Here is a 55,746-nt window from a genome sequence, read left to right on the forward strand (position 1 = left end):
CATGCTGCCGCCGGCCTTCAAGATCCTCGGCCCGGCGCTGCGTGACGTGCTCGGCATTGCGCCGGACACGCTGGATGAGCAGGTGCGCGAAGTGATGGAGGCGGCGAAGGTCGAGCATGGCTTCGACGATTACGTGTCCTACGTGCAGAAGCACGGGCGGGCGCGATTCATCGAGATTCATGTGGTATTGCCGGCGGATTACCGGCTGCAGAGCGTCGGTCAGCTGGATGGGCTGCGCGAGGCGATTTCCGCGAAGCTGGGCAAACCGGATGCGGCGCGCTGGCTGACCATCAGCTTCACCGGCGACAGGAAGTGGATTGCCTGATGTCATGTGGCGAGGGGGTTTGCTCCCTCGCCACTGTTGTCAGCTCAGATAGTCGGCAAGGCCGCGATAGCAGGTCGCCAGGTGATACGGCGTGGTCGACGGCATGTCCTTGCGGCTGACCTCGCCCTGTTCATCACGGCATTCATGCCAGCCCCCGGCATGCAGGAAGCGCTGCTGCAACGCCTGCAATTGGCGCAGCACGGCGGCTTCGCTGCCCGGACGCAACGTCAGGGCGCGCAGGTATTCGGCCTGGGCCCAGATGCGCTGGGTCGAATCTTTCGGTCGCCCGTCCAGATTCAGGTCGAGCATTGCGCGAACGGCACCGGACGGCCGCACCACGCCGTACTGCTCGGTGAAGGCAAACGCCCGGTCCAGCGCGGCATGCAGTTTCGAACCGCGCAGCAGCGGCGAGGAGGCCAGCAGGAAGTACCACTCGAATTGATGACCCGGCTCGTACCAGTTATCCACGGCCCCCAGCGGTTTTTCCATGAGCACACCGGCCTGCGGATCGACGAAGTGCTTGTGCATGGCTGTGCATAACTCGCTCAGCGCCTGCTTGACCGGCGCATCTTCGCGCACGGCCAGCGTGGCCAGAAATGCTTCGGCCAGGTGCATCAGCGGGTTCTGCAACGGGCCGGTTTCCAGCGTGTTCCAGTCGCGGTCGAGGCAGGCTTCGTAGAGACCGTCGCCGGTGGCGAAACGTCGGCCGATGACTTCCAGCGCTGCATTGAGAGTCGATTCGACCAACGGCTCGCGAGACTTTTCCCAGTAGTGAGCGCAGGCGAACAGGATGAACGCGTGGGTGTAGAGGTCCTTGCGCTGATCCAGCGGCTTGCCCTGGGGATCGATGCTGTAGAACCAGCCGCCGTGTTCGGCGTCGTGGAAGTGCCGTTGCAGGGAGCGAAACAGCGCGGCCGCCCGGACCTCGGCGTTATCCACAACCCCGATCAGGCTGGAAAACAGATACAGCTGCCGTGCGCAGGCCATGGCCCGATAGCGCTGCGGCGGCAGCGGCTGATGCGCGGCGTCCAGCGCCTCGTAGGGCAGCGCCATGTCGGCGTTCCAGCCCGGTCCTTGCCAGAGGGGCACGATCACGTTCAGAAAGTGCTGTTGCACTTCACCGAACAGGGTGGTCAATTCAGGCAGGGAGGTGGAGCGGGAAGCGTGGGGCATGGGCGGACGTCGTCACGGCTGGGGCGATTGCGCGACATGGTAGCAGAGAGTGGCGACCGAACGTTCCCGCGCCATGCGCGGGAACGATCAGAGGTGCCATTCAGCCGGTCAGCAACCACGCACCAGTCACCGCCGAAGCCGCTCCCGCCAGTCGAACCAGCGGCGCGGCAGCCTGAGGCAGAAAGCGCACGACGGCATAACCGGCCGCATGCAGGGCAGCTGTCGCGACCACGAAACCGGCGGCATACGCCCACGGGCTCGACATGTCCGGCAACTCCAGGCCATGGGCCACGCCATGGAACAGCGCAAACAGCGCCGTTGCGGCCACTGCCATCGCCAGTGGCGGACGCACCGCCAGCGCCACCGCCAGGCCCAGCGCCAACACTGAAGCGGCAATCCCGCCTTCCAGCGCCGGCAATTCCAGCCCTTCAAACCCGAGCATGCCGCCGATCAGCATGGTGCCGACAAAGGTGCATGGCAGCGCCCAGCGCGCCGCGCCTTGCTGCTGCGCGGCCCACAGACCGACGGCCACCATCGCCAGTAAATGGTCGAGGCCGCCGATCGGGTGGCTGATGCCGGCCACCAGACCAGAATCGCCGTGGCCTGGATGGGCGAAGGCCAGGGCCGGTGTCAGCAGCAGTGCGACGGCGCCGAGAATGCGTTTGAGTGTCATGGATAAGCTTCCTTGTTGATCAGTGATTCAGGCTGCCGTCAGCAGGCCCTGACGTTCGATGAAGGCGATGATGTCTTCCAGGCCCTGCCCGGTTTTCTGGTTGCTGAACACGAACGGCTTGCCGTTGCGCATGCGCTGGGTGTCGCTGTTCATCATCTCCAGCGAGGCGCCGACCAGCGGCGCGAGGTCGATCTTGTTGATCACCAGCAGGTCGGATTTGCAGATCCCGGGCCCGCCCTTGCGCGGCAGCTTGTCGCCGGCCGACACGTCGATCACGTAGATGGTCAGGTCGGACAGTTCCGGGCTGAAGGTCGCAGAGAGGTTGTCGCCACCTGACTCCACCAGAATCAGATCCAGCCCCGGGAAACGCCGGTTCAGTTGATCCACGGCTTCGAGATTGATCGAAGCGTCTTCGCGAATCGCGGTGTGCGGGCAGCCGCCGGTTTCCACGCCGATGATGCGCTCAGGTGCCAGCGCTTCATTGCGCACCAGAAAGTCGGCGTCTTCGCGGGTGTAGATGTCGTTGGTCACAACGGCCAGGTTGTAGCGCTCGCGCAGCGCCAGACACAGGGCCAGGGTCAACGCGGTTTTCCCGGAACCGACCGGGCCGCCGATGCCGACGCGCAAGGGTTGTGTGTTCATGTTATTCTCCAGACTGAAAGGCCCTAGGAACGGAACAGACGGCTGTACTGGCGCTCATGGGCCATGCACGCCAGGGACAGACCGAACGCGGCGCTGCCGAGGTGTTCGGGATTGATTCGGGTGGCATCCTGCTGCGCCTGTTGCAGCAGCGGCAGCAGTTCGCTGGTCAGGCGCTGGGCGGCTTGCTGGCCCAGCGGCAGGGTTTTCATCAGTACGGCGAGCTGGTTTTCCAGCCAGCTCCACAGCCACGCGGCGAGGGCGTCCTGCGGGCTGATCTGCCAGGCGCGGGCGGCCAGTGCCCAGCACAGGGCCAGATGAGGTTCGTCGCAGTCTTCGAGAAAGTCCCGCGCGGCCTGATCAAGTTCGGGCAAGCCATTGAGCAATTGCTGCAACGAATAACCCATCTGCCGGCTCTCCAGATGCAGTTCGCGGGTTTCGCGGCTGGCGCGATGTCGCTCGCAGATACGCAGCAGCTCATCCCAGTTTTCTTCCGCTGCGGCCTGGCAATGGGCGAGCAGCATGGGCGCTTCGAATCGCCCGAGGTTGAGCAGCAATTGATCGCTGATCCAGCGCCGGGCGCTGTCCGGGTTGTTCACCCGGCCGTTGTCCACCGCCATCTCCAGACCCTGGGAATAGCTGTAGCCGCCAATCGGCAATTGCGGACTGGCCAGGCGCAGCAGCGCCCAGGCCGGGTTCACAAACGGACGCCGAACTGGTGGAGTTTCGGCGCGTAGTTGAAGTCTTCGTCGCCGTGACGCGAATGGTGATGGCCACCGCCATAGGCGCCGTGTTCCGGCTGGAACGGCGCTTCGATGGATTCAACCTGCGCGCCCAGCTGTTCCAGCATCGCCTTGAGCACGTAATCGTCAAGCAGACGCAACCAGCCGTCACCGACTTGCAGCGCGACGTGGCGATTGCCCAGGTGATAGGCCGCGCGGGTCAGTTCGAAGGTGTTGGCGCAGGTGACGTGCAGCAGTTGTTCGGAGCGGGCACAGACCCGGACGATCCGGCCATCTTCGGCTTGCAGGCATTCGCCGTCATACAGCGGCGGTTGACCACGCTCCAGAAACAGCCCGACGTCTTCGCCTTCGGCACTGAAACAGCGCAGGCGGCTTTTGCTCCTGGCCTCGAAGGTCAGGTGCAATTCGGCGGCCCAGAGGGGTTGAGGGTCGATTCGGCGGTGAATCACCAGCATCGGAAAGCTTCCTGCCATTGACAATGCTCAGGCTAGAGCAAGGGGCTTGCCAACCGGACGATTTGTAGGAAAACCCTGTCGGAGCGTAGCGGATGTTTCAAGATGTTGCAGGATTGTGAGGTGTTTTGGTGCGTGAAGTTTTTTACATGCACCCTTTTGCGGCACAAAAAAAATCGCAGCCTTGGCTGCGATCTTTTGCTGACTCACTCGGTACTCCCGAGTCCTTGCCAATGCTTGAGCCCGATAAAGATGAAGCGCAGTTGCTGGGTCATCTTCGCCTGCGGCGTCAAATGCTCGGGCAGGGCTTCGGATGGCGGGTCGATGATGTCCGGCAGGGTGGCGAACACCGATTTGACGATCAGGTCGGCCATCACGCTCAAACCTTCGCGATTGAGGTGTTGCAGCTTGGGCATCAAGGCCAGGTCCGCCGCGAGGTCGGAGCTGATGTCCTCACGCAAGCGGCCAATGGCCTGACGTACCGGCAACGATCCGCCGTACTGCTCACGAGCCAGAAACAGGAATTGCGAACGGTTGGCGCTGACCACGTCGAGGAAGATCCGCACCGAGGCATCGATGATTCCGCCCATGACGAATTCGTTATGGCGGACCAGACGAATGGTTTCGCGGAAGGTCTGGCCGACTTCGCTGACCAGGACCAGGCCCAGTTCATCCATATCGGCGAAATGCCGGTAGAAACCGGTGGGCACGATGCCGGCGGTTTTCGTCACTTCACGCAGGCTCAGGCTGCCGAATCCTCGGCCGCTTTCCATCAGGTGGCGGGCAGCGTCCATCAGGGCGTTGCGGGTCTGTTGTTTCTGTTCGGCGCGGGGCAGCATCGCAAGGGTGTGTTCTTAGGCAAGACAAGCGCCGCACTCTAGCAAATCGGCTTTGTCGGCGTCGAACGGCAGCGGGGATACAGCGAGGTTTTGCGACTTCTTCATACCGGCTCCTGAAAAGTCAAAAGCCCAATCCGGGGATTGGGCTTTTTTTCCAGGCCGCCACGGGCTTAGCTCAGGGCGCTGTTGCGTTCGATCACGCGGTCACCGCCACCTTCGGCCAGGGTTTGACCTTGTGGGGTTTTGTCGTAGCCGTCAGCTGCGAGGGTCTGACCTTGAGGCGTCTTGTCGTAGCCATCGGAAGCCAGGGTTTGACCTTGTGGAGTCTTGTCGTAGCCGTCCTGAACCAGACCTTTCTCTTCCAGGCGATCACGGCCGCCTTCGGCTAACGTTTGACCTTGTGGGGTCTTGTCATAGCCATCTTGAACCAGACCTTTTTCTTCCAGGCGGTTACGACCGTTTTCAGCCAGGGTCTGGCCTTGTGGCGTGCGGTCCGAGCCGTCAGCAGCAACGGTCTGGCTGAACACCGAGTGGCTGGATTTCACTTGTGGAGTAGCCTGGTCGGCGGCTGGCAGAGCGAAAGCGGTGCTGGCCAGCATCGAGAGGGCAAGACTGAACAGAATTTGGCGTTTCATGATGGGTTGCTCCTTGGGAGGGCGATAAAGTGGGTACGAAGCCAATGCTACTCTCGATAAGTCGATATAAAAGTTCATAAACACAATGGTAATAATCAACAGAATTGATTGTTCGCTTGAGAGGCTCTAGCTCGGGCGTTTCAGGCGAGCGCTTTTGCACCGGAGTGGGTATTTTCCACCCACTTTTGCCTCGCAAAAGTGCGGGGGCGGTAACGTCGACTCGACCGATCGGTCAGCATGGCGAGCGTTTTTTGGCCTTGATGGGGCTTTCGATTAAACCTGCGGGCTGTTTGCCAGTCGTAGATTTCATGAGGGCCTGGCAAGGCCCGTCGTTCAAGCGGTGTCGATCCGCCGTCGTTTTCAGGAGCTTTGTGCATGACGCGCAGCCGTAAGATTTTCGCCTGGACCTTCGCCACCTTCCTGCTGTTGCTGGCGGTGCTGGTCCTGATCATCGTGTTCTTCGACTGGAACCGGATCAAACCGCCGCTCAATGCCAAAGTTTCGGAAGAATTGCATCGGCCGTTCGCCATCAACGGCAACCTCGCCGTGGTCTGGCAGCGCGAGCCGGACGAGGGCGGCTGGCGCGCCTGGGTGCCGTGGCCGCATGTGGTGGCCGAAGACCTGACGCTGGGCAATCCGGACTGGTCGAAGCAGCCGCAGATGGCCACCCTCAAACGGGTCGAGCTGCGCATTTCGCCGCTGGCATTGCTGGCGCAGCGGGTGACGATCCCGCGCATCGACCTGACCGAGCCCAACGCGCAATTGCAGCGTATGGCCGATGGCCGCGCCAACTGGACCTTCAAATTCGATCCCAAGGACCCGGATGCAGAACCCTCGAACTGGGTGGTGGACATTGGTGCCATCGGATTCGACAAGGGCCATGTCACCCTGGATGACCAGACCCTCAAGACCCGTCTCGATCTGTTGATCGATCCTCTGGGCAAGCCGATTCCCTTCAGCGATATCGTCGGCGACAAAGCGGCGAAAACTGCATTGGAGAAGGGTGGTACGCCGCAGGATTATGCGTTCGCGCTGAAAGTCACCGGCCAGTACCACGGGCAAAAGCTCGCCGGCCAGGGCAAGATCGGCGGTCTGCTGGCCTTGCAGGATGCGGCAAAACCGTTCCCGTTGCAGGCGCAGGCGAAAATTGGCGATACCAGCATCGAGCTGGCCGGCACGCTGACCGATCCGTTGAACCTCGGCGCGCTCGACCTGCGCCTGAAACTGGCGGGCGCCAGCCTCGGCAATCTCTATCCACTGACCGGCGTGACCCTGCCGGACACGCCGCCGTATTCCACCGACGGTCACCTGATCGCCAAACTCCATGAGCCGGATGGCGCGCAGTTTCGCTACGAACAGTTCAACGGCAAGATCGGCGGCAGCGACATTCACGGCGACCTGGCCTACGTCGCCAGTCAGCCACGACCCAGACTCAGCGGGGCGTTGCTGTCCAATCAACTGCTGTTCGCCGACCTCGCGCCGCTGATCGGCGCGGATTCCAATGACAAGCAAAAGGCCCGTGGTGGCGAGAGCAAGCAACCGGCGGACAAGGTGCTGCCGGTGGAAGAGTTCAAGACTGACCGCTGGCGGGCGATGGATGCCGACGTCGAGTTCACCGGCAAGCGCATCGTCCACAGCGAGAAACTGCCGTTCACCGACCTGTATACGCACCTCAAACTCAATGACGGCGAGCTGAGCCTTGAGCCACTGCGCTTCGGCGTCGCCGGCGGCAATCTCGATGCGCAGATCCGCCTCAACGGCCGCACCGAGCCACTGGAAGGCCGGGCGAAACTGACTGCACGCAAGTTCAAGCTCAAGCAACTGTTCCCGACCTTCGAACCGATGAAGACCAGTTTCGGCGAGCTCAACGGCGATGCCGACATCAGCGGGCGCGGCAACTCGGTGGCCAAGTTGCTGGGGGGCGCCAACGGCAACCTGAAGATGCTGATCAACGATGGCGCCATCAGCCGTGAGTTGATGGAACTGGCGGGGCTCAATGTCGGCAACTACGTGGTCGGCAAAGTCTTTGGCGACAAGGAAGTGAAGATCAACTGCGCGGCGGCGGACTTCGATATCAAGACCGGTCTGGCGACGACGCGACTGTTCGTGTTCGATACCGAGAACGCCATCGTCTACATCGACGGCACGGCAAACATGGCCACCGAACAACTGGATCTGACGGTGACGCCGGAGTCCAAGGGCTGGCGTCTGATCTCCCTGCGTTCGCCGTTGTACGTGCGCGGCAAGTTCATCAAGCCGGATGCCGGGGTCAAAGCGGTACCGCTGATGCTGCGCGGTGCCGGCATGGTGGCGCTGGGCGTGATAGCCGCCCCGGCGGCGGGATTGCTGGCGCTGGTGGCGCCGAGCGGTGGTGAACCGAACCAGTGCGCGCCGTTGCTGGAACAGATGAAGGCGGGCAAGGCGCCCGTGACCGTCAAACCCACTCAATGATTCTTTAACGTTTATCAGAAAGCTATCGCGGGCAAGCCCGCTCCCACAGGTTCAGTGAAAACCCTGTGGGAGCGGGCTTGCCCGCGATTGGATCCGGAGACATCAAAGGTCTTTCAGGATGTCCGCCATGTCATCGGCATGCTCTTCTTCCTGAGCCAGGATGTCTTCGAAAATGCGACGGGTAGTCGGGTCTTTATCGCCGATGTACTGGATGATTTCACGATAGCTGTCGATGGCGATCCGCTCGGCCACCAGGTCTTCGTAAACCATTTCCTTCAAGGTGTTGCCGGCCACGTATTGCGCGTGGGACAGCTTCGACAGCCGATCCGGGTTGAATTCGGGTTCGCCACCCAGCTGCACGATGCGCTCGGCGAGGCGGTCGGCATGTTCCGCTTCCTGCGTGGCGTGCTCGAGAAACTCTTCGGCGGCGACGTTGGCTTTCAGGCCGTTGGCCATGAAGTAATGGCGCTTGTAGCGCAATACGCAGACCAGTTCGGTGGCCAGCGATTCATTGAGCAGGCGCAGCACTTCCTCACGATTGGCACTGTAGCTTTCGGTCACCGCGCCGTTTTCGACGTGTTGTCGTGCGCGCTCGCGCAGGGTTTGAACATCAGACAGATGCAGGTCGCTCATTTCAGTCTCCTGGAGGCTAATCCGGTGGGCGCCACGTTCGGCCGACGTGATCGCTACTCAGGTTGTGAGTGATGCGAGCGGCAAAAAGTTTTATGTATTTTTCGCGGACCTCGGCGACAGCCCGGACAATTGCGCCTCTTCCTGCAACCAGGCGAAGAATGCCCGCACCGGTGGATGCCGCTCGCGCCCCGGCACGCACAGTGCGCTGTAGCCCGCGCCATCGACCTGCACCTCACCTTTGTACGGCACCAGCAAGCCGCTGGCGACACTCTCCGACACCAGGATATTGCTCGCCAGCACCAGCCCTTGCCCGGCGATGGCCGCCTGCAGGGCGTAATGTTCTTCGTCGTATTCGCGGACGGCCGGGTGCTGATTCAGCCAGTGCTCTCCCGACTGCGCGCACCAGGCTTCCCAGCCGTGGGCATACAGTTTCGAGTTATGCCAGCGCACGCTGATCAGCGTCGGAGTGCGACGGGTGGCCAGCGCCACTTGTTCCGGCGAGCCGTAGACGCCGAACGATTCATCGAACAGGCACAAGCCGTACAGGTTCGGGTAATCGTCGAGGCTGTAGCGCAATACCAGATCGACGCTGGCGTCCTGATGCAGGTCGATCACTTCGCAATGGGTGTCCAGCCGCACGTTGATATTCGGGTGTTTCGCGTAAAACCGCCCCAGTCGCGGCACCAGCCACAGTGCGGCGAACGCCGCGGTGGTCGACAGTGTCAGGCTGCTGCCGCTGCGCTGCGGGCGCAGGGTGTCGACGCTTTGCGCCACTTCCAGCAGCGCGCCGTGCAGGCTGCGGAACAGCCGCTCGCCGCCCTCGGTCAGGCGCACCTGGCGGGGCAGGCGTTCGAACAGCGCCACGCCGAGCCAGTCCTCCAGCGAACGGATCTGATGGGAAATCGCCGTTGGTGTTACCGCGAGTTCTTCGGCGGCCGCCTTGAAGCTCAACAGGCGTGAAGCGGATTCGAACGCGCGCAGGGCGGTCAGTGGCAGTGAAGCGAACATGGAAAACTCCACGGATGAAATGGATTCATCCAGACTGATTTTTGCTCATTTGAGGTGAAGAAGTGATGCCTGCAATCTGGCGCCACACAGTCACTCAAGTCTAGCCACAAGGAGTTTCAGATGAGCAAGATTCTTGCAATCCATGCCAGCCCACGCGGTGAGCGTTCCCATTCGCGGCGCCTGGCGGAAAGCTTTCTCAGTGCCTGGCAAGTCCGTCATCCGCAGGCGCAAGTCACCCGCCGCGAAGTGGGCAGGGCACTGATTCCGGCGGTCAATGAGGCGTTCGTCGCCGCGGCGTTTTACCCCGAGCCCGAAGCGCGTCCACTGTCGATGCAGGCCGATCTGGCCCTCAGCGATCAATTGGTGGGCGAGTTGTTCGATCATGACCTGCTGCTGATTTCCACGCCGATGTACAACTTCAACGTGCCCAGCGGTCTCAAGGCCTGGGTCGACCAGATCGTGCGTCTGGGCCTGACGTTCGATCACACCCTGGACAACGGCATTGCCCAATACACGCCGCTGTTGCGCGGCAAGAAGGCGCTGATCGTCACCACGCGCGGCGGCTTCGGCTTCGGCCCGGGCGGCGAGCTGGAGGCACTGAATCACGCCGATCCCTGGCTGCGCACGGCGCTGGGTTTCATCGGTATCAACGACGTCTCGGTGGTCGCTGCCGAGGGCGAGGAATCCGCCGAACGCACCTTTGCGGTGTCGGTGGCCGAGGCCGAGCAGCGTTTGCTTGATCTCGCCCGGGAGTTCTAGGTGGCCTGGCTGTTTCTGCTGATCGCCGCCGGTTTCGAAGTCACCTTCGCCATGGGCATGAAGTACGCCGAGGGTTTCACCCGGCTCTGGCCATCGTTGATAACGGTGGTGGCGGCGGTGGGCGGGGTTTATTTCCTGACCCTGGCGATGCGTGAATTGCCGGTCAGCATCGCCTACCCGATCTGGACCGCCATCGGTTCACTGGGCACGGTGTTTCTCGGTTTTGCGCTGCTGGGCGAGAGCCTGACGCCGGTGAAGGTGCTGTCGGTGGGGCTGATTGTGGCGGGGGTGGTGGGGCTGAAGTAGGCTGGTCGTGGAGTTGTCATCATCACGGAAGATGCTTGGCGGGCGTTTTGCACGTCTCGCATCCACCCACCGACCACAGGGATGTCTGCCCATGTCGCAGGAATCGGCCACACGTTATCCACTGGTGCTGGTGCCGGGAATGCTCGGTTTCATCCGGCTGGTGCTGTACCCGTACTGGTACGGGATCATCAAGGCGCTGCGTCGGGGCGGGGCGACGGTGATTGCGGTGCAGGTGTCGCCGCTCAATTCCACCGAAGTGCGGGGCGAGCAGTTGCTGGCACGCATCGATGAAATCCTGCGCGAGACCGGCGCGGCCAGGGTCAATCTGTTCGGCCATAGCCAGGGTTCGCTGACGGCACGTTACGCGGCGGCGAAACGTCCGGATCTGGTGGCGTCGGTAACCTCTGTGGCCGGCCCCAATCACGGTTCGGAACTGGCCGATTATCTGGCGAAACACTATCCGGTAGACAGCGCCCGGGGCCGCATCCTCGAGGCGTTGCTGCGGTTTGTCGGCTGGCTGATGGCATTGCTGGAGACCGGTTACCACGGGCCGAAACTGCCGGTGGATATTCACGCTTCGCACCATTCCCTGACGACCGAGGGCGTGGCGCTGTTCAACCAGCGTTATCCACAGGGGTTGCCGGACACCTGGGGCGGGCACGGGGCGGAAGAGGTCAACGGTGTGCGGTATTACTCGTGGTCCGGCACTTTGCAGCCGGGCAAGACCGATCGTGGCGGCAACCTGTTCGATGGCACCAACCGCAGTTGCCGGTTGTTCGCCAAAACCTTCGTGCGTGAGCCGGGGCAGTGCGACGGCATGGTCGGACGCTACAGCTCGCACCTGGGCACGGTCATCGGCGATGACTACCCGCTGGACCACTTCGACATCGTCAACCAGTCACTGGGACTGGTCGGTAGAGGAGCGGACCCGGTGCGGCTGTTCGTCGAGCATGCGGCGCGGTTGAAAGCCGCTGGTTTATAGCCATGTGGGAATCAGGCAACGCTGACTCGGCGACCGAGCACGGTGGTCCAGCGTTCGGAAAGAATCACTCCACCCAGCGTCAGCAAACCACCGACCAGGTGATACATCGCCAGTTGTTCTTTCAACACCACCGCAGCAATCAGCGCGGTGATCAGCGGCAGCAGGTTGAAAAACAGCGTGGTCCGGCTTGGCCCCAGACGCTGCACGGCCTGCATCCACGCCAGCGGCGCAAGCATCGAGGCCAGCAGACAGGCATAGAGCACCAACGGAATGTTCTGCACGCTCAGGCCGGTCTTCGGTGAAACGGCATACAGCGGAAACAGCACCACCACCGCCACCAGCACCTGCAAATACAGCAACACCAGCGGTGGCAGGCGCAGCTGCCATTTCTTCAGCAGGGTGCTGTAGATCGCGTAGGCGAGGGTGGCGATCAGCATCATCGCGTCACCCAGGTTCACTCCGTGTTGCAGCAGTGCGCCGAGGCTGCCGGACGACACCACCACCAACACACCGGCGAAGGACAGCACCGCACCGACCAGCGCCCCGGCGGTCAGGCGCTGACCGAGGCTGAAGATCGCCATGGTCAGCGACATCAACGGCATCAGCGACAGGATGATGCCCATGTTGGTGGCGCTGGTCATGGTGGCCGCGAAATAGGCCAGGCTCTGATAGACCGCCATCCCGAGCACGCCGAGGATGAAGATTTTGCCCAGGTTCGGGCGGATCTGCGGCCAGTGCGCGAGCACTTTCCCGAGCATGAACGGAGTGAACAACAGGCCGGCGAACAGCCAGCGGTAGAAGCCGATCTCGGCGGGGAAAATGGCACCGACCGCGAGTTTGTTGATCACGGTGTTGCCGGCCCAGATGAAAATCGCCAGCAGGGGAAACGCGTATTGCATGGGAGGAGAAACCAGTACATTGATGAGCGCTGATTATCCCTTGTCCGGATGCAGGCCTATACTGCGAACCGGACAACCTGCCTCTGATTCCGGACAGCATGAACAGTAAACACATCGATCTGCTGGATTTCAGCGAACTGCCCTCGGCCGTGTATTTCCGCTATGCCGACTTCAACGCCCACGAATACGCCGCGCCCCATCGTCATCCATGGGGCACGCTGGAGTACGCGGCTCACGGCGTGCTGCACATGGAGGTCGACGGCAGTCGCTTCATGTCGCCGCCGCAATACGCGGTGTGGGTGCCGCCGCAGGTCGAGCACAGTTTCTACAGTCATCAGCCGGTGAATTACCGGGCGGTGTGCCTGGCGCCCGGGGTGTGCGCGGATTTGCCGGCGCAAGCGTGCACCCTGGCGATCAGCGATATCCTCAAGGCCATCCTCAAGGACTTCGCCGCCCGGGATGTGAAGATTCCTGCGCTCGAGGCCGACCAGAGACTGGCCCGGGTACTGGTGGATCAACTGCGTCAGTCGCCGGTTCATCAGTGTTATCTGCCGTACGCCAGCAGTCCCGGTTTGCGGATCATCCTCGAAACCCTGCAGGCCGAGCCCGGTAACAATGAACCGCTGGCGCACTGGGCGGAGCAGGTGCATGTCAGTGAACGCACCCTGGCCCGGCAATTCGTCCGGGAGCTGGGGATGAGTTTCGGCGAGTGGCGTCAGCGCCTGCGTTATCTCGCCGCCATCGAGGCGTTGGAGAGTTCACGCAGCGTGCAGGAAATCGCCTTCGATCTCGGTTACAGCAGCGGCTCGGCGTTCATCGCCATGTTCGCCCGGCAGGCCGGTTGTACGCCGGAGCAATACCGGCGCAGTCATCTGGAGAGCAGGAAGGTGTAACAAGCTTTGACTACACTCAGCCGGAGGCCGTATCCATCGATGCGGCGACAAGGAGAAAACTCCATGAAGATGCTGCGTGTCCCTTTGTTGATGATCGGTCTGCTGCTGTGCTCCCAGGGTTTCGCCGCTACGGCGCAACAGAACAAGATGACCACCTGCAACGCCGACGCCACGGCCAAGAGCCTCAAGGGCGACGAGCGCAAAGCCTTCATGAGCACTTGCCTGAAGGCCGCGCCGGCTGCCAACGACGCCAAGACCCTGACCCCGCAGCAGGAAAAGATGAAGACCTGTAACGCCGACGCGAAAACCAAGGCCCTGACCGGCGATGCGCGCAAGGCGTTCATGAGTGATTGCCTGAAGAAAAAATAACCGGTTGGACTTGTGGTGAGCAGGTCGGCCTCAGCGTCGGATCGCCGCCCGGGCCAAGCCCGCTCCCACAGGTATTCAAGCGGTTCACGACATGGGTGTTCGACACTTGACCTGTGGGAGCTGGCTTGCCAGCGATGAGGCCCTGCAGGTCTGGCTGCATATCCCTAGTGCTCATCCCGGATCGCTGGCAGACTGCCAATCCTTTTACGCCGTTCGTTTTGAGGCTGTATGCCAACGTTTTCTGAGCGTCATGTTGTGTTCTGGGTCAGTTGCATCATCATTTTCGGCGGTTTGCTGCTGGTACTGCCGCTGCGTTTATTGCCCAGTCTGCTGGCGGGGCTGCTGGTATTCGAGCTGGTCAACATGCTCACCCCGCAACTGCAAAGGCTGATCGAAGGCCGTCGCGCGCGCTGGCTGGCGGTGGCTCTGCTGGGCACGCTGGTGGTGAGTGTGCTGGCGCTGATCTTTGCCGGGGCCATCAGTTTCCTTCTGCACGAGGCGGAGAACCCCGGGGCTTCCCTCGATAAATTCATGGGTGTGGTCGACCGTGCCCGGGGGCAACTGCCGCCGTTTCTCGACAGCTACCTGCCGGCCAGTGCCGCCGAGTTCCGTGTCGCCATTGGCCAATGGGCGAGCAAACACCTGTCCGAGCTGCAACTGGTGGGCAAGGATGCGGCGCACATGTTCGTGACCCTGTTGATCGGCATGGTGCTGGGCGCGATCATCGCCTTGCAGCGCGTGCCGGACGTCACCAAGCGCAAGCCGCTGGCGGCCGCACTGTTCGACCGTCTGCACCTGCTGGTTCAGGCGTTTCGCAATATCGTCTTCGCGCAGATCAAGATTTCCCTGCTCAACACCTTCTTCACCGGGATCTTCCTGGCAGTGATCCTGCCGCTGTTCGGGATCAAGCTGCCGCTGACCAAGACCCTGATCGTGCTGACCTTCCTGCTCGGCCTGCTGCCGGTGATCGGCAACCTGATGTCGAACACGCTGATCACCATTGTCGGCCTGTCGCTGTCGATCTGGGTGGCGGTTGCCGCGCTGGGTTACCTGATCTTTATCCACAAGCTCGAATACTTCCTCAACGCGCGCATCGTCGGCGGGCAGATCAGTGCCAAGTCCTGGGAGTTGCTGCTGGCGATGCTGGTGTTCGAAGCCGCGTTCGGCCTGCCGGGGGTGGTGGCGGGGCCGATTTATTACGCGTATCTGAAGAGTGAGTTGAAGTTGGGAGGGATGGTTTAGCAGGTGATCGTTCCCACGCGAGCGTGGGAACGATCATCGTGGTGTCAGTTCATCGAGCCGTATCGCTTCATGGCCTCGATCGCCAGACCGCTGCCGATGCTGCCGAAGATGTTGCCTTCCACATGGCGGGCATTCGGCAGCATCGCTGAAACGCTGTTGCGCAGCGCCGGAATGCCGCTGGAACCGCCGGTGAAGAACACCGTATCGACCTGACCCACCGCCACATTCGCGTCCGCCAGCAATTGCGTGACGCTGCCGCGCACACGTTCCAGTTGCGAGTCGATGGCGGATTCGAACAAGGCACGACTGAGTTCCACGTTCAACCCGGACTCGATGCGATCCAGTGCTACATGGCGGCTGTCGTTGTGGGTCAGATGGATCTTGGTTTCTTCCACCTCCATCGCCAGCCAGTGTCCGGCGCGCTGTTCGATCAGCTTGAACAGACGGTCGATGCCACCGGTGTCTTCGATGTCGTAGCGCATGCTGCCCAGGGCCAGGGTCGACTTCTGCGAGTACACCGAGTTGATGGTGTGCCAGGTCGCCAGGTTCATGTGGTGACTGGTGGGCATCAGCGCGCCGCTCTTCATGCGGCTGCCATAGCCGAACAGCGGCATCAGGCCCTGCAGGCTCAGTTGCTTGTCGAAATCGGTCCCGCCGATGTGCACGCCGCCGGTGGCGAGGATATCGTCGTGACGGTTGTCCAGGCCCCGACGCTCCGGCGACAGGCGCACCAGCGAGAAGTCCGAGGTACCACCGCCGATGTCGACGATCAGTACCAGCTCCTCCCTTTCGATGGTCGACTCATAGTCGAATGCCGCAGCAATCGGCTCGTACTGGAACGACACGTCCTTGAAACCGAGCTTGCGCGCCACTTCCACCAGGGTGTCTTCGGCTTCCTGGTCGGCCAGCGGATCGTCGTCGACGAAGAACACCGGACGACCCAGCACAACCTGCTCGAACTCACGATCGGCGGCGGCTTCGGCGCGGCTCTTGAGTTGGCCGATGAACAGCCCGAGCAAGTCCTTGAACGGCATCGCAGTGCCCAGAACACTGGTGTCGTGCTTGATCAGCTTGGAGCCGAGCAGGCTCTTGAGCGAGCGCATCAGCCGGCCTTCGTAGCCTTCCAGGTATTCGTGCAGCGCCAGGCGACCGTAGACCGGGCGGCGCTCCTCGATATTGAAGAACACCACCGACGGCAGGGTGATCTTGTCGTCTTCCAGCGCGATCATCGTTTCCATGCCGGGGCGCAGCCAGCCGACGGTGGAGTTGGACGTGCCGAAGTCGATGCCGCAGGCACGGGCTGGAGAGGCGTCTTTCATGTCTTTCGGTTCCGGTCAAAAAAACGGCCGCGCAGTGTATGCCAGTGCGCAGCAGATTCGAAGGCCGGTCATCCGCTATTTCACGACTATGCTTGCTTGAAAGTCGCCGCTTTGCCCCAAACTTGCTGGCATGGGCCGGCAGACACACCGGCGGTCGCAAGAACCGCCGTCCACTGCCGATAAACTTCTGCTGCGCCACCCGGTCACAACCTTGAGATCGGTCAACCCGGCACGCGCGAATCGGCGCATGCTGGCATCGGCGCGAAATCGATAACGGATGGTGATTCCTTCGATGGACTTCAAAGACTATTACAAGATACTCGGCGTGGAGCCGACGGCTGACGACAAGGCGATCAAGGCGGCCTATCGCAAGCTGGCGCGCAAATACCACCCCGATGTCAGCAAGGAAAAAGACGCCGAGACCAAGTTCAAGGATGTCTCGGAAGCCTATGAAGCGCTGAAAAGCGCCGACAAGCGCGCCGAATACGACGACCTGCGCCGCTACGGTCAGCACGGCCAGCCATTCCAGGGGCCGCCGGGCTGGCAGAGCCGTGGTGGTTTTGGCGGCGGTGGCGACACCGGTGACTTCTCGGACTTCTTCAGTTCGATCTTCGGCAATCGTGGTCCCGGATTCGGTGGCGGCGGCGGTCGGCAATCTCGCAGCGCCGGGCGCCGGGGAGAAGACGTGGAACTGGAATTGCCGATTTTCCTGGAAGAGACCCTGTCGAACGAATCGAAAAAGATCAGCTTCCAGGTGCCGCAATACAACGCCAACGGCCAGCACGTCAGCAACACCAGCAAGAGCCTGAACGTGAAAATCCCGGCGGGCGTGACCGACGGCGAGCGCATCCGCCTCAAGGGTCAGGGCGCGCCGGGCATCGGTGGTGGCGCCAGTGGCGATCTGTACCTGACCATCCGTTTCGCGCCACACCCGAAATTCGATGTCGAAGGCCAAAACCTGATCATCACCCTGCCGCTGGCACCGTGGGAACTGGCGCTGGGGACCGAAGTGGCGGTGCCGACCCTGACCGGCAAGATCAACCTCAAGGTGCCGGCCGGCAGCCAGAACGGCCAGCGCATGCGTGCCAAGGGTCACGGTCTGCAGAACAAGGCAGGTGAGCGCGGTTACCTGTTCGTCCAGCTCAAGGCTGTCATGCCGAAGGCGACGGGCGATGACGTCAAGGCGCTGTGGCAGGAACTGGCGAAGAAAGCCGCTTTCAATCCGCGAGAGAACTTCTGAATCCGACGACGGAGTAGCCCATCATGAGCAGCACCCTGATCGTTCAACTGGACATGACAGAATTCTGTAAGGCGGCCGATTTGTCGGACGCCTGGGTGATCGAAATCGTCGATCACGGCATCCTCGAACCTCAGGGTACGCAGCCCAGGGAATGGCGCTTCACCGACTATGAGCTGGCCCTGGCCAAACGTGCCGCGAGGTTGCGGCGCGACCTGGAGCTGGAATGGGAAGGCGTCGCCCTGGCGCTGGATCTGCTGGACGAGGTGAAGGAACTGCGAGCGGAGAACCGCATGTTGCGCCAGCGACTGGCGCGGCTGGTGGTGGAGTAACGCTCAGACCTGTCTGGGCAGTGTCACGCTGAACAGTGTTCCTTCGGCTTCGCTTGAGCTGACTTCGATGGTCCCGCCGTGGGCGGTCACCACTTCCTTGACGATGAACAGGCCCAGCCCGAGGCTGGTCGATGCCTGACCGAGCTCTTCATCGGAGCTGCGCACCAGGGGATCGAAAATCGTGCCGATGGCCTCTTCGGAAATCGGCTCGCCATGGTTGTGCACCGTCAGGCTCACGACATCGCCTTCACCTTTCAATGTCACGATCAGATCCCGCGGGTGCGTCCCGTGCTGCAAGGCGTTGCCGATCAGGTTCTGCAGCAGTTGGGCCAGTCGTCCGGCATCCCAGACGCCGCGGGTATCGCCTTCGATGATCAGCGTCGGATCGCTTTGCGGGTTGCCGGCACAGGCTTCGGCAATCGCTGCCCGGGCCGTGTCGGCCAGATCCATGGGCGCCGGCTCGATCGGCAGACTCTTGCCCAGACGGCTGCGCACCAGTTCCAGCAGATCACTGACCATCGCTGCCATGTGCCGCGAACCCTGCCTGATGTTCTGTGCGCAGAGCAGCGCTTCGTCCTGCAGGGCGGTTTTACGCATCAGCAATTCGACGGACATGCTGACGGCCTGCAGCGGTGCCCGCAGGTCATGGCCGAGGATGGCCAGGAATATGTCCCGCGAGCGATTGACCTGTTCGGCATAGGCCGCCGTCGATTCGGTCAAGGCTTCGTCGATGGCTTCGTTGAAGCGGATCATGTCCTGGAAAGCCGTCATGTCCGGAGATTTCAGATGGGTGATCCACAGCCGGATCACGCAGGCTCTCAAATGCCGAAACTCGGAGGTCATCTGGATCAGATCAAAGCCTACCGTGTGGCGCAGTTCCCCATGGCTCGCACCCGCCTTGTCCAGACTGGGTGTTTTTTCCGGACCTTCGCCTTTGGCCTTGGCCATCTGCTCTCGGGGCGTCTGGGGTTTGCTCATGTCGCGGGCGGCAGCCAGCAGAATCGAACGGGCATGATCGCGCAAGGCCGGACCGTCGAGGAAATCGGCTGCGGGTGTCATGGTTCGGGCGAATTTTTCCCATTCACCGACGATTTCATCAACATGGGTTTCGATGAATACGGAAAGACGCATGGAGGATTACCTGAGCGGGAATTGCAGTGTGCGTCTCGAAGCGTAGTCCGTCTGGCAAGAATCACACGACCATTCGAGAGTTCCGCCCTGCACAGACAAGCGGCAGATACGGAAAAGGCCTCGGCCCGCGCGACATGCGTGAGCCCGAGGCCTTTTCCGTGTGTCGGCGAGCCTAGAACAGAAAATACCGCTGCGCCATCGGCAGTGTTTCCGCCGGCTCGCACCAGAGCAGCACACCGTCGGCCTTGACCTGGTAGGTTTGCGGATCAACGTCGATGTCCGGCAGGTAGTCGTTGTGAATCAGATCGGTTTTCTGCACGTCACGGCAACCTTTGACCACGGCGATTTTTTTCTTCAGGCCCAGGGCTTCGGGCAATCCCGCTTCCTGCGCCGCCTGGCTGATGAAAGTCAGGCTGGTAGCGTGCAGCGAGCCGCCATGACTGGCGAACATCGGGCGGTAATGCACCGGTTGCGGAGTCGGAATCGAGGCATTGGCGTCGCCCATCAGGCTCGCGGCGATGGCGCCGCCCTTGAGGATCAGCGTGGGTTTCACGCCGAAAAATGCCGGGCGCCACAGTACCAGATCGGCCCATTTGCCGACTTCCACCGAACCCACTTCATGGCTGATGCCGTGGGTGATCGCCGGGTTGATCGTGTACTTGGCGATGTAGCGTCTGGCGCGGAAGTTATCGTTGCCTTCGCCATCCTGAGGCAAAGGACCGCGCTGCTTTTTCATCTTGTCGGCAGTCTGCCAGGTGCGCGTGATGACTTCGCCGACGCGGCCCATGGCCTGGCTGTCGGAGCTGATCATCGAGAACGCGCCCAGGTCGTGGAGGATGTCTTCGGCGGCAATGGTTTCGCGGCGGATGCGGCTTTCGGCGAACGCCACGTCTTCGGCGATGCTCGGGTCGAGGTGGTGGCAGACCATCAGCATGTCGAGGTGTTCGTCGATGGTATTGCGGGTGAACGGCCGGGTCGGGTTGGTCGAACTCGGCAGCACGTTGGCGAAACCGCAGGCCTTGATGATGTCCGGCGCATGGCCGCCGCCCGCGCCTTCGGTGTGATAGGTGTGGATGGTGCGGCCCTTGAACGCGCCGAGGGTGGTTTCGACGAAGCCGGACTCATTGAGGGTGTCGGTGTGGATCGCCACCTGCACGTCGTACTGATCGGCAACGCTCAGACAGTTGTCGATGCTCGCCGGGGTGGTGCCCCAGTCTTCGTGCAGCTTGAGCCCGATGGCACCGGCCTTGACCTGTTCGATCAGCGGCTCCGGCAGGCTGGCGTTGCCCTTGCCGGTGAGGCCGATGTTCATCGGGAATGCATCCGCCGCCTGGAGCATCCGCGCCAGGTGCCATGGCCCGGAAGTGCAAGTCGTGGCGTTGGAGCCGGTGGCCGGTCCCGTGCCGCCGCCGATCATGGTGGTGACGCCGCTCATCAGTGCTTCTTCGATCTGCTGCGGGCAGATGAAATGGATGTGGGTATCGATGCCGCCGGCAGTGAGGATCATGCCCTCGCCGGCAATCACTTCGGTACTGGCGCCGATGGCGATGGTCACGCCTGGCTGCACGTCCGGGTTGCCGGCCTTGCCGATGGCGGCGATACGCCCGTCCTTGAGGCCGACGTCGGCCTTGACGATGCCCCAGTGGTCGATGATCAGCGCGTTGGTGATCAGCGTGTCGACCACTTCAGCGGCCAGCAACTGGCTCTGACCCTGGCCGTCGCGGATCACTTTGCCGCCGCCGAATTTCACTTCTTCGCCGTAGGTGGTGAAGTCCTGTTCGACTTCGATCCACAACTCGGTGTCGGCCAGGCGCACCTTGTCGCCGACGGTGGGGCCGAACATGTCGGCGTAGGCTTGACGCGAGATCTTCATTTCAATTCCTTGCACAAATTTATTGTGGCGAGGGAGCTTGCTCCCGCCGGGCTGCGCAGCGGCCCCAAAAACCGTGATTGATTTTCGTCAGATACACCGCATTTCCCGGGTTTACGAGTGCTGTGCACGCGAGCGGGAGCAAGCTCCCTCGCCACAGGAATCCACTGGTCAGTCGAGGTCACCCATGACCCGCCCGGCAAACCCGAACACCCGCCGATGGCCGGCGTATTCCACCAGTTCCACCTCGCGGCTCTGTCCGGGCTCGAAGCGCACGGCGGTGCCCGCCGGAATATTCAGGCGCATGCCGCGGCTGGCGGCGCGATCGAAGGTCAGGGCGTCGTTGGTTTCGAAAAAGTGATAGTGCGAGCCGACCTGGATCGGACGGTCGCCGCTGTTGGCCACTTTCAGACTGACCGTACGGCGACCGACGTTGAGTTCGATATCGCCGGGCTGGATCCGGTATTCGCCGGGAATCATCAGTTCGCTCCTTGCAGGACTTTGTAATAGAGGGCCGTCGGGCGATACGTGCCCTGCGGATCGCAGGCGTAGTCGGGAATCTCCCCGGCGCGGGTGTAGCCCAGGGCCTTGTAGAATTCTTCGGCCGGGGAGCCGGCCTCGGTGTCGAGGTAGAGCATGCCGCGCCTGTGCTGGCGGGCCGCCAATTCGAGCGCTTCCATCAGTTGCTGACCGAGGCCCCGGCGCCGGGCCTGTTCGCGCACCAGCAGTTTCTGTACCTCGGCACGGTTCAGGCCATTGGCCTTCTGACACAGGCTCAGTTGCACGCTGGCCTGCACCTGTTCGTCCTTGACCACCACCCACAGCAAGACGTTGCCCCTGTTCAGGTTGTCCTGCACTTCATCGAAATAGGCGCGGGCCTGAACGGCATCGAGGTCGGCCATGAAGCCGACGCTGGCGCCATGGCCCACGGCGTCCAGCAGCAGGTCGATCAGGCCCTGACGATAGTGGGCAAAACTTTCAGCATTGACGCGTCGCAGTTGGGCGGAGTTCATCGGTATCACTCCTTGCGGGCGGGCGGTGGTTCCGCGCCAGGGTTGAGGGTCAGTTGCATGAAGGTCAGGTCGAGCCAGCGACCGAACTTGGTGCCCACCTGCGGCATCTGCCCGGTGGTGATGAACCCGGCGCGTTCGTGCAGGTGGATCGACGCGGCGTTACCGCTTTCGATGGCCGCGACCATGATGTGCTTGCCACAGCTCTTCGCCCGTTCGATCAGTGCGGTCATCAACCGCGGGCCGAGACCGTTGCCGCGCTGGTCGCTGCGCACGTAGACCGAGTGCTCGACGGTGTGGCGAAAACCGTCGAACGGTCGCCAGTCGCCGAACGAAGCGTAGCCGAGGGTGGCGTTGTCGGCGTCGACGATCACCAGGATCGGATAACCCTGGGCCTGGCGGGCGCTGAACCACGCCTGACGGTTGCCCAGATCGACGGCCGATTCATTCCAGATCGCCGTGGTGTTGAGCACGGCGTCGTTGTAAATGTCGCGGATCGCCGGCAGGTCGGCGTGCAGGGCATCGCGAATGGTGTAAGTCATGGCGCGGCCTCAGACGATCGGTTGGTGGACGGTGACCAGTTTGGTGCCGTCGGGAAACGTCGCTTCGACCTGGATCTCCGGGATCATTTCCGGGATGCCTTCCATCACTTGATCGCGGGTCAGCAGGGTGGTGCCGTAATGCATCAGCTCGGCCACGGTCTGGCCGTCACGGGCGCCTTCGAGCAGCGCCGCCGAGATGTAGGCCATGGCTTCCGGGTAGTTGAGTTTCACGCCACGGGCCAGTCGGCGTTCGGCCACGAGGCCGGCGGTGAAGATCAGCAGCTTGTCTTTTTCGCGTGGGGTCAGGTCCATCGTTTGAAATCCATTGTCGGCAGTTGAAGAAAATCAGGTGTTCCAGATTCGGGGAGGCAAGGCTTCACGGCCAAGCAACACAGGCCTGAGCAATCGCCACAGATCGATCAGCCAGGCCCGCGCCAGCAATGCTTCACCGGCCAGGCAACGGGCGACCAGAAGACCGGGCAATTGCGTCAGATCCCCGCGAACCTCATGGCCCAGCGAGCGGCAGCGCTCCAGCAGTTCGGCATCGATTTCGCCAGTCACCAGCAACGTCGCAAATACCGGATGGCCATCAAGGCCAATCGGCGAATCAAGCAAGCCATCAGCGCCGGCGATGCGCTGGCGCTCATGCCACAGCAACCGGCCATCGCGGCGAATATCCAGATGCGCCTGGAAATGCCCGAGGTCGAAACGCTCGCCACTGGCCGGGCGCCCGAGCGCCACGACGTCCCAGTAAAACAGTCGCGCATCGCCTTCAAGGTCGATCGAGGTCGTGAGTTCCGCCTGGGCGGCGCTGTAGACGATGGTTTCCTGGGGCAGCCATTCCAGTGTTGCGCCATCAGCGATGTGCAGCTCCAGGGACTGATAAGCAGGGCCCGTCGCGCGATACCACTTGGCTGCGCCGGGGCTGGTGATCTGCGCCCAGGCGTCCTGTTCGACGCGGGCACTGATGTTCAGCCGATCACCGCCGGCAATGCCGCCCGGCGGGTGGACGACGATGTGCTGGCAGACCTCGGGCCCTTCGGCATACAGATGCTTTTGCACCCGCAGCGGTCCGAGGTGACGGCGACGGGTCGGGCGCGTGCAATCGCCGAAGCGGGTGTAGGCCAGCTCAAGCTCGGCGTGCCAGCTCGGGGTAAACAGGGCAGTCGCTAAAGGTAGATTCATGTTTTCTGATTATCGTCAGGACGCTAGAGGTTAGATCGTAACCAGCCCGCGCACACCCTCGCTTTCCATATTTTCTCCGCGACCCTGCTGCACGATCTCGCCCCGGGACATCACCAGGTACTGATCGGCCAGTTCGGCGGCGAAGTCGTAGAACTGCTCCACCAGCAGAATCGCCATATCGCCACGGGCCGCGAGTTTTTTGATCACCGCACCGATCTCCTTGATCACCGACGGCTGGATGCCTTCGGTGGGTTCGTCGAGGATCAGCAGGCGCGGACGGCTGGCCAGTGCGCGACCGATCGCCAGTTGCTGTTGTTGGCCACCGGACAGGTCGCCGCCGCGCCGTTGCTTCATTTGCAACAGCACCGGGAACAGTTCGTAGATGAACGCAGGAACTTCCTTGGCTTCGCTGCCGGGAAAACGGGAAAGACCCATCAGCAGGTTTTCTTCCACGGTCAGTCGCCCGAAGATTTCCCGGCCCTGGGGTACGTAGGCGATTCCGGCATGCACCCGTTGATGCGGTTTGAATGTAGTGATCGGTTGACCTTCCCAGTTCACCGTACCTTCTTTCGCGGGCAGAAGGCCCATCAGGCATTTGAGCAGCGTGGTCTTGCCCACGCCGTTGCGCCCGAGCAGGCAGGTCACTTCACCGACCTTCACGTCAAAGCTCAGGCCGCGCAGGATATGGCTACCGCCGTAGTACTGGTGCAATTTGTCGACTTGCAGCATGTTGGAATTCCTCTTCAGCGGCCGAGATAGACTTCGATCACGCGCTCGTTGTCCTGCACCTGCTCCAGCGAGCCTTCGGCCAGCACGCCGCCCTGATGCAACACGGTGACGTGGTCGGCGATCGAGCCGACGAAGCCCATGTCGTGTTCCACCACCATCAGCGAATGCTTGCCGGCGAGCGACTTGAACAGTTCGGCGGTGAACTCGGTTTCGGCATCGGTCATGCCCGCCACCGGTTCATCGAGCAGCAGCAGTTGCGGGTCCTGCATCAGCAACATGCCGATTTCCAGAAACTGTTTCTGCCCGTGGGACAGCAGCCCCGCCGGACGATTGACCGAGGAGGTCAGGCGAATGGTGTCGAGCACTTCACTGATCCGGTCTTTCTGCTCACCGCTCAGCCGTGCCCGCAGACTGGCCCACACCGACTTGTCGGTTTTCTGCGCCAGTTCCAGGTTCTCGAACACGCTCAACGCTTCGAACACCGTCGGCTTCTGGAACTTGCGACCGATACCGGCCTGGGCGATCTGCACCTCGCTCATCTGCGTCAGGTCGAGGGTTTCGCCGAACCAGGCCTTGCCGTGGCTCGGGCGGGTTTTGCCGGTGATCACGTCCATCAGCGTGGTCTTGCCCGCGCCGTTGGGGCCGATGATGCAGCGCAGTTCGCCGACGCCGATGTACAGGTTCAGCGCGTTCAGCGCGCGGAAGCCATCGAAGCTGACGCTGATGTCTTCCAGGGTCAGGATCGTGCCGTGACGGGTGTCGAGGCCCGGACCGACGCGTTGCCCGAGGCCGATCGAGTCGCGGCTGGTGCCTTCGTCCTTGTTGGGCTCCACCGGGAAAAAGGCCGGTTCCAGCATGAATTCAGCGCTCGCCGTGACTCTCATGATTCACCTCGTTTCTTCAGCAGACCGATCACACCCTTGGGCAGGTACAACGTCACGACGATGAATAGCGCGCCGAGGAAGAACAGCCAGTATTCGGGGAAGGCCACGGTAAACCAGCTCTTCATGCCGTTGACCACACCGGCGCCGAGCAGCGGGCCGATCAGCGTGCCGCGCCCGCCAAGGGCTACCCACACAGCGGCTTCGATGGAGTTGGTCGGCGACATTTCGCCGGGGTTGATGATCCCCACCTGCGGCACGTACAGCGCACCGGCCAGACCACACAGCACCGCGCTTAATACCCAGACGAACAGCTTGAAACCGCGAGGGTCGTAGCCGCAGAACATCAGGCGATTTTCCGCATCACGCAACGCGGTCAGCACCCGGCCGAACTTGCTGCGGGCCAGGCGCCAGCCGATGAACAGGCTCGCCACCAGCAACAGCACCGTCGCCAGAAACAGCACCGCACGAGTACCCGGTTCGGTGATGCCGAAGCCAAGGATCGTGCGGAAATTGGTGAAACCGTTGTTGCCGCCGAAGCCGGTCTCGTTACGGAAGAACAGCAGCATCCCGGCGAACGTCAGCGCCTGGGTCATGATCGAGAAATACACGCCCTTGATCCGCGAACGGAAGGCGAAGAAGCCGAATACCAACGCCAGCAATCCCGGCGCCAGCACCACCAGACACATCGCCCAAAGGAAGTTGCCGGTGCCGCTCCAGTACCACGGCAGCTCGCTCCACGACAGGAAGGTCATGAACGCCGGCAAGCCATCGCCGGCAGCCTGACGCATCAGGTACATGCCCATCGCATAACCGCCGAGGGCGAAGAACAGTCCGTGACCCAGGGACAGCAGGCCGGCATAGCCCCAGACCAGATCCAGTGCCAGGGCGACGATGGCGTAACAGAGAATCTTGCCGACCAGCGTCAGGGTATAAGCCGAGACGTGCAGTGCGTTGTCCTGCGGCAATAGCGACAGCAGCGGCAGGGCGATCAGCAAGGCGAGAACAACCGCGCCGACAGCGAGGGACACTTTGGGGCCGGCCTTTTGTGTGGCCGTGACTAGCAGGGGCTGGTTCATCAGTCGATCACCCGTCCTTTCAGTGCGAAGAGGCCTTGCGGACGTTTCTGGATGAACAGAATGATCAGCGCGAGGATCAGGATCTTGCCGAGCACCGCACCGATCTGCGGTTCGAGAATCTTGTTGGCGATGCCCAGGCCGAACGCGGCGAACACGCTGCCGGCCAGTTGCCCGACGCCGCCGAGCACCACCACCAGGAACGAGTCGATGATGTAGCTCTGACCGAGGTCGGGGCCGACATTGCCGATCTGGCTCAGCGCCACGCCACCGAGCCCGGCGATACCCGAACCGAGGCCGAAGGCAAGCATGTCGACGCGACCGGTGGGCACGCCGCAGCAGGCAGCCATGTTGCGGTTCTGGGTGACGGCGCGCACGTTCAGGCCGAGGCGGGTCTTGTTCAGCAGCAGCCAGGTCAGCGCCACCACAAACAGCGCGAAGGCGATGATCACGATGCGGTTGTACGGCAGCACCAGATTCGGCAGCACTTGAATCCCGCCGGACAGCCACGCCGGGTTGGCGACTTCCACGTTCTGCGCACCGAACAGCAACCGGACAAGCTGAATCAGCATCAGGCTGATGCCCCAGGTGGCGAGCAGGGTTTCCAGCGGCCGGCCGTAGAGGTGACGAATCACTGTGCGCTCCAGGGCCATGCCGATGGCCGCCGTGACGAAGAACGCCACCGGCAGCGCAATCAGTGGATAAAACTCGATGGCTTGCGGTGCGTAGCGTTGGAACATCAACTGCACCACATAAGTGGAGTAGGCACCGAGCATCAGCATCTCGCCGTGGGCCATGTTGATCACGCCCAGCAGGCCGAAGGTGATCGCCAGACCCAGCGCCGCGAGCAACAGAATCGAACCGAGGGACATGCCGCTGAAGGCCTGGCCAAGCAGTTCGCCGACCAGCAGTTTGCGCTTGACCTGAGCGAGGCTGGTTTCGGCGGCGGTGCGCACGTTGGCGTCGGTTTCGACGCCGGGTTCGAGCACACCTTCGAGGCGTGTGCGGGCGAGCGGGTCGCCGGTTTCACCGAGCAGACGCACAGCCGCAAGACGCACCGCCGGGTCCGTGTCGACCAGTTGCAGGTTGGCCAGCGCCAGGCTCAGGGCGGCGTGGACGTTTTCATCTGTTTCGCCAGCCAGTTGCCGGTCGAGGAATTTCAGCTGCGCCGGCTTGGCGCTTTTCTGCAATTGCTGCGCGGCGGTCAGACGGGTTTTGGCGTCGGCAGCGAGCAATTGGTGGCTGGCCAGCGCGGTGTCGATCAGACCCCGCAGGCGGTTGTTCAGGCGCAGGGTTTTGGTTTGGCCGTCGAGGGTCAGTTCGCCTTGTTGCAGGGCGTAGATCAGTTCGACACGGGCCGGATCGGGCTGCGCGGCCCAGGCTTCCAGCAGTTTGGCCTGTTGCACAGGGTTGGCGGCGACGAAGTCTTCGGCGTCCCCGGCATGGGCGGCCATCGGCAGCAAAAGTGCAAGGGCCAGGATCAAGCGATAAAGGGCAGTGGGCATGGAGAGTCGCCTTGCTTGGATTTTGTGGGAGCTGGCTTGCCAACGATGCAGGCGGCTCGGTGCATCTGTTGGACCGAGGTGATGCCATCGCTGGCAAGCCAGCTCCCACAGGATCGGTGTCAGGCTCAAGCCTTGCGCTCAAGCCTGACATCCAATGGCTCAGTTGCTCTTGACCGCATAATCCGGCTTCTTGTCGTTACCCGGAATGAACGGGCTCCACGGCTGCGCACGGATCGGCCCTTCGGTCTGCCACACCACGTTGAACTGACCGTCGTTCTGGATCTCGCCGATCATCACCGGTTTGTGCAGGTGGTGATTGGTCTTGTCCATGGTCAGGGTGTAGCCGGACGGCGCAGCGAAAGTCTGGCCGGCGAGGGCTTCGCGGACCTTGTCGACGTCGGTGGACTTGGCTTTTTCCACCGCCTGCGCCCACATGTGGATGCCGACGTAAGTGGCTTCCATCGGGTCGTTTGTCACGGCTTTGTCGGCGCCCGGCAGGTTATGTTTCTTCGCGTAGGCTTTCCAGTCAGCGACGAACTTCTTGTTCACCGGGTTCTCCACCGATTCGAAGTAATTCCACGCCGCGAGGTTGCCCACCAGCGGTTTGGTGTCGATGCCGCGCAATTCTTCTTCACCCACCGAGAATGCTACGACCGGTACGTCGGTGGCCTTCAGGCCCTGGTTGGCCAGCTCTTTGTAGAACGGCACGTTGGAGTCGCCATTCACGGTGGAGATCACCGCAGTCTTGCCGCCGGCCGAGAATTTTTTGATGTTGGCGACGATGGTTTGATAATCGCTGTGGCCGAACGGGGTGTAGACCTCTTCGATGTCTTTGTCCGCTACGCCTTTGGAGTGCAGGAACGAGCGCAGGATCTTGTTGGTGGTGCGCGGGTAGACGTAGTCGGTGCCGAGCAGGAAGAAGCGTTTGGCGCCGCCACCGTCTTCGCTCATCAGGTATTCAACCGCCGGGATCGCCTGCTGGTTCGGCGCGGCGCCGGTGTAGAACACGTTCGGCGACATTTCTTCGCCTTCGTACTGAACCGGGTAGAACAGCAGACCGTTGAGTTCCTCGAACACCGGCAGCACCGATTTGCGCGACACCGAGGTCCAGCAGCCGAACACCACCGCCACCTTATCCTGGGTCAGCAACTGCCGGCCCTTTTCCGCGAACAGCGGCCAGTTCGACGCCGGGTCGACCACCACCGGTTCGAGCATCTTGCCGTTCACCCCGCCTTTGGCGTTGATCTCGTCGATGGTCATCAACGCCATGTCCTTGAGCGAGGTTTCGGAGATCGCCATGGTGCCGGACAACGAATGCAGAATCCCGACCTTGATGGTCTCGGCGGCCTGTACCGTCCAGGTCATGCCCATCGCGGCAATGGATGCCGTGAGTGTGAAAGCCTTGATCAAACTGCGACGCTTCATTGTGCGATCTCCACGAACGTTAAAGTTTTTTATGGTTGGCAGATGCGAACGACTGAAGGCTGTTTTGCAAGGGCTGTGCCCGGTCGGGTTTGGGCAGGAAAATGTCGGTTTAGAGCGGTTGTGCGCAGATCCGGCGCACCATGAAGGGACGTGTTACATGCAGGGGTGCAGCGGGGTGCGCCAGATTGGGGCGCGACCCCCGAGCGTTCAGCGGCGGCGCATCAAGCCAATGAAAAACAGTCCGCCGAGGGCTGCTGTGGCGACGCCGATGGGCAGGTCTTCCGGTGCGATCAACGTGCGTGCGGCGACATCGACCCACACCAGAAACACGCTGCCGAGCAACACGCACACCGGCAGCAGACGCCGATGTTCTGCACCGATCAGACGCCGGGCGATGTGCGGCACCATCAGCCCGACAAAGCCGATGGAGCCACTGATCGACACCAGCACCCCGGTCATCAACGAAGCAATCACGAACACCCGCAGACGCACCGCCCGGGCATTCAGGCCGAGGGTGACGGCGGTCTGTTCGCCGGCCATCAAGGCGTTCAGCGGACGGGCCATGCCGATCAGCAGAATCAACCCGAGCGATACGCTGAGCGCCGGCACTGCCAGCAACTCCCAGCGCGCCAGACCGAGGCCGCCGAGCATCCAGAACATCACCGCCGAACTGGCCCGGTGATCGCCCATGAACAGCAGCAGGTTGGCGATCGCCATCATCACGAACGACACCGCCACGCCGCACAGCAGCAGACGGTCACTGTCCAGCCGACCCCGTCGGTTGGCGATGCCCAGCACCAGAAACATGCTCGCCAATGCGCCGATGAACGCGGCGATCGGCAAGGTCAGCAGACCGACGATTTCACCGACGTGCAGCACCACGATCACTGCGCCGAGGGTCGCACCGGAAGTGACACCGAGCAGATGAGGATCGGCCAGCGGATTGCGCGTCACCGCTTGCAGTACCGCGCCGATCAACGCCAGCCCGGCGCCGACCAGCGCACCGAGCAACATGCGCGGCACACGGATCAGCCAGACGATGGGCTCCTGGCCGGCGCTCCAGTCCGGCACGCCAAGACCGAACAATTTATGCAGCAGAATCCGCCACACCACGTCCACCGGAACCCGCGCCGGGCCGAAGCCCAGCGACACCACGCACGACACCAGCAACCCGGCGCCGAGGGCGAGCAGCAGCCAGCCGTAACGACGATTGATCATGCGCCGTGGAAACCTTTGGCCAGGGTTTCAACCGCCAGCACGTTGTCGATCCCCGGCGTGGCCTGTACGTAAGGAATGACGATGAAGCGCTGGTTCCTGATCGCGTCCACCGATTGCAGGGCCTTGTTCTGCAGCAGGAATTCAATCTTCTGCTCGGCGGTGATTTCGCTGTAGTCGACGATGACGATCACCTGCGGATTACGCTCGACTACGGTTTCCCAGTTGACCCGGGTCCAGCTCGCTTCAACATCATCAAGAACGTTGCGCCCACCGGCAGCATCGATCAGCGCTTGCGGCATGCCGAGGCGGCCGGAGGTCATGGCGCGGTCTTCGCCGCTGTCGTACAGGAACACTCGCGGTTTTTCGGCGGGAAGGTCTTTGCGGATTTGCGCAACCTGATTTTGCATGTCGGTGATCAGCACGTTGGCTCGATCCTGTACGTCGAAGATTCTGCCGAGGTTGCGCAGGTCGTTGTAGGTGTCGTCCAGGGTGGCAGCCGGGCGCTTCATCACGAAGGCACAGGACTCGGTCAGCTCATAGACGTTGATGCCCAGCGGTTGCAGGGTTTGCGGCGTGAGATCGCCGCCGACGCGCATGCCGTAATCCCAGCCGGCGAAGAAGAAATCGACGTTGGCGTCGAGCAACGTTTCCACCGACGGGTACTTGGCCGCCAGTTCCGGCAATCCGTCGAGCAGACTCTGCATTGGCGGCGTTACCGATTTCCAGCCACTGACGCCGCTGTAGCCGGCCATCTTCGACTTGAGGCCGAGGGCAAGCATCATTTGGGTCATGTTGATGTCGTGGCTGACCGCGTGTTTCGGCGCTTGCTTGAAGGTCACCTGGCGGTTGCAGCTGTGGATCGTCAGCGGGTACTTCGTGGCCTCGGCGAAGGCGTGGGTGGTGCCCAGCAACAGAGCGAGGCAAAGCAGGGAACGCACAGTCATGGTCGGGTTATCCAGGTGATTCGCGGGTAGCCGTGGAGGGGGTGAGGATCGATCAATGCTTCGACGCCGAACACATCGCGCAGCAATTCGACGGTCAGCACTTCTTGCGGCGTTCCGCTGGCGACGATGCGACCGTGATTGATCACGTACAGGCGGTCACAGAACGCGGCGGCCAGGTTCAGGTCGTGGATGCTCGCCAGGGTGCCGATCTGCAAACGCTTGACCCGCTGCAGCAGTTCCAGCTGATAGCGCGGATCGAGGTGATTGGTCGGCTCGTCGAGGATCAGCAGTTGCGGCTGCTGGGTCAGGGCGCGGGCCAGGATCACCCGCTGTTTTTCACCACCGGACAGCGTGGCGAATGCGTGGTCTTCGAAGCCGTCCATGCCTACGGACTTGAGGGCCTGGGTGGCGAGATGGCGATCTTCCAGCGTGTCGCCATCGAACAGGCCCTTGTGCGGCGTGCGCCCCATGGCGACCACTTCTTCGACCGTCAGGCCGAAGGTGTCGGGGAATTCCTGCAGGACAACAGCGATACGTTGTGCGCACCAACGCGAGGATTGCCTCCACACGTTGTGGTGATCGAGTCTGACCTCACCGTGTTCCGGCTGGCTGAAGCGATAGGCACAGCGCAACAGGCTGGTCTTGCCACTGCCATTGGGTCCGATCAGCCCGACGAATTCACCGGCGGCCACGTGCAACGACGCGTCACGCAGTCGGAACTGGTGATGGCAGTGACCGTGGCCCAAGGGGGACCAGGCGAGATCGGCGAGCGTCAGTGAAGTCATGTGTTGTTCAGCTTGAAGTCCATGAAGTGAATCCGGCCGTTCCATTGCCCGCAGCCGGTCAGCGCAAAAGAAAGCCCGCAGCATGGGCGGCGGGCAATGAGCTGAAAACTGGTTATACAGTAACACTTAAATCGGCCGAATATCAGGTCCGCCAGTTTAAGGACTCGTCTGAAACGTGCATCTCGCCGGTCTCATGATGAAGTTGAGGCCGATTCAGTTTGCCGGCCCAGACGCGACAACAGCAGTCGGTCCAGCAGCCATACCACCACCAGCGAAGCCCCCACGAGCGGAAACACCACCGCCAGCACCAGCATGATCGCCACGCCGGTTTTCCACTTCGGCAGATCGTGGCGCAGCGGCGGTACGCCGAACTTGCCCTGCGGGCGACGCTTCCACCAGATCACCACGCCGCTGACGGCGCTGAGCAGGATCATCAGACAGATCAGCAGCACGATGATCTGGTTGAAGGTGCCGAACATCTTGCCTTCATGGAGCATCACGCCGATCTCGGTAGCCCGGGCAACGGCGCCGTAGTGCTCGAATCGCACATCAGCCAACACCTTGCCGGTGTACTGATCGACATGCAGCGTGGCGTCGTTGCGCGGGTCGTCGGCGAACACGGCGATGGTGAACACGCCGGTGGCGGTGGTCGGCAGGGTGATGCTGTAGCCGGGCTCGACCTTGCGCTCGATGGCGATGTTCTGTACTTCCTGAAGGCTGATGATCGGCGCGGCGGGGCCGTGTTGCATGCCACCGTGGGCCATGTGTTCGGCGTGATCGCCGGACATCGGCATCGGCGTGTTTTCCATGGCCCACGGGACGGTCTGGCGGGCGGCGTTGTTGAGGCTGCCGGCCTCGACGTCGGAGGTCGGCACATTGTTCCACATCGCCGCCGGGAACACGTTCCAGACCTGGGCGTATTGTTTGCCCCAGAAGCCGGTCCAGGTCATGCCGCTGAGCAGCATCACCAGCAGCAACGCGGCGCCCCAGAAACCGGTGACCGCATGCAGGTCACGCCACAGCACGCGACTGCGGCTGTTCAGGCGTGGCCACAGAATCCCCGCCGCCTGGCCGCGCGGCCACCACAGGAAAACCCCTGACACCACCAGCACCACGCCCCAGCCGGCGGCCAGTTCGATGAGTCGGTCACCGACAGTGCCGATCATCAGTTCGCCGTGGATCGCCCGGGCGAGCGCCTGCAGGTTCTGCTTGGCGTCCTGCTCGCCGAGGATGTCGCCGTGGTACGGGTCGACGAACACGTTCAGCTCATGACCGGCATTTTTCACCACGAATTGCGCGCTGCGTTCGGCGTTCGCGGGTGGCAGGTACTGGGTGACCTGGCCTTGTGGATAAGCGCTTTTGACCTTTTGCAGCAGGTCATCGGCCGGCACGGTGTGATGGCCGGCCGGGACGTTCAGCAGGCTGCTGTACATCAGCGAATCGAGTTGCGGCTTGAACAGGTAAATGATGCCGGTCAGGGCCAGCATCACCATGAACGGCGCGACGAACAATCCGGCATAAAAATGCCAACGCCAGGCCAGGTTGTAGAAATTCGGTTTGGGTTGTTTCATCACGAGTGCTCCGCTTGGCTTGGATCTTCTGGTTGTCTTTTGTCACTCGCTCCCCTCAACGGGAGCGAGTGTCCTTGAGGGTCAGAAACTCATGTCCACTTTGGTCCAGAGCGTGCGCCCCGGCTCGTTGATGGCTTGCGGGTCGTTGGCCGGGTAGCCGAACCCGGCGTTGCCCGCCAGGTTCAGGTGTTCGGCATAAGCCTTGCCGAACAGGTTGTCGACGCCGGTGCTGACCTTCCAGTTCTTGTTGATCCGGTAGGCACCGTTGAGCGAGAACACACCGAAGCCCGAACTCTTGTCGTAATCCTTGCCGACCACGTTGCCCTTGTTCTGGTCAATCCGGTTTTGCGAGGCCACCACCCTCCACAGTGCGCCGGCGCTCCAGTTGTCTTCGCTGTAGGTCAGACCGAAACGGGCATCCAGTGGCGGCATCTGCGGCAGGGCCTTTCCGTCGCTGCTGTTTTTGCCCCAGGCATAAGCCAGGGTCGCATCGGCTTTCCAGTTGTCGGTGAGGTTGTACGCGGCACCGAGTTCACCGCCCATGATCCGCGCGTCGATGTTCTCGGCGCGGGAGGTGCTCATGCCCATCCTCGTCGGGGTGTAGTCGAACAGGATGTAGTCGCGCACCACGCCGATGTAGCCCGAGGCCCAGGCTTCGAGGTCGGTGTCCTTGTAGTTCACGCCGAAGTCGAGCTGGGTGGTCTTTTCCGGTTTGATCGAATCGAACGCATTGACCGAACCGGCCGGGCCGGACTTGGGCGAAAACAGCTCCCAGTAATCGGGGAACCGCTGCGCGTGGCCGAGGCCGGCGTAAAGCGTGGTCGGGCTGTCGGCCAGGTCATGCTCGTAACGCACGAAGCCGCTCGGCAGGGTGTCGGCGCGGGTATCGCCGGCAGTCGGGTTCGGCCGGGACATCATTCCCGAACCGGTGGTCTGCCGGAAGTCTTTGGCGGAGGCGCGGTCGACCCGTGCGCCAGTGATCAGGCGATCACGGTCGGCGGCGTACCAGGTCATTTCGCTGAACACACCGTAGTTATGGAAGTCGGCGTCCTTGGTGTACGGCTGATCCTTGTAGGTATCGATGCCCATGCCGCTGCGCTGGCGGTGTTCGTTGGTCTGCGCGTCGAGGCCGGTGATCAGCTGGATGTCGGCCCAGCGCCAGGTCGCCTTGATCCGTGCGCCGAGGGTGCGCCGGTCGACGTTGGACGCCATGGGACCGGCCATCATCCCGGTACCGGACGGCGTGCGCAGGGTGTAGTTGTCCATCACGTGGTCGGCGTAGTTGTAGTAGACCTGCGCTTCGAGCTTCTCCAGTACGTCGGTGATGTTGGATTTCTCGAAGCGCAGGCCGAGGCTTTCGCGCAGGAACTGCGAGCCGTCCATGCCGCGCCCGGCGTAGCGCGCTTCGCCGTCGCCCTTGCCGGCGGTCAATTCGATCAGGGTGTCGGCGTCCGGGGTCCAGCCCAGCGCCACGTCGCCGTTCCACTTGTCATAGCGCGAGGCGACGGTGTCGTTGTTGCCGTCGCGGTAGTCGTCGGAATGCGCGGTGTTGCCGATCACCCGCACGTAGCCCAATGGGCCGCCGGCAGCGGCGTCCACAACCTTGTCGAAGCGTCCGTTGGAGGCGGCCAGCACGCTGGCATTCACCCGGGTGCCGAGTTCGCCGAAGCTTTCCGGCTCACGGTCGAAGAGGATTGTGCCGGCGGATGCACCCGGTCCGTAGAGCACGGTCTGCGGGCCTTTGATCACGGTGAGTCTGTCGTAGGTTTCGGGCGAGATGTACGAGGTCGGCGCGTCCATCCGACCGGGGCAGGCGCCGAGCATCATGCTGCCGTTGGTGAGGATGTTCAGGCGCGAACCGAACATGCCGCGCAGTACCGGATCGCCGTTGGTGCCGCCGTTGCGTACCAGGGCGAAGCCGGGAATGGTCTTCAGATAGTCGCCGCCATCGCTGGCCGGCACCGGTTGGCGCGGGTCTTTCGGGTGGGTGACGATGGTCAGCGGCGAACTCGGGGCGATGGCGGTGATCACCGTCGGACTCAGTTCTTCGGTGTGGCCGGCGTGCTCATCGGCCAGCACCAGCGGAGACAGCAGGACGCCGCAAAGGACGGCGGTAGCGTGCCTGAAACGGATGCGCGATTCGTTCAGGGCAAAGGACGCCTGGGCAGAACCCGGGCGTGGGACAGCAGAAAACCTGGACATGACAATTTCCATCAAACAGTCGTAAACGACACGGCCGGCAGCCTGAAGCTGTCTTCTCGACCGTGTGCAATCAGAGGTGGGTGTTTACGCTGCGACGGGCGGGGCGCGGCTGCGGGCGCCGGGGAAGAAGGTCTGCCGGGCATGGCCCAGACGCGGGGAGGGCGGGGTGAAGGGACTGACGAAAGGAATGCTGAACGTAGCGAAACTGCCGCCGCCGGTCAGCGCCGGGCAGTTGAACAGCAGGCTGCAATAACCGCACTTTTCCCACAGCACATGGTGCGACGATTGCGGCGGGCAGTGTTCGGCCGCGGGTTTTGCTTCATGGGCGGAATGATCCATGCCCGCCATGGCCATCGACATGTCCATGGGCATGGAAGTCGAGGCGTGCCGATCCATCGGCATCGACTGAGAAATCAGCGGGCCGATAAAGATCATCAACATGGCGAACAGGGCGATCCAGCTGCCGCGTGTCAGGTATTCGGTCTGACGGCGTTGCACGGATACCCTGGCGCTGCGCGGGCGCACGGGCGGGGTCTGCCGGAACGGTTATTGGGCGTGCGCGTGTTCCGGCATGTCCTGCGGAGGTTTCTTCTGCACGGCGACTTCGACGGTCACGTTACCGGCCTTTTCGAAGTGCAGGGTCAGAGGGAAACGCTTTCCATCGGTCAGCAGGCTGCGGTCGGTGGGGTTCATCAGCATCACGTGATAGGCCATCGGCGCGAAGGTCACGTTTCCACCGGGCGGAATCGCCACGCTCGGCACCTGTTGCATCTTCATCAGATCGCCCTGCATCACATGCTCGTGCAACTCGGCTTTCGGGGCGATGGGCGAGTCGACACTGAGCAGGCGGTCAGCAGACTTGCCGTTGTTGTGAATGATGAAATACGCGGCAACGGTCGGCGCATTCGGCGGCAGTTCCTGTGACCACGGGTGGGCGATTTCCAGCTCGCCGGCCTTGTATTCGTGGGCATGGGTGAAGCACGCAGGCAGCAACAGCGCAGCGATGACGATGAGTTTGTTCAACATGGCAGTTCTCCAGAACGATTTGAAACGCAGGTCAAATGCGGGAACAAATCAGACCAGAGGGGACGCACGGGGATTGAGGTTCGGCCATTGCTGGCGCGGTGTCGGAGTTTGCAGCACGGCGGGCGCCACGCTGCGATTGCTTTCGTATTGCGCGAAATACAGCTGCGGCGAATGCCCCGGCAACGCCACCACGGGCGCCGATCCGGAACAGCACCAGCAATGCTGCATGGTCGAATGATTGTCACCGCTCTGCGGTGCTTTCTGATCGAGGCTGCCGATGTCGATCGCCACCATCTTCGTGCCGCTGCCGGTGCAGAAACTGCTCCACAGCAACTGCTCGGCCGGCGTTTGCGCCGCTTGCGCCATCGTGCCCGTCAACGGCATGGCAAGCATGTTGAACAGCACTGCAAAGCAGGCGATCCAGGCAATTGCGAGCCGGCGTCGGTTCATGGGACAGGTCCGTAGGATGGGCAATCAGGCGTGGCTATTTAGCCTGATCAGGGCCGATAAGTAAAAAAGCGTCATGCGGTTTGGTGTCGCAGCCATCTCATCAACCAATCGCTCAGTTCACTGGTACCGCGTGAACCTCCATGTCTACTCCCAGCGTAGCTCGGATTACCGAAAAAATTTTCGCCAGATTGTCCATGCTCGGGTTGCCTTTGGCGGACAACATTCGATGCAGACTTTTGCTGGGCTTTTCGGTTTCCCTTGCAAGCTCTTCGAATCCGACAGTTGCATTGACGAGGTCGCGCAAAATTATCCTGGCAACTTCTGGCTCACCATTCAGGAAAAGCGTTGCGGCTTCGTCCAGTAATGCCTGGGCAAATTCGGGATCACGTTGTGCACGCTCTGAAATTGAAATTTTGTAGCTTCGAGTGAGCGCCATCTAATTACCTCTGGTTCTGTTCAGCTTTTTTTCGAGTTCGAAATTCAGCTATCAGTGCTTTCACCTGTTTGATGTCCTGTCTCTGTGTTGATTTATCTCCTCCACCGAACAAGATGATCAGTCGTTTTCCCAAATTCTATAGCCAGGACCCCAGTTTATTTTGTATTCGCCGAGACCATCGAACCACTTGATATTGGAGGTGTTGCCCGCTTCCAACCGTGCCAAGGCTTTTGAAACCCTCGCTGCGGCCGGCACGCTCAAAATGTCGATCCAACGGCCAAACGGGCTTGAATCGTTTTCTAGTAGATATTCTTCGAGTGTGATCACAGTCGGCCCTGAAGGTAACAAATAGGTTACTTATCATGCAAGCCGTGGATCTTGCCTCAGGAGTTGATCGTCTCCAATTCAACAAGTGTTTCTTGAAGCGTCCAAAACTCCCGATCAACCCCCGCCAACACCGGCCGCTTCAACACCATCACCGGCACCCCAAGCGCCCGCGCCACGTCCAGCTTCGGCTCGGTCGCGGTGCTGCCGCTGTTCTTGCTGATCAATACGTCGATCTGCCGTCGTTCGAACAATGCCCGCTCATCTTCCAGCAGAAACGGCCCCCGGGCGCCGATGACTTCGCAGCGTTCGTTGCCGGGATAAACGTCGAGGGCGCGCAGGGTCCAGAACTGGTGTTCAGGGATTTCGTGCAGGTGTTGCAGCGGTTCGCGGCCGAGGGTGAACAGTGGGCGACGAAAAGGGGCGAGAGCGGCGATCAGTTCCGCCCAGTCGGTGACTTCGCGCCAGTCATCACCCGGCTGTGGTTGCCAGGCGGGGCGGCGCAGGGCCCAGCAGGGGATGCCGGTGAGTTGCGCGGCGGTGGCGGCGTTGTGGCTGATTTGCGCGGCGTACGGATGGGTCGCGTCCAGCAGCAGACCGATGCCTTCATCGCGAACGAATTGCGCCAGCCCCTCTGCGCCGCCATAGCCGCCGACGCGCACCCGACAGTTGAGATCGGTCGGCACACGGCCGACGCCAGCAAGGCTGTAAATGTGTTCCGGCCCCAAAGTGCGCGCGATGGCCAACGCTTCAGTCACACCGCCCAGCAACAGAATCCGTTTCATGCAAACGCTCCCGCATGACCGACGATGCCGCCCTGACGATCAATCGCAAACACCTCGACCTGCACCTGCGCCGGCACCACGCTGCGGGCGAATTTCAGGGCGTGGCGACAAACTTCGTCACCCAGTGCAACACCCGCCGCACTGGCCATCGCCAATGCCTGCTGGCTGGTGTTCGCCCCGCGAATGGCTTGTTGCAAGGCGTCATCGGCGCCAATTGCCGCCGCCCATCCGGCCAGTTGCGGCAGGTCGATGCTCGAATGACGCGAATGCAGATCCATGTGCCCCGCCGCCAGTTTGCTGATCTTGCCGAAGCCGCCGCACAGGCTGAGTTTATCCACAGGCACTTTGCGCAGGTGTTTGAGTACCGCGCCGACGAAGTCGCCCATTTCGATCAGGGCGATTTCCGGCAGGTCGTAGACCCGGCGCATGGTGTCTTCGCTGGCGTTGCCGGTGCAGGCGGCGATGTGCAGATAGCCATTGGTTTTCGCCACGTCGATACCCTGATGGATCGAGGCGATGTACGCCGCGCAGGAAAACGGCCGGACGATGCCGCTGGTGCCGAGAATCGACAAGCCACCGAGAATGCCCAGGCGCGGGTTCATGGTCTTCAACGCCAGGGCTTCGCCGCCCTCGACATTGACCGTCACCTCGAAGCCGCCGCGATAGCCGGTTTCAGCGGCGAGCAGCAACAGGTGATCGCTGATCATCTTGCGCGGCACCGGATTGATGGCCGGTTCGCCAACGCCCAGCACCAGACCCGGACGGGTCACGGTGCCGACGCCTTTGCCGGCGATGAAGCGGATTCCCGGCTCGGTCAACAGCCTGACCTGCGAGTAGAGCAGGGCGCCGTGAGTCACGTCGGGATCGTCGCCGGCATCCTTGAGGGTTCCGGCTTCGGCGCCGTCTTCGGTCAGACGACAGAATTCCAGTCGCATCTGCACCTGTTTGCCCTTGGGCAACACGATCTGTACGGCGTCCGCCACCACGCCGCCAAGCAGCAGGCGGGCGGCGGCGAGGCTGGTGGCCGTGGCGCAACTGCCGGTGGTCAGGCCGCTGCGCAGGGGCGCGGGTTGTTCGGCGGTTTCGTCACGCATCGAGGGGTTTGACCAGGTCGAGCAGGGTGATCGGCAAGGCCTGACGCCAGGTGTCGAACTCGCCCAGCGGTTGCGCCTGGGCGATGTGGATGCGGGTCAGCTCGCCGCCGTGGTGTTCGCGCCAGTTCATCAAGGTCATTTCGCTTTGCAGGGTCACGGCGTTGGCCACCAGGCGGCCGCCGGGTTTGAGTTGCGCCCAGCAGGTGTCGAGTACGCCTTCGCGGGTCACGCCGCCACCGATGAATATCGCGTCCGGACGCTCCAGGCCCGCAAGGGCTTGCGGTGCGCTGCCCCGGATCAGTTGCAGGCCGGGAACGCCCAGCGCATCCCGGTTGTGCTCGATCAATTGCTGGCGACCTGCGTCGGCCTCGATCGCCAGCGCGCGACAGCTCGGGTGCGCGCGCATCCACTCGATACCGATCGAGCCGCTGCCGGCGCCGACGTCCCACAACAGTTCACCCGGCGTCGGGGCGAGGCGGGCGAGGGTGATGGCGCGCACGTCGCGTTTGGTCAACTGGCCGTCATGTTTGAACGCAGTGTCCGGCAGGCCGGCGAGGCGTGACAGGCGTGGAGTTTGCGGATCGGCGAGGCACTCGATGGCGATCACGTTGAGATCGGCAATGGCCGGCTCGTTCCAGTCGTTGGCGATGCTGTCGATGCGGCGTTCGGCGCTGCCGCCCAGATGTTCCAGAACACTCAGGCGACTGGCGCCGAATCCGCGCTCGCGCAGCAATTGTGCGACGGCTGCCGGGCTTTGCCCGTCGTTGCTCAGCAGCAACAGGCGCACGCCGCTGGACAACTGGGCGTTGAGGGCTGCAAGCGGGCGCGCCACCAGCGACAACACATTGACGTCCTGCAACGGCCAGCCCAGACGGGCTGCCGCCAGCGAGCAAGAGGACGGCGCCGGCAGTACCCGCATCTCTGCGTCCGGAATCTGACGAGCCAGGCTCGCACCGACGCCGTAGAACATCGGATCACCGCTGGCCAGCACGCACACCGCTTCGCCGCGGCGCTCCAGAACCGGGGCCAGCGAAAACGGGCTCGGCCACAGCTGGCGCTCGCCACGGATGCACACCGGCAACAGCTCCAGCTGGCGCTGGCCGCCGATGATCCGTGAGGCGTCCATCAGGGCGCGCCGGGCGTTTTTGCCCAGGCCCTTGAAGCCGTCTTCACCGATTCCTACTACTGTCAGCCAGGGTGACATCTGTAGCCCTCAAGAAAGTGTCCGCAAACGAGCTGTTCCGACGGGCAGACTTTTCATGCCGTCGGACAAAGCAGGCATAATACCGCGCCTTCGCGTACGAAGCCTTTCCCACTGAGCCGGTCAGCCCCTTGAACGAACGCCTGATGTCCACAGCCATACGTCCCTCGGCCTGCCCGGGGTTGCTGCGTATCGTCCAGGCGCTGGATGGCGGTATCTGTCGGATCAAGCTCGATGGCGGTTCGATCACCGCCGATCAGGCCGATGCACTGGCCAGTGCCGCCGAACGCTTTGCCGGCGGGGTGATCGAGGCGACCAATCGGAGCAATCTGCAGATCCGCGGCATCGGCGACCGGTCCGCCGCGCTGATCGACAGCTTGCTGGCCGCCGGTCTCGGCCCGCGTACCGCAGCGGGTGACGACGTGCGCAACCTGATGCTCAGCCCGGCCGCCGGGATCGATCCGCAGATGCGTTTCGACACGCGTCCATTGGCCGGGCAGATCCTCGAAACCCTGCAAAGCCATCCGCGTTTCCATGAACTGAGCGCCAAGTTCGCCGTGCAACTGGATGGCGGTGAAGCATTGGCGATGCTCGAACATCCCCACGATCTGTGGTTGTCGGCGTACGAAGAGCACGGCGATACGCTGCTGGCGTTCGGTCTGGCGGGTTGCCCGACGGATCGACCGCTGGCTGGCGTGGCACTTGCGGACGGCCATGCACTGGTGGTGGCGGTGCTGGAACTGTTCCTCGATCTGGCCAGGCCGGAGCAGACGCGAATGCGACATCTGCTGGATGAATGCCCGGCGCCGATGTTCCTGGAAAAGCTCGGTCGGCGGATCAGGCTGCAGAGCATCGGTGACTGGCAGCGCGAAGCGGCGCCGGAAGGTCTGCACCTCGGAGTCCATCCTCAGCCATTGGCCGGTCAAGTGTATGTCGGCGCCGCACCGGCCCTCGGCCGCCTCGATCCGGTTATGCTGCGTGGCGCCGCGCGACTGGCCAGAACCTTTGGCGACGGCAGCCTGCGTTTCACGCCCTGGCAGAGTCTGTTGGTGCCCAATGTGCGTGAGGCAGATGCCGCTCAAGTGCTCGATGCTCTGAGCAAGCTGAACCTGCTGACCCGGATTGACGACCCGTTGTCGCACCTGATCGCCTGCACCGGCTCCAGTGGCTGTGGCAAAGGCCTGGCCGATACCAAACACGATGCCCGCCTTCTGGCTGCGTTGTTGCCACACGCGGTGGATGTGCATTTGTCCGGCTGCTCGCGGTCCTGCGCTGCTGCACACCGTGCCCCGGCGACGCTGCTGGCGGTCGCCCCCGGTCACTACAATCTCTATTTTCGCGATGCGGCGCAGCCGGGTTTCGGCGCGCTGCACGCTCACAACCTTACTATCGAAGCGGTCGCGACCCTGCTCGCCGATCGCTCACGGAGTCCCCTTGATGCTTGATTACATCCGCGACGGTCAGGAGATCTATCGCAACTCCTTCGCGATCATTCGCCGCGAGGCCAATCTGGCGCGCATCCCGGCCGACCTGGAAAAGCTAGCGGTGCGGGTGATTCACGCCTGCGGCATGGTCGAAGCCATCGACGGGCTGCAGTTCTCCGAAGGCGCCGGCAAGGCCGGGCGCGATGCGCTGGTCGCTGGCGCCCCGATCCTGTGCGATGCGCGGATGGTTGCCGAGGGCGTGACCCGTGCGCGCCTGCCGGCCAACAACGAGGTGATCTGCACCCTACGCGATGACAGCGTGCCGGAGCTGGCGCGTGAGCTGGGCAACACCCGCTCGGCGGCGGCGCTGGAGCTGTGGCGTCCGCATCTGGAAGGCAGCGTGGTGGTGATCGGCAATGCGCCGACCGCACTGTTTTATCTGCTGGAAATGCTCGACGCCGGTGCGCCGAAACCGGCGCTGATCCTCGGCTTCCCGGTGGGTTTCGTCGGGGCAGCCGAATCGAAGGCCGAGCTGGCCGCCAACAGCCGTGGCGTGCCGTTCGTGATCATGCAGGGCCGCCTCGGTGGCAGCGCCATGGCCGCCGCTGCGGTCAACGCCCTTGCCACGGAGGTCGAATGATGCAGGCAAAAGGACGTTTGATCGGCCTGGGCGTCGGCCCCGGTGATCCGGAACTGATTACCGTCAAGGCTCTGCGTCTGCTGCGCGAATCGCCGGTGGTGGCGTACTTCGTGGCCAAGGGCAAGAAGGGCAACGCATTCGGCATCATCGAAGCGCACTTGCAGGATGCGCAGAACCTGCTGCCGCTGGTGTACCCGGTGACCACCGAAGTGCTGCCGGCGCCGCTGTCCTACGAACAGGTGATCAGCGATTTCTACGATGACGCGGCAGAGGAAGTGGCCGCGCATCTGGATGCCGGTCGCGATGTGGCGGTGATCTGCGAAGGTGATCCGTTTTTTTACGGTTCCTACATGTACCTGCACGACCGTCTCGCCAGTCGTTACGAAGCGCAAGTGGTGCCGGGCGTCTGCTCGATGCTGGGCGGGGCGTCGGTACTGGGCGCGCCGCTGGTGTATCGCAACCAGAGCCTGTCGGTGCTGTCCGGTGTGCTGCCTCACGAAGAGCTCAAGCGTCGTCTGGCGGACGCCGATGCGGCAGTGATCATGAAGCTGGGGCGCAACTTCCCCAAAGTACGTGAGGTGCTGGGCGAGCTGGGACTGGCCGAACGAGCGTTGTACGTAGAGCGTGCGACCATGGCCAACCAGAAGATCGTGCCGCTGGACGAGGTCGAGCCGATGTCGTCGCCGTACTTCTCGCTGATCATTGTTCCCGGCGAACGGTGGCAAGGCTGATGACTCAATCCACACCGGCCATCGTCATTCTCGGCCAGGGCGCGCTTGCCACGGCCCGTCGCCTTCAGCAGGTCTATCCGGGTGCGCAGATCCATGGCCTGTCCGGTCGCGTCGAAGGCGCCGATCTGACTTACAGCGAGTTCGGCGCAACCCTGCGCGAGCTGTATCGGCAAGACACACCGATCATTGCCCTGTGCGCGGCGGGGATCGTCATTCGCACCCTGGCGCCGCTGTTGCTGGAGAAGGGCGTCGAGCCCCCCGTGCTTGCCGTAGCGGAAGACGGCAGCGCCGTGGTGCCGCTGCTCGGCGGCCTCGGCGGGGTGAATGTCATGGCCCGCGAGATCGGTACGGCGCTTGAAGTGGCTGCGGCGATCACCACCAGCGGCGAATTGCGTTTCGGCACCTGTCTGCTCAATCCGCCCGGCGGTTATACCCTTGGTGATCTGGAACAGGGCAAACGTTTTGTCTCCGATCTGCTGGCCGGTCACAGCGTGCGCATCGATGGCGATGCGCCGTGGCTCGATCAGGCGCAACTGCCGGAAGACCCGCACGCGCAGCGCTCGATTCATGTCGGCAGCGATGCCCGGGCGGCGAGCGCCAGCGAGCTGCTGATTTATCCGCGCAGCGTGGCGGTGGCGGTCGGTGCCGATGTGGCCGACCTGCCGGATGCGATTCGCAAGGCGATGCTGCAGGCCGGTGTGGCGATTCAGTCGCTGGCCTGTCTGGTGGCGGCTGACGTTCAGATGGCCAGCCCGGCATTGCGTGAAGCCGCGCTTGAATTGGCCGTGCCGCTGCGCTTTGTGGCGCCGGCAAATGACATGGCCGAGCTGGCCCGCCACGCTGTCCCCGATGCCCGGATCATCGCGACCGCCCACGATATCGCCATCGCGGTGGCCGAGCAGCCGCTGGAGGTTTCGCAAATCGGTCGCCCGCGCGGACGCCTGGCCGTCATCGGTCTTGGTCCTGGCGCCGCCGAGTTGATGGTGCCGGCGGTGAAGGCCGAACTGGCCCGGGCCACCGATGTGCTGGGTTACGAAACCTACGTGCGCATGGCCGGCCCGTTCCGCGATGACCAGGTGCAGCACTGCACCGACAACCGCGAAGAGATGCAGCGCGCCCGTCACGCCTTCAGGCTGGCTGCCCAGGGCCGTTCGGTGATCGTGGTTTCCTCCGGCGATCCGGGTGTGTTCGCCATGGCGGCGGCGGTGCTCGAAGCGCTTCACGAGTCGACGGATCCGGCGTGGCACAGCGTCGACCTGGAAATCCTGCCGGGGGTTTCCGCGTCACTCGCCACCGCCGCTCAGGCCGGTGCGCCCCTGGGTCACGATTTCTGCGTGATGTCGCTGTCGGACAACCTCAAGCCGTGGTCGATCATCGAGAAGCGTCTGGATCTGGCTGCCGAGGCGGATCTGGCGCTGGCGTTCTACAACCCGATCTCCCGTGCCCGTCCGTGGCAATTGGGACGAGCGCTGGAAATCGTCGCCCGACACCGCACGCCGCAAACACCCGTGGTACTGGGCCGTGATATCGGCCGTCCGGGGCAGACACTGCGGGTGACGACACTTGGCGCACTGACCCCGGATCAGGTGGACATGCGCACCATGGTGCTGGTGGGATCCTCCACAACCTGCACATTCCCTCGCGCCGAAGGCGGGGAGTGGGTGTATACGCCGCGTTGGTATGGCGAGAAACCCGAAACCTGAGGCATGAAAAAGCGGCTCTTCGGAGCCGCTTTTTCAATTCAGGGATGGCGAGTCAACCCAGATAACCCTTCACCCCGGTAAAGATGATCTGTGCAGCCAGGGCACAGACAAACAATCCCATGAGCCGGCTGACGATCTGCAATCCCTGATCGCCGAGAATCCGCTCGATCCGGTTCGACAGATACAACACCACGCCGACGGTAAAACTGGCGAGCGCGATACTCATGATCGCGATCAGCTTGTCGTCCCAGTGCGGCTGGCTGACGCCCATTACCAGCAGCGCACCGATCGTGCCGGGGCCGACGGTCAGCGGGATGGTCAACGGGACGATGGTCACATCCTGCTGCACATTGTCAGCCTGCACCGCCGGCTTGCCCTGGGCCATGCCCAGCGCCGAGATGAACAGCACGCTGCCTGCACCGATGCGGAAGGCGTCCACCGTGATGCCGAATATCTCAAATATGAATCGCCCGAACAGATAGAGCAGGACGCTGGAAACCAGTGTGGCGATCGCCACTTTCCAGGCCAGTCGGCGTTGTTCCTTGCGCGAATAACCCCGGGTCAGACTGATGAAGCAGGACAACACGAAGAACGGGCTGTAGAGCACCAGCATCTTCAGGTAAACGCTGAACAACTCATGGAGCATGATTGAAACTCGCGCCGACGAAAGTTGAACGGAGTCTATCAGGCGGCTCTGGCTTGATCACACGATGTTCCAATCGAAGACGTGAGTGCTGACCGGGGTCAGGGAGTACGGGCTGTCGTGCGATTGTGCTGATCACGCTGGGCCACCCAGTGCTCGATCAGCTCGCGCAGTTGTGACAGTTCCACCGGTTTGGCCATGTGGCCGTCCATGCCGGCCTGACGCGCGCGTTCCTTGTGCTCGGCGAGGATGTGCGCGGTGAGTGCAACGATCGGCGTGCGGATGCGCTGATTGACGACTTCCCAGGCCCGCAGTTGCTGGGTCGCGGAAAAGCCGTCGAGGATCGGCATTTCGCAGTCCATCAGCACCAGGTCGTAGCGTTGGGCTTTCATGGCCTGCAAGGCTTCCTCGCCATTGCTGGCGGTATCCGGTTGCAGGTTGAGCTTGCCGAGCATGCCGCGGATCACTTTGGTGGAGATCGTGTTGTCTTCGGCGACGAGGATGCGGAAGTCGCTCGGAACCTTGACGGTCGTGGCCGGGCCGGTCACTTGAGGCTGGAACACTACCTGGCCGCGATTGCGCTGGTTCAGTTCGTCGGCCAGCGTGGTCTTGAGGGTATAACCGGCCACCGGTTTGGCCAGGATGCGTTTGATCCCCGAGTTGCGCGCGATGATCTTGCTCGGTGCGTTGCTGATGCCGGTCAGCATGATCAGCAGGATGTCGTGATTCAGGCTCGGGTCTTCCTTGATCTTGGCGGCCAGTTGCATGCCGGTCATGCCGGGCATGTTCTGATCCAGCAGGACCACATCGAAATAGTCGCGCAGATGCGCCTTGGTGCGCAGCAGCGCCAGCGCTTCCTTGCCTGACGGCACGGCGCTGACGTTCAGGCCCCAGGCACTGCACTGCTGCACCAGCACCTTGCGGCAGGTTTCGTTGTCGTCGACCACCAGTACCCGCGCACCTTGCAGCGGGCTGTCGAGGTCGGAGGTCGGATGCTCCAGGCGATCGGGATCCAGGGGCAGGGTCAGCCATAGTGTGCTGCCCTGGGAGCCGCCACTCTTGATACCGAACTCGCCCTGCATCAGACGAATCAGTTGCCTTGCGATCACCAGCCCGAGATTGCCGCCCAGCCGGTTGGCCGACAGGAAATGCTTGCTGTGCAGTTCGGCGTGCATCAGCGCGTCGCGCTCTTCCTGATCCATCGGCTGGCCGCTGTCCTGCACGGCGATGCGCAGGCGCGGCCTGACGCTGCGTTCATCGAGGGCGACCACCACCAGCACTTCGCCTTCCTCGGTTTTCTTCAGGGCGTTTTCCAGCAGGCTCAGCAAGGTCTGGCGCAAGCGCGTCGGATCACCGCTGATGACCCGGGGCACCTGCGGCTGAATGAAACTGATCAGTTCCACGCTCTGCTGCTCGGCCTTCGCCCGATAGATGCTCAGGCAATCGTCGATCAGGGCATTGAGGTCGAACTGCACGTCGTCCAGCTCGATCTGTCCGGACTCGAGCCGGGAGATGTCGAGGATCTCGTTGATCAGGGTCAGCAGTTCGTTGCCGGCGCTGTGAATGGTCTGCACATAGTCTCGTTGCTTGACCGACAGCGGCGTGCCGAGCAAAAGCTCGGTCATGCCCAGCACGCCGTTCATCGGGGTGCGGATTTCGTGGCTGATCTTGGCCAGGAACTCGGCCTTGGCATTGATCTCGGCGTTGCTTGCGGCAAGGTCGCGGCTGATGCTGAAACGGCTTTCGGTGATGCTGCGCTGGCGTTCGCCCAGGGCAATGCTCATCAGCAGTCCACTGATGCAGATAAAGCCCATCAGCGTCATGATCAGACCTTGCGGCGCCACCAGGGTCAACCCCAGCAGGGCCGGGAGGATGATCAGCGTGCCGATGTTGAACACCACCATCGCGGCGACGAACAGCCGGGCAGGGCGGTAGCCTTTCTGCCAGTGATAGAAACCCACCAGCAGCATGCTCAGCCCGGCCAGCGCCACCAGTGCGTAGGTGATGATGTTCAGCGGCAGGGTGTTGACGAACAACAGCAGCAGGCTGCAGATCACGATGAGCAGGATGTCGCCCAGCAGCAGCTTGTTCAGCGGATGTTCGCCGAGCGGCGCGAAGAAACGGTAGGCGAACATCAGGCCGGCCGGTGCCGTCAGCAGCAGCGCCAGATAGGCGCCGGGGGTCTGGATCGCATGCCAGTTCGGCAGCCACGGGCCGGCCAGGTTGAGCAGCAGCAACAGGCTCAGACTCAGCAGGCCTTCACACACCGCCAGCCACAGGCTGCTGCGCGAGCGGGTGTAGGCGTAGCGGATCAGGTTGTGCAGGATCAGCATGCCGAGGCAGCCGAACAGCAGCCCGTAGATCAGCGTCTGGTTATGGTTGGCCGCGCCCATCACCGCCGATTGCAGGGTGATGTAGGGGCGTAACTGGTGTTCGGAGACCAGTCGCAGATAAACGTCCAGGGGCTTGTCGCTTTGCGGCAGCGGCAGCAGGAAGTCACTGCTGGGCAGAGGGCGCTCGGCCTGTGCCTGCCTTGTGCCGGTTTCCCGTTGCTCGATCAGTTGCTCGCCGTCCAGTACGTACAGATTGAGGTGCGACAGGTCGGGGGCAAAGATCCGCAGCACCTGTTCGTGCTTGCCGGGAGCGAGTTTGAAGCGAAGCCATAATGCGCCATCGGGTTCGGCTGCGGTCAGGCGGTCGAGCTCGATGGGACTGAATTGGTTGGTGTAGCGGGCGGAGCGGATATCGCTCAGCTGAAGAATGCCCTGATCGTCGAGCAATATCGACCAGCCACTGCCTTGCGCGGCCTGGGCCGGAAGCATGCAGAGCAAGGTCAGCAAGGTGGCGGTGAAGCCTATGGCAATCCTGAGCCAGCGCACGGCGAAATCCCTTCGTAGGTTGATGCCAGAATATAACGATGCGCAGCGTCGGAACAGTCCGGCAGGGACGCAAGGTCCCTGCCGGACACACAGCGTAGCTTATCAGCGGGTTTCGCCGCGTTCACGGGCAATGGCACGGTAGCCGATGTCGGTGCGGTAGAAGCAGCCTTCCCAGTCGATGGCCTTGGCCAGCCTGTAGGCCTGCTCCTGAGCGGCGCCTACGCTGGCGCCCATGGCGGTGGCACACAGCACCCGACCACCGGCTGTCACGACGTTGCCGTCCTTGAGTGCGGTACCGGCATGGAAGACCTTGCCTTCCAGTGCGGCTGCCGCGTCCAGACCGTTGATCTTCGCGCCCTTGGCATAGTCGCCCGGGTAACCGCCGGCCGCCAGCACGATGCCGACGCTCGGGCGCGGATCCCATTGCGCTTCGACCTTGTCCAGTGCCTGAGCCAATGCCGCCTCGACCAACAGCACCAGACTCGACTGCAGGCGCAGCATCACCGGTTGGGTTTCCGGATCACCGAAACGGCAGTTGAACTCGATGACCTTCGGGTTGCCGGCCTTGTCGATCATCAGACCGGCGTACAGGAAACCGGTGTAGACGTTGCCTTCCTCGGCCATGCCGCGCACGGTCGGCCAGATCACCTGGTCCATCACACGCTGGTGCACGTCGGCGGTGACCACCGGGGCCGGGGAGTAAGCCCCCATGCCGCCGGTATTCGGGCCGCTGTCGCCGTCGCCGACACGTTTGTGGTCCTGGCTGGTGGCCATCGGCAGGACGTTCTTGCCGTCGACCATGACGATGAAACTGGCTTCTTCGCCGTCGAGGAACTCTTCGATGACGACGCGGGAGCCGGCGTCGCCGAACGCGTTGCCCGCGAGCATGTCGCGAACGGCGTCTTCGGCCTCGGCCAGGGTCATGGCGACGATCACACCTTTGCCGGCGGCCAGACCGTCGGCCTTGATCACGATCGGTGCGCCTTTTTCACGCAGATAAGCCAGGGCTGGCTCGATCTCGGTGAAGTTCTGGTAGTCGGCGGTCGGAATCTTGTGGCGCGCCAGGAAGTCCTTGGTGAAGGCTTTCGAGCCTTCGAGCTGTGCGGCACCGGCAGTCGGACCGAAGCAGTCCAGGCCACGGGAGCGGAACAGGTCGACAACACCGGCGACCAGCGGTACTTCCGGGCCGACGATGGTCAGGGAAACGTTTTTCTCGGCGAAATCCGCCAGTTGCTCGAGTGCCAGCACGTCGATGGCGACGTTCTCGCACTTGGCTTCAATCGCGGTGCCGGCGTTGCCCGGTGCGACGAAAACCTTCTGTACACGCGGATCCTGAGCCACTTTCCAGGCCAGGGCGTGTTCGCGGCCACCGCTGCCAATGATCAAAACATTCATTTCAAAAACCTCGGATGACGCTGATTCTGTTTTAGAACCTGAAGCGCTTCACGCTCCAGGAGGTCGCAATGAAGTCGGTAGATGCAAGGCGGAGCCGACCTCGGTGAGCGGAGTTGCCTTTTGGCAATGAGCATCATCGAGGTCGGCTCCAACGCAGCAGATGCCGGCTTCAGTGCGGCCGTTGTCTGATTAGTGGCGGAAGTGGCGCATGCCGGTGAATACCATGGCGATGCCGGCTTCATCAGCAGCAGCAATCACCTCGGCATCACGCATCGAGCCGCCTGGCTGGATCACCGCAGTGATACCGACCTTGGCCGCATTGTCCAGACCGTCGCGGAACGGGAAGAACGCATCGGATGCCATCACGGAGCCTGCGACCTGCAGACCGGCGTGCTCAGCCTTGATCGCAGCGATACGTGCCGAGTTCACGCGGCTCATCTGGCCGGCGCCGACACCGATGGTCTGACGGTTCTTGGCGTAGACGATGGCGTTGGACTTGACGAACTTGGCCACTTTCCAGGCAAAGATCAGGTCGTTGATTTCCTGCTCGGTCGGTGCACGCTTGGTCACCACTTTCAGGTCGTCAGCGCCGATCATGCCGATGTCGCGGCTCTGCACCAGCAGACCGCCGTTGACACGCTTGTAGTCCCAGGCCGGAGCGCGATCCGCCGACCATTCACCGCAGGCCAGCAGGCGCACATTGGCCTTGGCGGCGACGACGGCACGGGCTTCTTCGCTGACGCTCGGGGCGATGATCACTTCGACGAACTGACGCTCGACGATTGCCTTGGCGGTCTCGGCGTCCAGTTCACGGTTGAAGGCGATGATGCCGCCGAATGCCGATTCGGTGTCGGTGGCGTAGGCCAGCTCATAAGCCTGACGGATGCCGCCTTCGGCGTCCGGGCTCACGGCCACGCCGCACGGGTTGGCGTGCTTGACGATCACGCAGGCCGGTTTGACGAAGCTCTTCACGCATTCCAGTGCGGCGTCGGTGTCGGCCACGTTGTTGTACGACAGCTCCTTGCCTTGCAATTGGGTCGCGGTGGCGATGCCGGCTTCGGCAGGCTTGGCCTCAACGTAGAACGCCGCGCTCTGGTGCGGGTTCTCGCCGTAGCGCATTTCCTGGGCCTTGATGAACTGGCTGTTGAAGGTGCGCGGGAATTCGCTGCGGCCGGAGGTCGAGAGGGTTTCGGCAGCCTGGTTCACGGTGCCCATGTAGTTGGCGATCATGCCGTCGTAGGCGGCGGTGTGTTCGAACGCCTTGAGCATCAGGTCGAAACGCTGCGCGTAGGTCAGGCCGCCGGCCTTGAGGTTTTCCAGGACGTTGGCGTAATCGCTGGCATTCACCACGATCGCTACGTCTTTGTGGTTTTTCGCCGCCGAACGAACCATGGTCGGGCCGCCGATGTCGATGTTCTCGATGGCGGTCGGCAGGTCGCAGCCAGGCTTGCTGATGGTGGCTTCGAAGGGATACAGGTTGACGGCCACCAGATCGATCGGCTTGATGCCGTGTTCGCTCATGATCGCGTCATCGACACCGCGACGACCGAGGATCCCGCCGTGGATTTTCGGGTGCAGGGTTTTCACCCGACCGTCCATCATTTCTGCGAAACCGGTGTAATCCGCGACTTCCACTGCGGCCACGCCGTTGTCCTGCAGCAGTTTGAAGGTCCCGCCGGTGGAAAGGATTTCCACGCCCAGGGCTTCCAGCTCCCTGGCGAATTCGAGGATCCCGGTCTTGTCGGAAACACTGATCAAGGCGCGGCGGATCGGCAGGCGGGTAGTCTGGTCGGTCATCTCAATTTCCATCAAAAGCAAGGGAAGTCAGCAAAAAAGGCGACCGGTTTTACGCGGGCGCCTTTCTGGTTGGATTGAATGCTTACAGCAGATCGTACTGCTTGAGTTTCTTGCGCAGCGTGCCGCGGTTGAGCCCGAGCAGCTCGCTGGCCTTGGTCTGGTTGCCCTTGACGTAGTTCATCACGCTTTCGAGCAGGGGAGCCTCGACTTCGGAGAGCACCAGGTTGTACACGTCCGTGACGGCTGCGCCCTCAAGGTGGGCGAAATAATTGTGCAGCGCTTTCTCGACACTCCCGCGAAGGGTCTGGCCCTCTTCGCTCGGGGTGTTGAGGTGCTGTTTCAAATTCACGTTGTCGCTCACGGGTGTTGTTCCACTCACTAAAGTCTCGGTCATCATCGTCATGCGGCCACCCCTTCTTCGTCCCCTGTCAGGCTCTTGTAACGTTCGGCGAAAAACTCCCGAACGTTGGCGCATTGTGTTTCCGTACCATCCAAACGATTGAAACGGGCGCGAAACTCCCTGGCGCCCGGCAAGGTTGCGAGATACCAGCCCACATGCTTTCGGGCAATGCGTACGCCCATCACGTCCCCATAGAAGGCGTGGAGGGCGGCCAGATGCTCAAGCAGAATGCGTTCCACCTCGGACAGCTCCGGCGCCGGGAGTTTTTCTCCCGTACGCAGGAAGTGTTCGATCTCACGAAAAATCCATGGTCGCCCCTGGGCGGCCCGGCCGATCAACAGGCCGTCGGCACCGGTCGCGTCGAGCACGTAGCGGGCCTTTTCCGGCGATACGATGTCGCCATTGGCAAAGACCGGAATCGACACGGCCTGCTTGATCGCGGCAATGGTGTCGTACTCGGCTTCGCCGGTGTACAGGTCGGCGCGGGTGCGGCCATGCACCGCCAGCGCCGTGATCCCGGCCTGCTCGGCGATCTTCGCCACCGTCAGGCCGTTCTTGTTGTCGCGATCCCATCCGGTGCGGATCTTCAGGGTCACCGGCACATCAACCGCCGCCACGACGGCGTGCAGGATCTCGGTAACCAGCGCTTCATCTTTCAACAACGCGGAGCCGGCGGCCTTGTTGCAGACCTTTTTGGCCGGGCAACCCATGTTGATGTCGATAATCTGCGCGCCCAGCTCGACGTTGGCCCGGGCTGCATCCGCCAGCATCTGCGCGTCGCCTCCGGCGATCTGCACCGAGCGTGGCTCGGGATCGCCTTCGTGGATCATGCGCATGCGCGACTTGCGGGTGTTCCACAGGCTCATGTCACTGGTGACCATTTCCGAGACTACAAGCCCTGCGCCCAATCGCTTGCACAACTGACGAAAGGGCTGGTCGGTGACACCCGCCATGGGGGCGAGAATCAAGCCGTTCTGTAATGTATATGGGCCGATGCGTACCGCCGACATAGGACTTCCCTGAAGTGGGGCCGGATCATGAGAGTTCGAAAAAGGGTTGGCATGATACCCGCTCTCGATGACTGGATAAAGGCTGAATTGAACAAAATCTGAACAGTCATTCCGTTATTGCCTGTGGTTTGGTCGTACGGGGCAAAGTCAGAAAACTGCCGTCAATGACGCTGTGGTGAGGCGCTTTACTCGGGAGAGTGGAAACTCAGACTGTAGTTCACCGCTTTCGGCCCGGGATCGAGAATGTCCAGGGCGATGTGGATGGGCGTCTGTGGCGGCATTTCCGCCATGCCTTCGAGATCGCCGTTGAGGTATTCGCCAGGTTTGAATCGGCGACTGGCGATCAGGTGGCCGTTGAGGTCGGCGAAGCGCAACTCGAGCAGCGGGAACGGTTGAGAAAAAGGCGCGCGGTTATAAATGATTGCGTCCACTACCAGTGCGCCACTGAAGTCCGGGTGGCTGCGTACCACCAGGTTGCTGCTCTTGATCTTGGCAATGTCGACCTTGGACGGCACCGTGCAGCCAATCTGCGGGCACAGTTGCTGAAACCATGGGCGGTACTGGTCCTGACGGGCCAGTTCGTCGAAGTGATAGGCGATGTACTGGCCGGCGAGGCCGGCAGTTGCCAGCATTACCAATAGCAGCCAGAGCAGGCGTCGGCCCCAGGGCGAACGACGCTTCTGCCAGTCCAGTTGCAGCGGATCGTCGGTCAGATCCTGCAAGGCTTCGGCGCGCACGCCGGGTTCATTGCGTTCGCGCTTTTTGCGGGGGGGCTCGACAGCTGGCGGATCGTTATCGATTTCCGTATCGGCCGACAGGCGTTCGTGGCGAGCTGCCGGATCGACCGGGTCATGCAGGCGCAGTTGTGGAATGGCGGGTTCGTCATCGAGGTCTACCGGGACCAGTGACAGGGATGGCTCGGTGCGTTCCGGCTTTACCGGTTCAAAATCGGCGACATCGTCTGCGTGTTCGGCCTCGACGATCCGTTCGTCGGCTGGTTCGCTGAAAAGGCTGTCCGACCACGGCTCGTTATCCGGTTCGTGGTCGTCGCGGCGAGCACTGAGGGACTCTTCGCGGGCGCCGCCGAATTCGGTGGTCGGCTGGATTTCCCGCTGTTCGAGACGAGCCAGTTCCCCGTCCAGATCCAGACTGTCGAGATCCAGCTCTGCGGCGCTCCACTGCTTCTGGCTGATGGCGCGCGGTTGGGGCGGTTCAGGTGGCTCGGGTGGTCTGGCGACGACCGGTGCTTCGGTTACCGGTGCCGGTTCGATCCTGGCCGGCGCCGCCGGTGTGACAGCTTCCTTGCCTGCGCGTTGTTCGAGCAGCTGTTTGGCGGCATTGAACACTTGCAGGCAGGAGCCGCAGCGAACCACCCCGCGGGCCACGCTCAACTGAGTATGGCTGACGCGGAAGCTGGTTTGGCAATGCGGGCACTGGGTGACGAAGCTGTCGGTCATGCGGCGATCCGGATTGAGCAAGCGGTCATTCTAGCGCCGACGGCCGGTGATGCGCACCCAGCCATCGCGATTGGCGATCGGGTCGAGATCGAAGTCCTGCGCGTACGCGGCAGCGACTTCTTCGCCCTGCTCGGCGAGGATCCCGGACAGCGCCAGACGCCCGCCGGACTTGACCAGGCCTGACAGTTGCGGCGCCAGGGAAACCAGCGGGCCGGCCAGAATGTTGGCCACCAGCACGTCGGCTTTGACCTGCGGCAGATCCTGCGGCAGATACAGTGGAAACAGTTCGTCGGCAATGCCGTTGCGCCCGGCGTTGTCGCGGGACGCTTCCAGCGCCTGCACGTCGATGTCGGTGCCCACGGCTTCTT

The 55,746-nt window shown here is 62.4% G+C and carries 57 protein-coding genes and 1 pseudogene (2 of these 58 only partly in view); 14 read left to right on the forward strand and 44 right to left on the reverse strand.

From position 1 onward, the window contains the following. Positions 1-325, forward strand: the final stretch of a protein-coding gene (locus NWV16_RS03740) for a cation diffusion facilitator family transporter (protein ID WP_260522016.1). It extends 581 nt beyond the left edge of the window; the window shows 325 of its 906 coding nt (coding positions 582-906); the start codon falls outside the window, past its left edge; it ends in the stop codon at positions 323-325. A gap of 39 nt (positions 326-364) precedes the next feature. Here the strand turns inward: NWV16_RS03740 and NWV16_RS03745 are convergent, their stop codons facing one another. The 7 genes from NWV16_RS03745 to NWV16_RS03775 all read right to left on the reverse strand — a co-directional run bounded on the left by NWV16_RS03745 (position 365) and on the right by NWV16_RS03775 (position 5,479). Next, on the reverse strand, positions 365-1,498 hold the full coding sequence (locus NWV16_RS03745) for an AGE family epimerase/isomerase (protein WP_260522017.1): 1,134 nt from the start codon (positions 1,496-1,498) through the stop codon (positions 365-367). Between the two features lie 100 nt (positions 1,499-1,598). Continuing rightward, entirely contained in the window at positions 1,599-2,171 is a 573-nt protein-coding gene (locus NWV16_RS03750) for a HupE/UreJ family protein (RefSeq protein ID WP_260522018.1), read from the reverse strand. 27 nt (positions 2,172-2,198) lie between these two features. After that, positions 2,199-2,813, reverse strand: coding sequence for an urease accessory protein UreG (gene ureG / locus NWV16_RS03755; RefSeq protein ID WP_007950645.1), 615 nt, complete (start codon positions 2,811-2,813; stop codon positions 2,199-2,201). 23 nt (positions 2,814-2,836) lie between these two features. Continuing rightward, a complete protein-coding gene (locus NWV16_RS03760; RefSeq protein WP_260522019.1) occupies positions 2,837-3,511 on the reverse strand; it encodes an urease accessory protein UreF in 675 nt (224 codons plus the stop codon). Continuing rightward, a complete protein-coding gene (gene ureE, locus NWV16_RS03765) occupies positions 3,508-4,008 on the reverse strand; it encodes an urease accessory protein UreE (RefSeq protein ID WP_260522020.1) in 501 nt (166 codons plus the stop codon). The genes NWV16_RS03760 and ureE overlap by 4 nt, the downstream gene beginning before the upstream one ends. 203 nt (positions 4,009-4,211) lie before the next feature. After that, entirely contained in the window at positions 4,212-4,844 is a 633-nt protein-coding gene (locus NWV16_RS03770) for a TetR family transcriptional regulator (protein WP_065258809.1), read from the reverse strand. 170 nt (positions 4,845-5,014) lie between these two features. Beyond that, positions 5,015-5,479: a hypothetical protein gene (locus NWV16_RS03775; protein WP_065258810.1), complete on the reverse strand. Its 465-nt coding sequence runs from the start codon at positions 5,477-5,479 to the stop codon at positions 5,015-5,017. 375 nt (positions 5,480-5,854) lie between these two features. On the opposite strand from NWV16_RS03775, the gene NWV16_RS03780 reads away from it, so the two are divergent. Continuing rightward, positions 5,855-7,930, forward strand: coding sequence for an AsmA family protein (locus NWV16_RS03780; protein WP_260522021.1), 2,076 nt, complete (start codon positions 5,855-5,857; stop codon positions 7,928-7,930). Between the two features lie 102 nt (positions 7,931-8,032). Here the strand turns inward: NWV16_RS03780 and NWV16_RS03785 are convergent, their stop codons facing one another. Together NWV16_RS03785 and NWV16_RS03790 are read right to left on the reverse strand one after the other, a co-directional pair. Next, positions 8,033-8,563 carry a bacterioferritin gene (locus NWV16_RS03785; protein WP_260522022.1) on the reverse strand — a complete coding sequence of 177 codons (531 nt, stop codon included), beginning with the start codon at positions 8,561-8,563 and terminating at the stop codon, positions 8,033-8,035. 90 nt (positions 8,564-8,653) lie between these two features. Beyond that, entirely contained in the window at positions 8,654-9,583 is a 930-nt protein-coding gene (locus NWV16_RS03790; protein ID WP_260522023.1) for a LysR substrate-binding domain-containing protein, read from the reverse strand. 108 nt (positions 9,584-9,691) lie between these two features. Between NWV16_RS03790 and NWV16_RS03795 the strand changes: the two genes are divergently transcribed. The 3 genes from NWV16_RS03795 to NWV16_RS03805 all read left to right on the forward strand — a co-directional run bounded on the left by NWV16_RS03795 (position 9,692) and on the right by NWV16_RS03805 (position 11,618). Then, positions 9,692-10,330 (forward strand): FMN-dependent NADH-azoreductase, encoded by a 639-nt coding sequence (locus NWV16_RS03795; protein WP_260522024.1) that lies wholly within the window; start codon positions 9,692-9,694, stop codon positions 10,328-10,330. Then, positions 10,331-10,636, forward strand: a complete 306-nt coding sequence (locus NWV16_RS03800) for a DMT family transporter (protein WP_065258815.1) — start codon at positions 10,331-10,333, stop codon at positions 10,634-10,636. A gap of 91 nt (positions 10,637-10,727) precedes the next feature. Next, entirely contained in the window at positions 10,728-11,618 is an 891-nt protein-coding gene (locus tag NWV16_RS03805; protein WP_260522025.1) for an esterase/lipase family protein, read from the forward strand. Positions 11,619-11,629: 11 nt separating this feature from the next. Here the strand turns inward: NWV16_RS03805 and NWV16_RS03810 are convergent, their stop codons facing one another. Next, the gene (locus tag NWV16_RS03810; protein WP_260522026.1) at positions 11,630-12,517 is read right to left on the reverse strand and encodes a DMT family transporter; all 888 of its coding nucleotides are present in this window, start codon (positions 12,515-12,517) and stop codon (positions 11,630-11,632) included. A 98-nt stretch (positions 12,518-12,615) separates the two neighbouring features. Here NWV16_RS03810 and NWV16_RS03815 point away from each other — a divergent pair, with 98 nt between their 5' ends. From NWV16_RS03815 to NWV16_RS03825, 3 genes are all read left to right on the forward strand, one after another. Next, positions 12,616-13,410 carry a helix-turn-helix transcriptional regulator gene (locus NWV16_RS03815; protein ID WP_260522027.1) on the forward strand — a complete coding sequence of 265 codons (795 nt, stop codon included), beginning with the start codon at positions 12,616-12,618 and terminating at the stop codon, positions 13,408-13,410. Positions 13,411-13,473: 63 nt separating this feature from the next. Beyond that, entirely contained in the window at positions 13,474-13,779 is a 306-nt protein-coding gene (locus tag NWV16_RS03820; RefSeq protein ID WP_065258819.1) for a PsiF family protein, read from the forward strand. Positions 13,780-14,007: 228 nt separating this feature from the next. Then, positions 14,008-15,021, forward strand: a complete 1,014-nt coding sequence (locus NWV16_RS03825; protein ID WP_065258820.1) for an AI-2E family transporter — start codon at positions 14,008-14,010, stop codon at positions 15,019-15,021. Between the two features lie 44 nt (positions 15,022-15,065). Here the strand turns inward: NWV16_RS03825 and NWV16_RS03830 are convergent, their stop codons facing one another. After that, positions 15,066-16,340, reverse strand: a complete 1,275-nt coding sequence (locus NWV16_RS03830) for an Hsp70 family protein (RefSeq protein ID WP_260522028.1) — start codon at positions 16,338-16,340, stop codon at positions 15,066-15,068. A gap of 292 nt (positions 16,341-16,632) precedes the next feature. Between NWV16_RS03830 and NWV16_RS03835 the strand changes: the two genes are divergently transcribed. Next, on the forward strand, positions 16,633-17,580 hold the full coding sequence (locus tag NWV16_RS03835; RefSeq protein ID WP_260522029.1) for a DnaJ C-terminal domain-containing protein: 948 nt from the start codon (positions 16,633-16,635) through the stop codon (positions 17,578-17,580). A 23-nt stretch (positions 17,581-17,603) separates the two neighbouring features. Further along, entirely contained in the window at positions 17,604-17,909 is a 306-nt protein-coding gene (locus tag NWV16_RS03840; RefSeq protein ID WP_065258822.1) for a chaperone modulator CbpM, read from the forward strand. 3 nt (positions 17,910-17,912) lie between these two features. Here NWV16_RS03840 and NWV16_RS03845 read toward each other — a convergent pair whose 3' ends face one another. The 25 genes and pseudogenes from NWV16_RS03845 to cbiE all read right to left on the reverse strand — a co-directional run bounded on the left by NWV16_RS03845 (position 17,913) and on the right by cbiE (position 41,302). Then, positions 17,913-19,040 carry a sensor histidine kinase KdpD gene (locus tag NWV16_RS03845; RefSeq protein WP_260522030.1) on the reverse strand — a complete coding sequence of 376 codons (1,128 nt, stop codon included), beginning with the start codon at positions 19,038-19,040 and terminating at the stop codon, positions 17,913-17,915. A gap of 172 nt (positions 19,041-19,212) precedes the next feature. After that, entirely contained in the window at positions 19,213-20,913 is a 1,701-nt protein-coding gene (gene ureC / locus NWV16_RS03850; RefSeq protein ID WP_065258825.1) for an urease subunit alpha, read from the reverse strand. Positions 20,914-21,081: 168 nt separating this feature from the next. After that, complete coding sequence (locus NWV16_RS03855) at positions 21,082-21,390, reverse strand: urease subunit beta (RefSeq protein WP_260522031.1); 309 nt, start codon at positions 21,388-21,390, stop codon at positions 21,082-21,084. Continuing rightward, positions 21,390-21,923, reverse strand: a complete 534-nt coding sequence (locus NWV16_RS03860; RefSeq protein WP_260522032.1) for a GNAT family N-acetyltransferase — start codon at positions 21,921-21,923, stop codon at positions 21,390-21,392. The genes NWV16_RS03855 and NWV16_RS03860 overlap by 1 nt, the downstream gene beginning before the upstream one ends. 5 nt (positions 21,924-21,928) lie before the next feature. Continuing rightward, positions 21,929-22,462, reverse strand: a complete 534-nt coding sequence (locus tag NWV16_RS03865) for a GNAT family N-acetyltransferase (RefSeq protein ID WP_260522033.1) — start codon at positions 22,460-22,462, stop codon at positions 21,929-21,931. Positions 22,463-22,471: 9 nt separating this feature from the next. Then, positions 22,472-22,774: an urease subunit gamma gene (ureA, locus tag NWV16_RS03870; RefSeq protein ID WP_039766748.1), complete on the reverse strand. Its 303-nt coding sequence runs from the start codon at positions 22,772-22,774 to the stop codon at positions 22,472-22,474. Positions 22,775-22,807: 33 nt separating this feature from the next. Continuing rightward, the gene (locus NWV16_RS03875; protein ID WP_260522034.1) at positions 22,808-23,647 is read right to left on the reverse strand and encodes an urease accessory protein UreD; all 840 of its coding nucleotides are present in this window, start codon (positions 23,645-23,647) and stop codon (positions 22,808-22,810) included. Positions 23,648-23,677: 30 nt separating this feature from the next. Then, positions 23,678-24,376 (reverse strand): urea ABC transporter ATP-binding subunit UrtE, encoded by a 699-nt coding sequence (gene urtE / locus NWV16_RS03880; protein WP_260522035.1) that lies wholly within the window; start codon positions 24,374-24,376, stop codon positions 23,678-23,680. A gap of 14 nt (positions 24,377-24,390) precedes the next feature. Beyond that, positions 24,391-25,260 carry an urea ABC transporter ATP-binding protein UrtD gene (gene urtD / locus NWV16_RS03885; protein ID WP_409519324.1) on the reverse strand — a complete coding sequence of 290 codons (870 nt, stop codon included), beginning with the start codon at positions 25,258-25,260 and terminating at the stop codon, positions 24,391-24,393. After that, on the reverse strand, positions 25,257-26,336 hold the full coding sequence (gene urtC / locus NWV16_RS03890) for an urea ABC transporter permease subunit UrtC (RefSeq protein ID WP_260522036.1): 1,080 nt from the start codon (positions 26,334-26,336) through the stop codon (positions 25,257-25,259). The genes urtD and urtC overlap by 4 nt, the downstream gene beginning before the upstream one ends. Beyond that, entirely contained in the window at positions 26,336-27,838 is a 1,503-nt protein-coding gene (gene urtB, locus NWV16_RS03895) for an urea ABC transporter permease subunit UrtB (protein ID WP_260522037.1), read from the reverse strand. The genes urtC and urtB overlap by 1 nt, the downstream gene beginning before the upstream one ends. A gap of 159 nt (positions 27,839-27,997) precedes the next feature. Then, positions 27,998-29,263 carry an urea ABC transporter substrate-binding protein gene (urtA, locus tag NWV16_RS03900; protein ID WP_260522038.1) on the reverse strand — a complete coding sequence of 422 codons (1,266 nt, stop codon included), beginning with the start codon at positions 29,261-29,263 and terminating at the stop codon, positions 27,998-28,000. A 207-nt stretch (positions 29,264-29,470) separates the two neighbouring features. Then, positions 29,471-30,481, reverse strand: coding sequence for an iron ABC transporter permease (locus tag NWV16_RS03905; protein ID WP_260522039.1), 1,011 nt, complete (start codon positions 30,479-30,481; stop codon positions 29,471-29,473). Then, positions 30,478-31,425: an ABC transporter substrate-binding protein gene (locus NWV16_RS03910; RefSeq protein ID WP_260522040.1), complete on the reverse strand. Its 948-nt coding sequence runs from the start codon at positions 31,423-31,425 to the stop codon at positions 30,478-30,480. The genes NWV16_RS03905 and NWV16_RS03910 overlap by 4 nt, the downstream gene beginning before the upstream one ends. Further along, positions 31,422-32,210 carry an ABC transporter ATP-binding protein gene (locus NWV16_RS03915; protein ID WP_260522041.1) on the reverse strand — a complete coding sequence of 263 codons (789 nt, stop codon included), beginning with the start codon at positions 32,208-32,210 and terminating at the stop codon, positions 31,422-31,424. Before NWV16_RS03915 ends, NWV16_RS03910 begins: the two co-directional genes overlap by 4 nt. A 191-nt stretch (positions 32,211-32,401) precedes the next feature. Next, positions 32,402-33,781, reverse strand: coding sequence for a PepSY domain-containing protein (locus NWV16_RS03920; RefSeq protein WP_260522042.1), 1,380 nt, complete (start codon positions 33,779-33,781; stop codon positions 32,402-32,404). 81 nt (positions 33,782-33,862) lie between these two features. After that, entirely contained in the window at positions 33,863-35,983 is a 2,121-nt protein-coding gene (locus NWV16_RS03925; RefSeq protein WP_260522043.1) for a TonB-dependent copper receptor, read from the reverse strand. A gap of 84 nt (positions 35,984-36,067) precedes the next feature. Further along, positions 36,068-36,508 carry a DUF2946 domain-containing protein gene (locus NWV16_RS03930; protein ID WP_260522044.1) on the reverse strand — a complete coding sequence of 147 codons (441 nt, stop codon included), beginning with the start codon at positions 36,506-36,508 and terminating at the stop codon, positions 36,068-36,070. 21 nt (positions 36,509-36,529) lie between these two features. Next, entirely contained in the window at positions 36,530-37,009 is a 480-nt protein-coding gene (locus NWV16_RS03935; RefSeq protein ID WP_260522045.1) for a copper chaperone PCu(A)C, read from the reverse strand. Positions 37,010-37,057: 48 nt separating this feature from the next. Next, complete coding sequence (locus tag NWV16_RS03940; RefSeq protein ID WP_260522046.1) at positions 37,058-37,459, reverse strand: DUF2946 domain-containing protein; 402 nt, start codon at positions 37,457-37,459, stop codon at positions 37,058-37,060. A 112-nt stretch (positions 37,460-37,571) separates the two neighbouring features. Next, complete coding sequence (locus NWV16_RS03945; RefSeq protein WP_007951041.1) at positions 37,572-37,895, reverse strand: DNA-binding protein; 324 nt, start codon at positions 37,893-37,895, stop codon at positions 37,572-37,574. Between the two features lie 4 nt (positions 37,896-37,899). Beyond that, a pseudogene (locus NWV16_RS03950) lies at positions 37,900-38,222 on the reverse strand (type II toxin-antitoxin system RelE/ParE family toxin). A 56-nt stretch (positions 38,223-38,278) separates the two neighbouring features. Beyond that, complete coding sequence (locus NWV16_RS03955) at positions 38,279-39,004, reverse strand: cobalt-precorrin-6A reductase (RefSeq protein WP_260522047.1); 726 nt, start codon at positions 39,002-39,004, stop codon at positions 38,279-38,281. Beyond that, positions 39,001-40,098: a cobalt-precorrin-5B (C(1))-methyltransferase gene (locus NWV16_RS03960; protein ID WP_260522048.1), complete on the reverse strand. Its 1,098-nt coding sequence runs from the start codon at positions 40,096-40,098 to the stop codon at positions 39,001-39,003. Before NWV16_RS03960 ends, NWV16_RS03955 begins: the two co-directional genes overlap by 4 nt. Then, positions 40,091-41,302 carry a precorrin-6y C5,15-methyltransferase (decarboxylating) subunit CbiE gene (gene cbiE, locus NWV16_RS03965; RefSeq protein ID WP_260522049.1) on the reverse strand — a complete coding sequence of 404 codons (1,212 nt, stop codon included), beginning with the start codon at positions 41,300-41,302 and terminating at the stop codon, positions 40,091-40,093. Before cbiE ends, NWV16_RS03960 begins: the two co-directional genes overlap by 8 nt. Positions 41,303-41,445: 143 nt before the next feature. Between cbiE and cobG the strand changes: the two genes are divergently transcribed. Genes cobG through cobJ form a run of 4 tightly spaced genes read left to right on the forward strand, consistent with a single transcriptional unit; the run spans position 41,446 to position 45,797 of the window. Beyond that, on the forward strand, positions 41,446-42,744 hold the full coding sequence (gene cobG / locus NWV16_RS03970; RefSeq protein ID WP_260522050.1) for a precorrin-3B synthase: 1,299 nt from the start codon (positions 41,446-41,448) through the stop codon (positions 42,742-42,744). Next, positions 42,737-43,363 carry a precorrin-8X methylmutase gene (locus NWV16_RS03975; RefSeq protein ID WP_260522051.1) on the forward strand — a complete coding sequence of 209 codons (627 nt, stop codon included), beginning with the start codon at positions 42,737-42,739 and terminating at the stop codon, positions 43,361-43,363. Before cobG ends, NWV16_RS03975 begins: the two co-directional genes overlap by 8 nt. Beyond that, complete coding sequence (locus NWV16_RS03980; RefSeq protein WP_404820953.1) at positions 43,360-44,094, forward strand: precorrin-2 C(20)-methyltransferase; 735 nt, start codon at positions 43,360-43,362, stop codon at positions 44,092-44,094. Before NWV16_RS03975 ends, NWV16_RS03980 begins: the two co-directional genes overlap by 4 nt. Continuing rightward, on the forward strand, positions 44,094-45,797 hold the full coding sequence (gene cobJ, locus NWV16_RS03985; protein WP_260522052.1) for a precorrin-3B C(17)-methyltransferase: 1,704 nt from the start codon (positions 44,094-44,096) through the stop codon (positions 45,795-45,797). The genes NWV16_RS03980 and cobJ overlap by 1 nt, the downstream gene beginning before the upstream one ends. Positions 45,798-45,849: 52 nt before the next feature. Here cobJ and NWV16_RS03990 read toward each other — a convergent pair whose 3' ends face one another. The 8 genes from NWV16_RS03990 to prmA all read right to left on the reverse strand — a co-directional run. Beyond that, positions 45,850-46,443: a MarC family protein gene (locus NWV16_RS03990; RefSeq protein WP_065260272.1), complete on the reverse strand. Its 594-nt coding sequence runs from the start codon at positions 46,441-46,443 to the stop codon at positions 45,850-45,852. 98 nt (positions 46,444-46,541) lie between these two features. Beyond that, a complete protein-coding gene (locus tag NWV16_RS03995) occupies positions 46,542-49,319 on the reverse strand; it encodes a hybrid sensor histidine kinase/response regulator (RefSeq protein WP_260522053.1) in 2,778 nt (925 codons plus the stop codon). Between the two features lie 102 nt (positions 49,320-49,421). After that, a complete protein-coding gene (gene purD, locus NWV16_RS04000) occupies positions 49,422-50,714 on the reverse strand; it encodes a phosphoribosylamine--glycine ligase (protein WP_260522054.1) in 1,293 nt (430 codons plus the stop codon). 189 nt (positions 50,715-50,903) lie between these two features. After that, positions 50,904-52,511 carry a bifunctional phosphoribosylaminoimidazolecarboxamide formyltransferase/IMP cyclohydrolase gene (purH, locus tag NWV16_RS04005; protein ID WP_260522055.1) on the reverse strand — a complete coding sequence of 536 codons (1,608 nt, stop codon included), beginning with the start codon at positions 52,509-52,511 and terminating at the stop codon, positions 50,904-50,906. Between the two features lie 82 nt (positions 52,512-52,593). Next, complete coding sequence (gene fis / locus NWV16_RS04010) at positions 52,594-52,914, reverse strand: DNA-binding transcriptional regulator Fis (protein WP_003186237.1); 321 nt, start codon at positions 52,912-52,914, stop codon at positions 52,594-52,596. Continuing rightward, positions 52,911-53,921 carry a tRNA dihydrouridine synthase DusB gene (dusB, locus tag NWV16_RS04015; protein ID WP_065260266.1) on the reverse strand — a complete coding sequence of 337 codons (1,011 nt, stop codon included), beginning with the start codon at positions 53,919-53,921 and terminating at the stop codon, positions 52,911-52,913. Before dusB ends, fis begins: the two co-directional genes overlap by 4 nt. Before the next feature lie 185 nt (positions 53,922-54,106). After that, entirely contained in the window at positions 54,107-55,378 is a 1,272-nt protein-coding gene (locus NWV16_RS04020; protein WP_260522056.1) for a DUF3426 domain-containing protein, read from the reverse strand. Between the two features lie 30 nt (positions 55,379-55,408). Then, positions 55,409-55,746: the 3' end of a 50S ribosomal protein L11 methyltransferase gene (prmA, locus tag NWV16_RS04025; protein ID WP_260522057.1), read on the reverse strand. 541 nt of this gene lie beyond the right edge of the window; 338 of the gene's 879 nt are visible here — the last part of the coding sequence; its start codon lies beyond the right edge, outside the window; the stop codon is at positions 55,409-55,411.

The sequence above is a fragment of the Pseudomonas sp. BW7P1 genome (assembly GCF_024981055.1).
Taxonomy (GTDB): Bacteria; Pseudomonadota; Gammaproteobacteria; order Pseudomonadales; family Pseudomonadaceae; genus Aquipseudomonas; species Aquipseudomonas bananamidigenes.

Excerpts from the sequence above, each read along its gene's own strand:
- dusB (WP_065260266.1), bottom strand. The coding sequence starts at position 53,921 with ATGTCGGCGGTACGCATCGGCCCATATACATTACAGAACGGCTTGATT.
- NWV16_RS03975 (WP_260522051.1), top strand. The coding sequence starts at position 42,737 with ATGCTTGATTACATCCGCGACGGTCAGGAGATCTATCGCAACTCCTTC.
- NWV16_RS03825 (WP_065258820.1), top strand. The coding sequence starts at position 14,008 with ATGCCAACGTTTTCTGAGCGTCATGTTGTGTTCTGGGTCAGTTGCATC.
- urtC (WP_260522036.1), bottom strand. The coding sequence starts at position 26,336 with ATGAACCAGCCCCTGCTAGTCACGGCCACACAAAAGGCCGGCCCCAAA.
- NWV16_RS03770 (WP_065258809.1), bottom strand. The coding sequence starts at position 4,844 with ATGCTGCCCCGCGCCGAACAGAAACAACAGACCCGCAACGCCCTGATG.
- cobG (WP_260522050.1), top strand. The coding sequence starts at position 41,446 with ATGTCCACAGCCATACGTCCCTCGGCCTGCCCGGGGTTGCTGCGTATC.
- NWV16_RS03960 (WP_260522048.1), bottom strand. The coding sequence starts at position 40,098 with ATGCGTGACGAAACCGCCGAACAACCCGCGCCCCTGCGCAGCGGCCTG.
- NWV16_RS03805 (WP_260522025.1), top strand. The coding sequence starts at position 10,728 with ATGTCGCAGGAATCGGCCACACGTTATCCACTGGTGCTGGTGCCGGGA.
- fis (WP_003186237.1), bottom strand. The coding sequence starts at position 52,914 with ATGACGATGATGACCGAGACTTTAGTGAGTGGAACAACACCCGTGAGC.
- NWV16_RS03940 (WP_260522046.1), bottom strand. The coding sequence starts at position 37,459 with ATGAACCGACGCCGGCTCGCAATTGCCTGGATCGCCTGCTTTGCAGTG.
- NWV16_RS03845 (WP_260522030.1), bottom strand. The coding sequence starts at position 19,040 with ATGCGTCTTTCCGTATTCATCGAAACCCATGTTGATGAAATCGTCGGT.
- NWV16_RS03795 (WP_260522024.1), top strand. The coding sequence starts at position 9,692 with ATGAGCAAGATTCTTGCAATCCATGCCAGCCCACGCGGTGAGCGTTCC.
- urtE (WP_260522035.1), bottom strand. The coding sequence starts at position 24,376 with ATGCTGCAAGTCGACAAATTGCACCAGTACTACGGCGGTAGCCATATC.
- NWV16_RS03830 (WP_260522028.1), bottom strand. The coding sequence starts at position 16,340 with ATGAAAGACGCCTCTCCAGCCCGTGCCTGCGGCATCGACTTCGGCACG.
- NWV16_RS03920 (WP_260522042.1), bottom strand. The coding sequence starts at position 33,781 with ATGAAACAACCCAAACCGAATTTCTACAACCTGGCCTGGCGTTGGCAT.
- urtB (WP_260522037.1), bottom strand. The coding sequence starts at position 27,838 with ATGCCCACTGCCCTTTATCGCTTGATCCTGGCCCTTGCACTTTTGCTG.
- NWV16_RS04020 (WP_260522056.1), bottom strand. The coding sequence starts at position 55,378 with ATGACCGACAGCTTCGTCACCCAGTGCCCGCATTGCCAAACCAGCTTC.
- ureC (WP_065258825.1), bottom strand. The coding sequence starts at position 20,913 with ATGAAGATCTCGCGTCAAGCCTACGCCGACATGTTCGGCCCCACCGTC.
- NWV16_RS03905 (WP_260522039.1), bottom strand. The coding sequence starts at position 30,481 with ATGATCAATCGTCGTTACGGCTGGCTGCTGCTCGCCCTCGGCGCCGGG.
- NWV16_RS03990 (WP_065260272.1), bottom strand. The coding sequence starts at position 46,443 with ATGCTCCATGAGTTGTTCAGCGTTTACCTGAAGATGCTGGTGCTCTAC.
- NWV16_RS03980 (WP_404820953.1), top strand. The coding sequence starts at position 43,360 with ATGATGCAGGCAAAAGGACGTTTGATCGGCCTGGGCGTCGGCCCCGGT.
- purD (WP_260522054.1), bottom strand. The coding sequence starts at position 50,714 with ATGAATGTTTTGATCATTGGCAGCGGTGGCCGCGAACACGCCCTGGCC.
- NWV16_RS03775 (WP_065258810.1), bottom strand. The coding sequence starts at position 5,479 with ATGAAACGCCAAATTCTGTTCAGTCTTGCCCTCTCGATGCTGGCCAGC.
- ureG (WP_007950645.1), bottom strand. The coding sequence starts at position 2,813 with ATGAACACACAACCCTTGCGCGTCGGCATCGGCGGCCCGGTCGGTTCC.
- NWV16_RS03865 (WP_260522033.1), bottom strand. The coding sequence starts at position 22,462 with ATGACTTACACCATTCGCGATGCCCTGCACGCCGACCTGCCGGCGATC.
- ureA (WP_039766748.1), bottom strand. The coding sequence starts at position 22,774 with ATGGACCTGACCCCACGCGAAAAAGACAAGCTGCTGATCTTCACCGCC.
- NWV16_RS03835 (WP_260522029.1), top strand. The coding sequence starts at position 16,633 with ATGGACTTCAAAGACTATTACAAGATACTCGGCGTGGAGCCGACGGCT.
- NWV16_RS03840 (WP_065258822.1), top strand. The coding sequence starts at position 17,604 with ATGAGCAGCACCCTGATCGTTCAACTGGACATGACAGAATTCTGTAAG.
- NWV16_RS03820 (WP_065258819.1), top strand. The coding sequence starts at position 13,474 with ATGAAGATGCTGCGTGTCCCTTTGTTGATGATCGGTCTGCTGCTGTGC.
- NWV16_RS03945 (WP_007951041.1), bottom strand. The coding sequence starts at position 37,895 with ATGGCGCTCACTCGAAGCTACAAAATTTCAATTTCAGAGCGTGCACAA.
- NWV16_RS03750 (WP_260522018.1), bottom strand. The coding sequence starts at position 2,171 with ATGACACTCAAACGCATTCTCGGCGCCGTCGCACTGCTGCTGACACCG.
- urtA (WP_260522038.1), bottom strand. The coding sequence starts at position 29,263 with ATGAAGCGTCGCAGTTTGATCAAGGCTTTCACACTCACGGCATCCATT.
- NWV16_RS03925 (WP_260522043.1), bottom strand. The coding sequence starts at position 35,983 with ATGTCCAGGTTTTCTGCTGTCCCACGCCCGGGTTCTGCCCAGGCGTCC.
- NWV16_RS03910 (WP_260522040.1), bottom strand. The coding sequence starts at position 31,425 with ATGACTGTGCGTTCCCTGCTTTGCCTCGCTCTGTTGCTGGGCACCACC.
- NWV16_RS03785 (WP_260522022.1), bottom strand. The coding sequence starts at position 8,563 with ATGAGCGACCTGCATCTGTCTGATGTTCAAACCCTGCGCGAGCGCGCA.
- cobJ (WP_260522052.1), top strand. The coding sequence starts at position 44,094 with ATGACTCAATCCACACCGGCCATCGTCATTCTCGGCCAGGGCGCGCTT.
- NWV16_RS03780 (WP_260522021.1), top strand. The coding sequence starts at position 5,855 with ATGACGCGCAGCCGTAAGATTTTCGCCTGGACCTTCGCCACCTTCCTG.
- NWV16_RS03860 (WP_260522032.1), bottom strand. The coding sequence starts at position 21,923 with ATGAACTCCGCCCAACTGCGACGCGTCAATGCTGAAAGTTTTGCCCAC.
- NWV16_RS03745 (WP_260522017.1), bottom strand. The coding sequence starts at position 1,498 with ATGCCCCACGCTTCCCGCTCCACCTCCCTGCCTGAATTGACCACCCTG.
- NWV16_RS03815 (WP_260522027.1), top strand. The coding sequence starts at position 12,616 with ATGAACAGTAAACACATCGATCTGCTGGATTTCAGCGAACTGCCCTCG.
- NWV16_RS03855 (WP_260522031.1), bottom strand. The coding sequence starts at position 21,390 with ATGATTCCCGGCGAATACCGGATCCAGCCCGGCGATATCGAACTCAAC.
- NWV16_RS03935 (WP_260522045.1), bottom strand. The coding sequence starts at position 37,009 with ATGTTGAACAAACTCATCGTCATCGCTGCGCTGTTGCTGCCTGCGTGC.
- NWV16_RS03875 (WP_260522034.1), bottom strand. The coding sequence starts at position 23,647 with ATGAATCTACCTTTAGCGACTGCCCTGTTTACCCCGAGCTGGCACGCC.
- urtD (WP_409519324.1), bottom strand. The coding sequence starts at position 25,260 with ATGAGAGTCACGGCGAGCGCTGAATTCATGCTGGAACCGGCCTTTTTC.
- NWV16_RS03915 (WP_260522041.1), bottom strand. The coding sequence starts at position 32,210 with ATGACTTCACTGACGCTCGCCGATCTCGCCTGGTCCCCCTTGGGCCAC.
- NWV16_RS03810 (WP_260522026.1), bottom strand. The coding sequence starts at position 12,517 with ATGCAATACGCGTTTCCCCTGCTGGCGATTTTCATCTGGGCCGGCAAC.
- ureE (WP_260522020.1), bottom strand. The coding sequence starts at position 4,008 with ATGCTGGTGATTCACCGCCGAATCGACCCTCAACCCCTCTGGGCCGCC.
- NWV16_RS03955 (WP_260522047.1), bottom strand. The coding sequence starts at position 39,004 with ATGAAACGGATTCTGTTGCTGGGCGGTGTGACTGAAGCGTTGGCCATC.
- cbiE (WP_260522049.1), bottom strand. The coding sequence starts at position 41,302 with ATGTCACCCTGGCTGACAGTAGTAGGAATCGGTGAAGACGGCTTCAAG.
- purH (WP_260522055.1), bottom strand. The coding sequence starts at position 52,511 with ATGACCGACCAGACTACCCGCCTGCCGATCCGCCGCGCCTTGATCAGT.